The organism is Nocardia sp. NPDC058499, assembly GCF_042719915.1.
GTDB lineage: Bacteria > Actinomycetota > Actinomycetes > Mycobacteriales > Mycobacteriaceae > Nocardia.
On sequence record NZ_JBHXMZ010000009.1, the window covers coordinates 168,042 to 224,753 of the forward strand.

Consider the following 56,712-nt stretch of genomic DNA (forward strand, 5'->3'; position numbering starts at 1 on the left):
CACACACCGGCCGTCAGCGTTGCCGATACCGATTCGCCGGCGTCCTCGAGGGCCTGGGTCGCGCGCTCGACCGAGGCCAGGATCTCCTCGGCGTGCTCGGCGAGCAGGACACCGAGATCGGTGAGCTGTACGCGGCGTCCGCGCCGTTCGAACAACCGGGTACCGACATCGCGTTCGAGCTGTGCGAGCTGCTGCGATACCGCCGACGCCGTATAGTGCAGCGCCGTCGCGGCTGCCGTCACCGTGCCGCGTCGATGCAGCTCGCGCAACATTCGCAGGCGAGGGATCGACAAGTCCATACGACGAGCCTAAGCGTTGTGCAGCAACGCTGAACACTGCCGTGTACCAACCGTAAATAGACGCGCGAGCAGGTACGACCGCACAGTTATGGGATCGGGCACACATAGTGGCCGTGGGGACGAAGAAGTCCGGACGGAACATTTGCGCGCCGGGGTTGCCGCATGCGGTAGCGACGGCCGAGCACGAAAAGGAGGTGGTTCATCGTGACGGCGATCGACAACCCTATGGGGGGTACCCAGCATATGACCACGCAAACCTTTCCGGACATTCCCGCGGCAACGGTGGCCGCGCCACCGGTACGCCGGTCCGAACCGTATATGCGTTTGCAGTGGACCGATTCGCTGACGGGCGCGGTCGGCTACCTCGTGGTGCACACCCTGCGCGCGGGCCTGGCCACCGGCGGCACGCGGATGCGGGCCGGATGCAGCTTGCGGGAGGTCGAGGATCTTGCCCGCGGGATGGCCGATAAGACGGCCACATTCGATCTGCCGGTCGGCGGGGCCAAGGGCGGTATCGATTTCGACCCGAAGGATCCACAGGCAATCGGTGTCCTCGAACGGTTCTGCGAGGCCATGCGCCCGTGGCTCGACGCGCATTGGGTGACGGCCGAGGATCTGGGAGTTCCGCAGCATCTGATCGACGAGGTCTTCGAGAAGCTCGGGCTGGGGCAGAGCTACCATGCCGCGATCAGCCGCGCCGGCGACCCGGCCGCGACCCTGGAGCGGGTCCGCAACGGGCTGAACGCGGCAGTGGAGGGCGGGTTCCTGCTGGGTGATGTGATCGGCGGCTACGGGGTCGCGCACGCCTGCCTCGCCGCCGCGGTCTGGCGGGGCCGCGCGCCCGCCGAGACGACAGTGGGGATCCAGGGCATCGGCACCATGGGCGGTGCCGCGGCCTACTACCTGCACGAAGCCGGTATGAAGGTAACCGTGGTGGCCGATGCCGCCGGCGCACTGTACTGCGCGGACGGACTGGATATTCCCGCGCTGCTGGATCTGCGTGACGGTTTCGGTGAGGTCGACCGCACCCGGCTGCCCGAAGGTGTCGAGCAGTTGCCGCGTGCCGCGGTGCTCTCCGCCGAGGTGGATATCCTCGTTCCGGCGGCGATCTCCTACGCGATCACACCGGACAATTCGTTCGATATCCGGGCCCGTGTCATCGTGGAGGCCGCGAATGCGGCGACCACCCCGGAGGCGGAGGCCATGCTCGCCGCCCGCGGCGTCCCGGTGCTTCCGGATTTCGTCGCGAACGCGGGGGCCGTGGCCTGGGCGTGGTGGCTGCTTCTCGGCGAGGTCGACGACAACCCGGACAACTCCTTCGACCGGCTGCGCACCACCATGCACAGCAAGGTCGCGCAGCTGCTGGCCGCGTGGGCCGAGGAGGGGGCCACGCCGCGCGAGGCGGGCCACCGCCTGGCCGACGAACCGGCACCGTCCGCCGCATCGGGTCCGGTAGTCATTCCCTGACAAGCCCAGCAGTAAGGCCCCCGCTGCCCGGTCGCGACGTGAGCCATGTTCTGCCTGGTGGCGATCACCCTGTGCGGTGATCGCCACCAGGCGCGTTCCGCGGCACGCTTTGTGCTCTGTTCTGCCGGAACCTGTCGGTCACCCGGAGTACGCTCGCACGCGCCGGCGTGACGGTGACGACATGGAGGTACGTGATGGACGTACTGCTCGGAATCGGGACGCGCAAGGGATTGTTCCTGGCGCGCAGCAAGGACGGTCGGAAGAACTGGGAGGTCGGTGAGCCCCAGTTCGCCGTGGCCGATGTGAAAGCCTTCGCGATCGATACCCGGCGACCCACGCCGCGTCTGCTCGCGGGCGTATTGGACAGCCATTTCGGCCCCACCATGGTGGTCAGTGACGACTTCGGCGCCACGTGGAGCGAGCCGGACGACGCACCGCTGGCCTTCCCGGAGGACACGGGGGCAGCACTACAGGGTGTCTGGCAGATCGCGCCGGCCACCACGGCGGAACCGGATGTGGTGTACGCGGGCGCCGAACCGGCCGCGCTGTTCCGCTCCACCGACGGCGGCCGGACATTCGAGCTTGTCCGCGGCCTGTGGGAGCATCCGCACCGGCCGGAGTGGATGCCGGGCGGCGGCGGTCTGGCGTTGCATACGATCCTGCCGCATCCGGCCGATACCCAGCGGATGGCGGTGGCCATCTCTACCGGGGGCGTCTATCAGACCACCGACGGCGGATCGTCGTGGCAGCCCACGAACAAAGGTGTCACCGCCGATTTCATGCCGGGTGAACTGCCCGAATGGGGGCAGTGCGTGCACAAGGTCGCACTGGACGCGGATACGCCGAACACCATGTACCTGCAGAACCACGGCGGTGTTTTCCGCAGCACCGACGAGGGGGCGAGCTGGCAATCGATCGACGGTGGGTTACCCGAATCCAATTTCGGGTTCCCGATCGTCGCGCACCCCCGGCGCTCCGGGGTGATCTACACCTTCCCGCTGGTCGCGGATATGGAGCGGTTCCGTTTCCCGCCGGACGCGCGCTGCGCGGTGTATCGCAGCGAAAACGGCGGAGACACCTGGTCCGCGCAGACCGACGGGCTCCCGCAGGATCCGTTCTGGGCGGCGGTTATGCGCGATGCCATGTGCGCCGACAACGCCGACCCGGCGGGTATCTACTTCGGCACCCGCAACGGCGAGGTCTACTGCAGTGCCGACGAGGGCGATCACTGGCAACTCGTCGCCGACAAACTTCCGGACGTGCTGTGCGTACGTGCCGCGGTCGTCGGATAACGCCGTGGCCCGCGTCCGCTTACCGTCCATGTTGCGTACCTACGTCGACGGCGACAAGGAGATCGACGTCGACGGGGCGACGCTCCGCAGCGTTCTGGATGCCGTCCGGGAGCGGTCGCCGGGACTGGAACGCCGGCTTCGCGACGAGAGCGGTCAATTGCGCCGCTACGTGAACTTCTATGTCGGCGACGATGAATGCCGCACCCTCGAGGGGCAGGACACACCGGTGGATGCCGGAACCGAGATCATGATCATTCCGTCGGTCGCCGGCGGGTGAGTGTGCCGAAGGCCCGCGCACTCACTCACTTGCGGGGGTGCGCCGACTCGTCGGGGAGTGGTGGATCGAGGGCGTGCAGTGGGTCGGTGAGTTCACCACACCCGCAGTAGTTCTCGGAAATCCTGCCGAAGTGCACGAGTAGGAGGAGTAATGCGTATCGGCGTGCCGAGGGAACTCAAGGATCACGAGTACCGAGTCGCCATCACCCCTATCGGCGTACACGAGCTGACGAGCCAGGGGCATCAGGTCGATATCGAAAAAGACGCCGGTCTCGGCTCCTCCATCACCGACGACGAATACGCCGCCGCCGGTGCACGGATCGTCGACCGCGCCGAAGATGTCTGGGGCCAGGCCGATCTGGTGCTCAAGGTGAAGGAGCCGATCGCGGCCGAGTACCCGCTGCTGCACGACGGCCTGGTGCTGTTCACCTACCTGCACCTCGCCGCCGACCGCCCGCTCACCGACGCACTCCTCGGCCGGGGTGTTACCGCCATCGCCTACGAAACGGTTCAGCTGCCGTCGGGTGTCCTGCCGCTGCTCTACCCGATGTCGGAGGTCGCGGGCTGTCTGGCACCCCAGGTCGGCGCCCACTCGCTGCTGAAGGCGCAACGCGGGCGCGGGGTGCTGATGGGCGGGGTCGGCGGTGTGGCCAACGCCCGGGTGGTGATCCTCGGCGCGGGGGTCGCCGGTCAGAACGCCGCCAATATCGCCCTGGGGATGGGCGCCGATGTCACGCTGCTCGATACCGACCTCGACAAGCTCCGGATGTCGTTCTGGCGCTACCACAACCGGGTGCACGGGCTCGCGTCCTCCCGCCTGGCCATCGAACAGGAGGTCGAGCAGGCGGATCTGGTGATCGGCGCGGTGCTGATTCCGGGAGCGTCGGCGCCCAAGCTTGTCGGGAACGATCTGGTCGCGCGGATGAAACCTGGCTCCGTACTCGTCGATATCGCCATCGACCAGGGCGGCTGCTTCGAGGATTCGCGGCCGACCACACATTCCGACCCCACTTTCCCGGTGCATGAGTCGACCTTCTATTGCGTGGCGAATATGCCCGGCGCCGTACCGAACACCTCGACCTACGCCCTCACCAACTCGACCCTTCCCTACGTGGTCGCCCTCGCGAACAAAGGCTGGCGCGCGGCCCTGCGCGACGATCCGGTGCTCGCCAAAGGCCTCAACACCTGTGCCGGCGGCATTACCAACGAGCCGGTGGCCGAGGCGCATCGACTCACGCCCGTCGCGCTTTCCGATGCTCTCGACCGGTAGCGGCAGAGCCGAAATGGTCGCGGCCGCGGCCCGACCGGCACGCCGCGACGGCCGGCAGGCACGGATCCGCACGGGACACTGCTTGGGCAGTGGGAGTCCACTGCCCTCGGGCTGTCGTTCGGACAACAGCGTGCCGGCCTGCGAAACTGGGGCGAATACGTACGCCGGATATCGCCGCGTACCTGCTGTCTGCGTCGCCGGTCCGTGGTGCAGGAGCCGGTGGACCCGAGTGAAGTGAGGTGTTCGCCAGATGCCCGCGCCCCGATGGATCGCTCGCGCAAACAAGGCCGGCCTGAACCGGATCACGAAATTCATCGCACCGTGGGCGCCGGGCTGGGCGGTGGTCGTCCATCGCGGCCGCCGCTCCGGCCGGATATTCCGGACCCCGCTGTGGGCCTTCCGCCGCGGCGACGGATATGTGATCGCCTTGACCTACGGCGCCGAATCCGACTGGGTGCGCAATGTTCTCGCCGCCGGTGGTTGCGAACTCGAGTCGCGACGCCGGCGCTACGCGGTCGGCTCGCCGCACGTCTACCGGGACGAGTCCGCCGCCGATATGCCGCCGTACATCCGGTTCATGCTGCGCCGGGTGATCAGAGCGCCGGAATTCCTCCGGGTCGAGGTGATCGCCGAGCGGGGTACCTCGCGGTAGGTCGCCGCCGAGCCACGGGCCTGTGTGGATGCTCTCGTCGGCGCGAGGGGTCGCGGTGCAGGCAGAGCGAGTAGGTGCCGGAGGCGGCGGGTACGGTCGCGGTGAGAACCGGATCCGGCATCCCGATGCCGGCGCACAGACGAGCGAGGTGGACCGTAGTGCTGTCGACGCCCTGGTCGCGGGAGATGGGTTTGCGCGCACCGGTAGTCAACGCCCCGATGGGTGGTGTGGCCGGTGGCCGGCTGGCGGCCGCAGTGACCGCCGCCGGTGGGCTCGGGATGATCGGGATGGGGAGTGCGGGGTCGGTCGACCGGTTGACCGATGAACTGGAATTGCTGGGTGCGGTGCCCGGCCCGTTCGGCATCGGTCTGGTCGACTGGGTGCTGGCCCGGGAGCCGGGCCTGCTCGATACCGCTCTCGCCGCGCGGCCGACGGTGATCTCGGTCGGCTTCACCGACGATTTCGCCTGGGTGCAGCGGCTGCACCGGCACGGTGTCCTGGCGGTGACCCAGGTCTACGACGCGGAACAGGCCCGCCGCGCCGCCGGGGCCGGAGTGGATGTGCTCGTCGCGAGGGGCGCCGAAGGTGGCGGTCACGGGGAGCCACTGCTGGGTACCTTGCCGTTGCTCGATACCGTGCTGGATGCGGTGGAGGTTCCGGTGCTGGCGGCCGGCGGGATCTCCTCCGGCCGGACGCTGGCCGCGGTGCTGGCGGCCGGTGCCGCGGGAGCGTGGCTCGGGACAAGGCTGTCGGTGTGCACCGAGGCGCTCACCCCGGACCGAGCGCGTGCGGCGCTGATTCGTGCGGCGGCCACCGATACCGCCACCACGCGCGTTTTCGATATCGGCCAGCAGCTGCCCTGGCCCGCGCGTTTCCCCTCGCGGGTCCTGCGCAACGATTTCACCGAGCGGTGGGAGCGCAGCGCGGACGACCTGGCCGGGAACCCGGCGGCCCGCGATGAGCTGGCCGCGGCGATGTCGGCCGACGATCCTATGGTGGCCCCGGTCGATGCGGGACAAGGTGTGGGGATGGTGACCGAGAGCGTGCCGGTGGGCCGGGTGATCGACGAATTGTGTTCGACCGCGGAGCATGCGCTGGGCAACTGGTCCGCCCACTGAAACCACTGCGGGAGACCGGTTTCGGCAGCCACCGGGAAATGCATGATCGGGATCCGCGAATGCCCGATCCGGATCCCGTGGATTTCTCCCCTTCCGGGGATGTGCCGCAGCCCATCCTGAGCCGAACCACCACGGCAGCAGTGGCCAGGGCGAAGCGGCGTCGCCGGCTACCGGGTTCTCATCGGCCCGTGCCGGATCCGGGCGCGATCAGCAGGTCACGTAGACATCGGCGGCCGACTCGAACGAGACGTGGACGTGGTCGTAGTGGTTCTGGGTCGGGCTGCCGCGGTCTTCCATATACGACCATCCGCTGCCGTCGTTGTACTGCTGCTGCCAGATCACGTAGGACACGCCGAAACGCTCTTTGTTGGCGAGGACGAAATCGGCGATGGCGTCGCCGTTCGCGGGATCGGAGGTCATGAAATCGAGGGCCAGGCCCGCGCCGTGCTCGCCGTCGTAGCGGCCGTTGGCTCCGCCGATATCGGCGATCCCGAAGGTTTGGCCGATCAGGTTGCCCACCTGCGCCACATGCGGCTGTGCTCCGGCAAGTTCTGTGGAACAGGCAATCGGGGGAGGCGGCGGGGGCGCGAAGCGCTTCAGGTACCTGGCCGGCTCGCGGGGCTTGTCGACCGCCGCGACGGCCTCGGCCGATGGCGGCGCCGGAGCCGGCGGGGTTTCCGACGCGGCGCCCATGCCGGCCGCGGGTGCTGCCTGCGTATCCGCCGCCACCGCGGTGGCTTGCGGGGTCGGGGCAGGGCGGGCCATTACCGACAGCGCGATGACGGCCGTTGCCGCGACCGTGCTCCCGGCTAGCGGAGCGATCTTCCGGGCTCGGGCCGGTTTGCGATGTTGACCAGGCATGATGGTGACTACTCGTAACGCTCGGAGACAAGATCACTGTTAGATTACGAAATGGTCGCGGCAAAGTCACGGCAACGCGCTGGCGTACTCGAGTCATCGCCCGGGCTCGCGTGGCAAAGGCACAGGTGGGCGCGCCGCCCCGGCCGAGGCGGGGTAATTCGTGTCCCGCGGACCGGCCGTTCATGGCTACCGGCCCGCCGGGTTTATCGGGGTGGTGGCAGGTGGCCCGAAACCGGCAGTGCATGCCTGTCCGGGTCCGCAACGAGAATTCCGGCCCCACCCCCGCCGCCGCGAGGAGACAATCGTCGGACCGCCGGAGGTCCGCAGACGGCTCTCGCGGGCGTACTGTACGCACGATCCGTAGGAGGACCATGTTCGTCCCGTTCAGTGTCGCCGATTTCCTCGACCGCGCCGAAACCGTGTACGGCGACCGCATCGGTGTGGTCGACGAACCCACGCAGCCGGCGCCCGGCCAGGGCTCGCTGACCTACGCCGAGATCGCCGGACTCGCCCGCAGGCAGGCCGCCCGGCTCGACGAACTCGGTATCGGAGCCGGTGAACGGGTCGCGATCGTCAGCCATAATTCGAGCCGATTGCTGACCTCCTTCTTCGGTGTCAGCGGCTGGGGCCGGGTTCTGGTGCCGATCAATTTCCGCCTGCGCCCGGACGAAGTGCGCTACATCGTCCAGGATTCCGGTGCCCGCGTCCTGTACGTGGACCCCGAGCTCGCGGAGGCACTGGCCGGGATCGAATGCGAACACACATTCGTGCTGGGTTCCGACAGCGACCTCTACGCGCCCCCGGGGTCGGTCCCGCGGCCGTGGGAACCCGACGAATCCGCCACCGCCGCCATCAACTACACCTCCGGCACCACCGCGCGCCCGAAGGGGGTGCAGATCACCCACCGCAATATCTGGGTCAACGCCGTCACCTTCGGACTGCACGCCACGATCAGCGACCGCGACGTCTACCTGCACACCCTGCCGATGTTCCACGCCAACGGCTGGGGCCAGCCGTTCGCGATGACCGGTGTCGGCGCCCGGCATATCGTCCTGCGCAAAATCGACGGCGCCGAGATCCTGCGACGGGTCCGCGATCACGGCGTCACGGTGATGTGCGCGGCCCCCGCGGTCGCGGCCGCCGTCCTCGACGCCGCGCAGACCTGGGAGGGCGAGATCCCCGGCCGCGATCGGGTGCGGATCATCATGGCCGGTGCGCCGCCGCCGACGAAAACCGTTGCCCGCGTCGAACAGGAACTCGGCTGGGAGTTCATCCAGATCTACGGCCTCACCGAAACCTCTCCGCTGCTCACCGTCAACCGCACCCGGGCGGAATGGGACGATCTCGATCCCGAAGCCAAGGCGGCGAAGCTGACCCGCGCCGGCGCCCCGGCGCTCGGTGTCCGGCTGCGGATCGAGGAATCGGAAGAAGGCGCGGGGGAGGTGCTGGCCCGGTCGAATGTGGTGATGGACGGCTATTGGGGACGACCGGAGGAAAGTGCGGCGGTGCTGGACGGCGGATGGTTCCGCACCGGCGACGGGGGTGAGATCGGCGACGACGGCTACCTGACCATCGCCGATCGCAAGAAGGATGTGATCATCACCGGCGGCGAGAACGTCTCTTCGATCGAAGTCGAGGACTGCCTGTTCTCCCATCCCGCCGTTGCCGAGGTGGCGGTGATCGCGGTGCCGAGCGAGAAATGGGGCGAGACGATCAAAGCGCTGGTCGTGCTCGACCCCGACGCGGCGCCGGACAGCGCGACCGAATCGGATCTGATCGCCTGGTGCAAAGAACGGCTGGCCGGCTACAAGGCGCCGACCTCGGTCGAGTTCCGGGACGAACTGGCTCGCACCGCGACCGGCAAGCTGCAGAAATTCAAACTGCGCGAGCCGTATTGGAGCGACCGGGACCGTCAGGTCAGCTGATATCCGCCGGAATTCCGGCCGGCCGATCAGCGGCGGTGCGCGACGACCAGGCTCTGGCGTGCCGCATGGGCGAATCGGTCCATCGGGCCGTCGCCGGGCGGTGGTAGGTCACGGTGGTAGGAGTGGGCGCGCTCGTAGGTGTCGTACGCGCGCGCGTCCCAGCCGTGCCGGTGCAGCCACGGTTCGGCCGCGTCCGCTACTCCGCCGCCGTGCCACAGTGCGGTCATCTCGGTCCGGGCCTCGCCGGAGAGTGCCTGCCCGAGCAGTGTGACCGCCTCCGCGCTGACGAACTCGATCGCCAATCGACTGCCCGCGGTGGATCGGCTGCCGACGGTCGCGAGCAGCCGATCGTTCTGCGCGTGGTCCAAGTAGGGGAGCAGTCCTTCGATCAACCACGCCGAGGGTGCCGCCGGGTCGAATCCCGTCTCGATCAGCGCGTGCGCCCAGTCCTCGCGGAGGTCGGTCGCGACCGGTATCCGACGGCACGACGGCCGCGCTCCGCGGTCGTCCAGGACACGCTGTTTGAAGGTGAGTACGGCCGGGCTGTCCAGCTCGTACACCGTGACTTGCGTGGGCAGGCCGAGCCGGAACGCGCGGGTGTCGAGCCCGGCCGCGAGGATCACCACCTGCCGTAGTTCGCGGGCAGCGTCGACGAGGTAATCGTCGAAGAACCGAGTGCGGATGGATGCATAACCGCCGAACGACGCCGATTCCGGCGCATCGGAATCGGGCGGGCCGGTCACGCCGGGCATCTCGAATCCGCTCGCCGCCACGAAATCGGCCGCGTACGGATCGCTGAACAGGCGGTCCGCCCGCTCGGACTCGGCGGCGCGGGCGGCGGCGACGATCAAGGCGGTGCGCCCGACTCCGGTGGGTGAATCACCAGGGGAACTGCCGGCGGGATCCGAGGCATCGGTGGTCACCAGATGAGCCTAGGATCTCCCGGCCGCGCCGACGGGGAGGGCGCGGCGCGGGTATACCGGTCCGAGACGTCGCGGACGCGTTCGCGGCAGCCCACGAAAAGTCCGGCCGCGTCGACGGGCTGCCGCCGGCTGCGCCCGGCCGGCTCCTTCGTCGCCCAGGTGCTGTACGGCAACCTTCATCCCGGGCCACTCGGCGAATGTGTCAGCGAGTCCGTCCGCTCCATCCGGTCGGCCGTATCGAGCGGGATCGGCTCGAACATTGCGGGTTCGTCCTCGGGAAACAGCGCGGTGGGGCCGTAGATCCAGTCGGTGAACGAGTAGTCGTCGCTCTCCCGCGCCCGCAGCAGCACGTTCCGTTGCGCACGTTTGCGGCCGTCGAGATGCCATAGTTCGCCCCAGACCCGGGCCGTCAGGACCACCCGGCGGCAGTGTTGCGGGCGCACCGCCTCGTACGCGGCGAGCGCACCGGTCCAGTCGACGCCGCCGCCGGTGCCGCGCAACCGTTTCGCGTGTTCGGCGAGTACCCAGCCGTCCTCGATCGCCATGATCGCGCCCTGGGCCATGTACTGCAGTGGGGGATGGGCCGCGTCGCCGAGCAGTGCGATGCGGCCGTCCACCCAGGTGCCGATCGGGTCGCGGTCGTACATACGCCACCATTTGTCCCGCCACATATGCGGTAGCCGCTGCTGGACGAAATCGCAGGTCTCGGTGAACGCGGTATCGAGTTCGGCGGGAGTTCCCCAGTCGTCGAGCCCGGCCCGCGCCCTGGGCGATTCGAACACCGCGACCTGGTTGAGCAGATCGCCGCCACGCAGGCCGTAATGGACGAAATGGCAGCGCGGGCCGACATAGACGGCCACCTCGGAGAGGCCGACCGGTTGATCGACCTCGGTGATCCGCACAGTACCGCGATAGGCGACATATGCGGAGGACACCGGTTCATCGTCGACGAACAGTTTCCGGGCGACCGAGTGCAGTCCGTCGGCGGCCAGTACGACCGCTGCCTCGTGGATGGTCCCGGTATCGGTTGTCGCGGCCGCCTTGCCGGAATCCTGTGTGTAGGACACCACTCGCTGCTCGGTGAGCAGTTCGACGCCGGCGTCCCGGCACGCGTCCAGGAACAGGGCGTGCAGATCGCTGCGGTGGATGACCAGGTACGGGAAGCCGTATTTCCGTTCGAGATCGCGCAGGTCGAGCGCGGTCAGTTCGCTTCCGTCGACCGCGTCGCGCATCACCATCCGGTCCGGAACCACGCCACGGGCTTTCACCGCATCGAGCAGACCGTAGTCGTCGAGGATGCGGGTGCAGTTGGGCGCGAGCTGAATACCCGCGCCGACCTCGCCGAATTCCTTCGACCGCTCGAGGACCCGCACTCGCAGGCCGAGCCGGGACAAGGCGAAAGCGGTACTCAGTCCGCCGATTCCGCCGCCGACGACGGCGACGTCCGGGGTGCTCATAGTGCAGCCCTCCTCTACAGCCAGGGGCCGAGGTCTGCGACGCCGGCGAGCGAATGGGGACGACCGGCGAGATAGGCGGCCACCTCCGGCAGCGGCCCGCCGGGTACCTCACCGAGACCGCGTTTGGTCCGGATATCGGCGACCAGTGCGGTCAGGAAATCATCGGGAAGATCCGCGAAGGTGGTGCCCGTGCCGAGGTCGACGGCATGGACACACACTTCGCGCGCCCGCAGCCACGGGATCTCCGTGGCCGGGACGGTCCGGCCCTGGGCGGTGACGACTTCGGTGCGCCACTGCTCGCCGGTCAGGGCGGCCATGGCGGCGCCCAGCTCGTGTACCGACGCGTCGAGCCACGTCACCAGTTCGGTGGCGGGGCGTTGTGCGCCGGATTCGATATCGGTATTGCGCTGCTCGGCCGAGGTATACATGGGCGTGCGCTCACCGGTCCGCGCCCAGCGCACCAGGTTGCCGAGGGCGTCCCCGTTGGCGGCCACATGTGCCACCACATGCTTGCGGGTCCAGCCGGGCAGCATGCTCGGCTGCGCTGTCTGCTGTTCGCCCAATCGCGCGACTTGCGCCGTGAACAGCGCCGTTCCGTGCGCGACCCACCTCAGCGAATCGGCGTGCGTCCGTGCGCTCACGACGCTTTCACGACCCGGTTGGTGCACGCCCCGAGGCCCGCGATCCGCGTGACGACGGTTTCGCCGCCGACGAGATAGACCTTGGGGTCGCGGGCATGGCCGACCCCGGCCGGAGTGCCGGTGGCGATCATATCGCCGGGGTTGAGCCGGATAACGGTCGAAACGTATTGCACGAGGTGCACCGGATCGAACAGCAGCGTGCCCGTATCGTCGCGCTGCATGACCTCGCCGTCGACGAGTGTCTCGACCTCGAGCGCCGGCCGGACCCCACCGACCTCGTCGGGAGTGACGACATAGGGACCGACCGGGGTGGAGGAGTCCCAGATCTTGCCCTGCGTCCATTCGATCGTCCGGAACTGCCAGTCCCGCACCGAAATATCGTTCATCACGGTGAAGCCCGCGATGGCGTCGGCGGCCTGTGCCTCGGTGGCCCGGCGAACCGGTTCACCGATCACGACCACCAGCTCGACCTCCCAGTCGAAAGCCTCCGTTTCGCCGGGTTTCACGATCGGATCGTTCGGTCCGATGAGGCTGTCGGCGAACTTCGGGAAAAGGGTCGGGTAGCTGGGTAGTTCGCGACCCATCTCCTTGATGTGATTCGTGTAGTTGTGCCCGACGCAGATCACCTTCGACGGGTTCGGCACCACCGGGGCCAGATCGGCGCCTTCGGCGGGCCAGGTCGCGCCGGTTGCGGTCGCGGCGATCGTGGCCCAACCGTCCTGGGCGAACAGGGCGCCGACGTCGGGGTAGCCGAGGTCGACGAGGGTGTCACCGTCGAGACGGACCGCGCGGGTGCCGCCGTCGACGCGGAGGGTGGCGAGTTTCATCGGATGATCTCCTGACGGTTGAGCTGGAGGGCCTCGAACACGGGGGTGTCCGAGAAACGGAAGAGGTCGAGCGCGCCGGAATCGGAATCGGTGCCACCGGCTTCGGATAGGGCGGAAAAGGGTTCCCAGGAAGGGACGACGAACAGATCGCCGCGGGTGACCGACCAGGATTTCTCGCCCACGGTCACCGTGCCGGAACCGTCGAACACCTGGTAGACCGCGGATCCGGTCTCGCGGACCGGGGCGGTTTCCGTGCCGCGGGCGATCCGGTGGAACTCCGCGCGGATCGTCGGCAGAACGTCGGTCCCGTTGTGCGGGTTCGTGAACCGCACGGCGGCGTGCCCGGGTTCGACGGTGCCGCCGTACCCTTCCTTCTCCAGCAGCAGCTGATCGTTGAGTGCGGCATCGGTGTGCTCCCACTTGTAGGCCAGCAGCGGTGATCCCGGCGCCACCTCACCCACCGACAACGGCCGTAACCCCGGATGCCCCCACAGCCGCTCCGACCGTGACCGCTCCGGCGTGACCCGCTCCGCCGCGCTGATCTCTTCCCGCCCGAACTGGAAGAACTGCGATTCCATGAGGTACTGGAACGGAATATCGAGGCCGTCGATCCAGGCCATCGGCTCCGACGTCGCATTGTGGTGCGCATGCCAATTCCAGCCCGCCTGCGGCAGGAAATCCCCGCGCCGCATGGGTACCGCGTCACCGTTCGAGACATCCCCGCTGCCGCCGACCACGGTCCACACACCCGACCCCTCGACCACGAACCGGAAGGCGTGCTGGGTGTGGCGGTGCTCGGGCGCGTCCTCACCCGGCATCAGATACTGGATCGCCGCCCACAATGTCGGGGTCGCGAACGGCCGGCCGCCGAGCGCCGGGTTCGCCAACGCGATCGCCCGCCGCTCCCCGCCGCGGCCGACGGGCACGATATCGCCGGCCTTCGCCGCCAGGCGGAGCAGATTTTCCCACCGCCAGACATGGGGGACCGCCCGCGAACGGGGATGCGCCGGCATGAGATCGCCGATCTCGGTCCACAGCGGAACAGCAGCTCCTGCTCGAACCCGCGATACAGCTCCTCGAGGGCAGGGGTCACATCCGGCTGATTCGGCGCGGCCACCGCCCGCAGCCGGACGGGAGTGTCAGTCGTGCTCATATCGCCTACAGTGGCGTGCGTCGAGTCAGCAGAACATCAAATTCTGGAGAGCAGAACGCGCGGATGGGTAACACGGAACCGAAGAACCCGCCGGCGTACGTCGTGACCAGCGCCGACCACGCGCTGCGGGCTGCGGTGATGCTGCAACTCGAAGGTGGGTTGACGGTCAGTCAGGTCGCGGAACGTCTCGGGGTGGCGCGGTCGACAGCGCACCGGCTGCTGCAGACACTGGTGTACCGGGACTTCGCCGTGCAGGACGAGCAGCGGAAGTACCACCCGGGGCCGGTGCTCGAACTCGCCGCCCATTCGCAGTCGCACACCTCGCGATTGCGGGCCGTCGCGCTACCGCATCTGCAGCGGCTCGTCGACCTGGTGGGGGAGTCGGCGAACCTGACGATCCGCACCGGGGATACCACGCGATTCATCGCCAGCGTGGAATGCCGGCAGGCGCTGCGCGTGGGGTCCCGGGAAGGGATGGTGTTTCCCGCGCATCGCACCACCGCGGGCCTGGTGTTGCTCGCGGACCTCGCGCCGGGCGAGGTGGAAGAACTCTACGACGAACAGCGGTTCGCGGAGCGGGCAGACGAAAGACCTGATCTGCCGAGCCTGCGCGCCCAGCTGGGCCGGGTGCGCCGCGCGGGTTTCGCCCTCAACAACGGGCTGTCCGAGCGCGGGGTGGTCGCGGTGGGTGTTCCGGTGCGGGATGCGGCCGGTGTCGCGGTGGCGGGTCTGTCGGTCTCGATGCCCTCGATCCGCTACGACCGGAATCGGCTGGCGACTCTCGTCGCCACCCTCCACCGCGCCGCCGGCGCGATCGAAGCCGATCGAACCGGCGACTGACAACCGCCGGCCGGGATCGATCCGGCGAGCCCCCGGTATCGCGGCCTGCTGTCATCGCGCTGGGGCTGTTCACCGGTCAGGTGCCGGGCTGGGCCCCGCGGAGTAGTGGACAGATCGGATCTGCGACATGATCCGGTCCACGAGCTGGTCGAGCCGGTGCTGGTGTGTACCTGCCCAGTAGACCCGGTCGCAGCCGGTGCACCGCCGGAAGGTGTGGTGCTCGAGGCGGGTGCGCGGTGGGAGCCGATCGATGATATCGGCCTTCGCGACGTCGACCAGGGGTGCGCCGCAGCGCAGGCACCGGGTGAGCGGGGCCAGCCGGCGGGACAGATCGAGGCGGTCGATGACCTCCACGGTCTGCTCGACCGGGAGATCGGCGCGAACGAAGAGCCCGTGGGTGACGATCCGGCGGGCGAGCAGGCCGCGGTCCCGGGTGAGCAGGATGCGATGGTCGTCCGCGGAGATTTCGGCCAGGTAGGCGTCGCCGGCGTCGAATTCGCAGCGGACGTCGAGACCCATCAGGCGCAGGAGTCGCGCGGCGCCACCGAGGTTGACGTCGGCGAGCAACCGCGGTTCGCGCAGCGGGGCGGGGCGCACCCGGGTGAGCGGGGCGATATCGAGGCTTTCGAATACGGGGTAGACGGCAAGTCGGTCGCCGGGGCGCGGGCGGTACCCGAAATCGACGGATTCGCCGTTCACCAGCAGCAGGTCGACCTCGGTGTGCGGGATACCCGCTGCCTCGACAACATCCTTCACGGTCTGATGCGACCGGACGGGCCGCCGCAGCACTGAGAAGCGGGATCGAGGGGGCAGGAAATCGTTCAGTTCGGCGTAGACGCGAACCTCCAGGCTGCCGTGACCGTCGGGGCTCGCGTCGGCGGGAGTGTGCATGATCTGCCCCGTATCGGTGTCGAGTCCACTCGAAACCCTGCGCAACCTCGCAGTTTACTCCCGCCCGTCGCTGCCGGTCGCTATCGCCGCCATCCACCACACCGTCGCCGCCGCCAGGGGACCGGGCCACGGTGTCGTGCGACTGTCGGCATGGCCGCCGATCAGCGGAGTTCGTCTTCCGCGGCGGCGAGCGCGGCGAATTCCTCGTCGGGCGAGCCGGCGACCAGCCGCTTCCGGCTGTACAGGCCGAAATAGAGCATGAACAGCGCGAACACGATAAGGCAGCCGAAGGCTGCGGTGGAATCCACCAGGAAGGTCGCGATCACCGACAGCACGGCGATCACGAGCGCGACGCTTGCGGTGACGAGGCCGCCTGGGGTTCGGTACGGCCGTTCCATACCCGGTTCGCGAATCCTGAGCACGATATGACTGACCATCATCAGCACATAGCTCGAGGCCGCGCCGAATACGGCCATATTGAGCAGTGTCGCACCGTTACCGAAGATCGACAGCACGAAACCGGCGACACCCGGCACGACCAATGCCGCCGCGGGCACCTTGCGCCCGTTGGTGATCGACAGCGCACGCGGTAGATACCCGGCGCGCGACAGTGCGAAGAGCTGCCGTGAATAGGCGTAGATGATGGAGAAGAAACTGGCCACCAGACCGGCCAGGCCGATGTAGTTCACCACGGTTGCCGCGGTACCCGAACCGAGCGCTTCGACAAGCGGATTACCGGACGCCTGCATCGCCGCCGCGCCACCGGCGCCCGGCACGAGGACCAGCACCACCGCCCCGGTCACGACCAAGACCGTCATGGCCGCAATAATTCCCCGCGGCACATTGCGCGCGGGATCCCGTGCTTCCTCCGCGGCGAGCGGGACCCCCTCGACGGCGAGGAAGAACCAGATGGCGAAGGGCAGCGCCGACCAGATCCCCAGGTAGCCGAACGGCAGGAACTCGCTGGCGCCCGCGGCATCCGAGTCCGGGGCGATATCGGTCAGGTTCGACCAGGAGAAGCTGCCGATACTCGCGACCGCGAAGATCACGAGGCCGGCCAGGGCGATCGCGGTGATGACGAACATGACCTTCAGCGCTTCACCGACACCGGCCAGATGGATGCCGACGAAGAGTGCGTAGACGGCGAGATAGACCCACCATCCGTCGACAATCCCGAACAATCCCAGGGATTCGACATACGCGCCGATGAACGTGGCGATCGCGGCGGGCGCGATCGAGTACTCGATCAGCACCGCCGTTCCGGTCGCGAACCCGCCCCACGGGCCCAGCGCCCGGCGAGCGAAGGTATAGCCGCCCCCCGCCGTCGGCAGCGCGGCCGACATCTCCGCCATACTCAACACCATCGCGCCGTACATGGCGGCGATCACGACCGTGGCAACGGCCAGGCCACCGAACCCGCCCTCCGCCAATCCGAAATTCCATCCGGAGTAGTCCCCGCTGACCACATAACCGACGCCGAGCCCTGCCAGCAGCACCCACCCCGCCGTGCCGGCGCGCAACGTCCTCTTGCCGAGGTATTCGTGGTCGATCCCGGAACCGGGCTCGCCGGGTTTGGTGAGGCTCATGGTATTTCTCCCCTGAACGATGCTGCCCGACCGGATTCGACTCCGTTGAGTGGACACACGACACCTGGACAGCGTGAGAGTAATGATCCGGTATTTCCCCACGCTTGCGTGCGTGTTTCGGACACGGGAGGCTCGCCACTTCGGCAACTACGCTTACGGTCGCCGCCGGAGTGGCGACCGTGGCCGCTCCACCCGACCTGCGAATGGAGTGCCATGGACCCGAGCGCGAGCACTGCGCGGACCATCGTGTCCAGCGAACCGGGTTCGTTCGCGTGGGGTGTGCTCACCCACCGGCATCCCGCCATCATCGAACAGGTCGGCGAAGCACACCCCTACCCGCCCGACATTCGGCGCCGCCTCGACGCGCTGCGCGAACACATCACGGGAACCGTGCAGCCGTTGCCCGACGGTAGTGCCGGTAAATCGCGATGGGACCGATGGGGGAGCGAGATGTACGGGCAGCGGTGGCTCGACGTCCCGTTCCTCTGGGCCGAAAGCTACTTTTATCATTTGCTGCTGGATGCGGTCGGCTACTTCGGGTCCGGCCCGTGGCGGGGTATCGACCCGTTCACCCGTAAGCGGGCCGAACTCGGGGACCCTGCGCTCGATACCGAGCTGTCGGCGGCGGCCGGGACCGGCGACCGACCATCGCGGGAGCATCTGATCGCGCTTCTGCACGCCGCGCTGTGGGGGAATCGGGCGGACCTCGGGTTCCGGCTGTCCGGTTCCCCGGCGACCGACCACGAGGCATCCGGCAGAATTCTCGACGACCGATCCACCCAGGTGGCCGACTACCTCGAGACCCACTCCACGGGAACCCTGTGCCTGATAGCCGACAACGCCGGCCGGGAACTGATCCCCGACCTGTTCCTCATCGATCACCTGCTGGGACTGCACTCCGACCTCACCATCGACCTGCACCTCAAACCGCGGCCCTACTACGTCTCGGACGCCACCACCGCCGACTTGCTGGCGACTCTCGAGCGTCTCGCGGGCATTGCCGGGACGGCGCGCACCACCGCCGTCCGGCTGGATTCCGCACTCAGGACGGGCCGTCTGCGGGTCCGGGCCCACGAGTTCTACTGCGCGCCCCTGTCTTTTCACCACCTGCCCGGCGATCTGCGTGCCGACCTCGCCGGAGCCGACGCGGTGATTCTCAAAGGCGACCTCAACTACCGGCGACTCGTCGGAGACTGCCACCGGCCGGCCGCGACCTCGTTCACCGCACTCACGCAATACTTCCCGACCCGTGTGATCGCCTTGCGCACCCTCAAATGCGAGGTTGCCGCGGGTATCGACCCCGGGATCGTCACCGAACTAGAGGCGACCGAACCGGACTGGCGGGTCAGCGGTTCACACGGCGTCGTGCAAATGAGCGCAGCGCCGGCCGGGTAGGCAAGCAGTGCCCGATCAGACCTGACACCGCCGTCGATACACGGACCCCCGACGAATATCGGAATATCGCCGGTGGTGCTGAATCTTGCTGATGCCGGTCCACGACCATAACCTGGCAACAAGTCGGATCGGTGTCACTTATTCGTGCTGCGGCACTGTTTTGGCATTGAAGCGCGCTTTCTTCTGGCGGTTCCCGCACGTGTTCATCTCACACCATTTTCGGGTGCGACTTTGGCTGGTATCGAAGAAAGCGGCTCGGCAGGTCGGCGATGCGCACAGGGCCAATCTGCCGTCGCGTTCGCCGGCGAGGATGCCGATCGCGTCGGCAGCGATCACGCTCAGGGCATCTTCTACGCAGGAGGCAGCGCTGAGTTGCCAGTGGCGGTTGCCTTCGGGGGTGAGGATGGCTGCCGCCCGGCCCTGAATACTGCAGGCATTGATGACTCGGACAGCGGCCACTGGGAGCGGGTCCCGGATGGCAGCCGCTGTCGCGGCGGCGTGAATTGATTCCCGCAGCTGCCGGGCGAGTTCGAGCTGCGCGGGGGTGCAGGAATCCACGGCGAGGCCGTTCACTGCCAGCCAGTCGACGAGTCGCTGCGGCGTGGGGATGCGCTCCACAGCGTTGCCGCAACGTTCCGTCAGAGTCGCCGTGAAGCTGGTCGCCAGCACACTACCGAGGCGAAAGTCAGGAAACCGATCGGGCATGGAACCACCTTAGCCGGTTGCCTGTGGATATGAAGACATGTTAGAACCGTCTCAGCCGGTTCGCATCGCGGCCGGTTCGGTGACAGTCAAGGAGGTCTCATGTCCCGCTCAGCCGGCGACGTGCACGCATTCGAAGCTCACGCAACCGACGCCGACCTCGCCGATCTGCGTGCGCGACTGGCCGCGGCACGGCTACCGGAGACCGAGACGGTCTACCGCGCCGCGCCCGACCCGCGCCGATGGGACCAGGGCGTGCCACTCGCCGACCTCGTCGATGTCGTGAACTATTGGCGCACCGAGTACGATTGGCGGCCTTTCGAAGAGCGCCTCAACCGGATCGGCCAGTACCGCACGACCATCGACGATCTGGGAATCCACTTCCTGCACCGCCGGTCCGCGCGTGCAGACGCCACCCCGCTGCTCATGACGCACGGCTGGCCCGACAGTATTGTCCGGTTCATCGACGTCGTCGACGAGCTGGCAAATCCGGAAGACCCGACCACGCCGGCATTCCACGTGGTGGTCCCGTCACTACCGGGCTTCGGCTACAGCGATAAGCCGGCGACCACCGGTTGGGGAACCGAAAAGATCGCCGCCGCCTGGGTGGAACTGATGGGAAGGCTCGGCTACCGCGAATTCGTCGCCCACGGCGGCGACTGGGGAGGCAATATCACCTCCGTCCTCGCCGGCAGGTTCCCGGACCGGCTACTCGGTATCCACACAACGTTCGCGGAGGCGCCGCCCGGGTTGTCCACGGACGGTCTGACGGCGGTCGAGCGCCAGTGGGCCGAGGAAACCCGCGATTTCTGGGGCCGGCGCGCAGCATATGCGAAACTGCAGGCGACCCGGCCACAAACCATCGGCTACTCGCTCGTCGACTCGCCAGTAGGCCTTCTCGCCTGGATCCTCGACAAGTTCGCCGAATGGTCCGATACCGAAGACAGCCCGTTCGAGACGATTTCCAGAGACCGCATCCTCGACAACGTCACCCTCTATTGGCTGACGGGGACGGGCGCGTCGGCGGCCCGCATCTACTACGAAAGCCACAACTCGTTCGACCCCGCACTCCGAATCGACGTCCCGGCAGCCATCACCGCGTATCCCCGCGACGTCGAGAAGTGCCCGCGCCCTTGGGCGCAGCAGCGGTACCGGCATATCGTCCGATGGAGCACGCCCGAAACCGGGGGACATTTCCCGTCGCTGGAAGTTCCCGAGTATTTCGTCGAGGACCTGCAAGAAGGTCTCGCGGCAGTGCTGGCCGCCGCTCGGTGAAAGCGGCTGGGGTGCCGCGACTCGGAATGGGGCTTCAGCGGGCATCGACCTCGACGATCATGTCTCGGAGTATGTAGCCACCGATTGCGTCGTTGGAACCGACTCGGGGCGGGGAGTGCATGCGGACCCCGGGCATGGCGAGCAGTTTGCTGAGGAAGATATCGGTCTCGACGATCGCGATCGTCGCTCCGGGGCACTTGTGTGCGCCGTCGCCGAACGATAGCGCCGGAGCGGTGGCATCGGTGCGAGATCGGTTGGGGCATACCGCCAACGGGTTCGTGCCGACCGCGGCCCGATCGGTGTTGGTGGCGGCGATATCGATATCGATGAGCTGCCCGGGTCCGACAGTCACCGATTCGCCCGCGCCGCCGGGGAGTTCGACGGGTGCTGTGGTGCGGCGCAGGAGGTGCGCGACAACAGGTTCGAGCCGGAGAATTTCGTGCAGGATGGCGAGGCGCTCCGGTTCCGCGGCGGCGCGGTAGTGGTCCCGGAGGGACTGGTCGGTGAACAGGTGCCAGGCGGCAACGGTGATGAATTCGCGGGTGGTGACCATTCCCGCCGCGGCGAAAGTGATACATTCGCCGAGGATTTCGACCGAGGAACAGCCTTCGTCGAGCAGATGCGAGATCAGGTCGTCCCGGCGCCGGGCGCGGCGGGCGCGCACCGCCGGTCGCACATCGCTGAGGAAGATACTCGACCAGTTCCGCGCTTGCCGCCACACCCAGTAGAGGCCGTCGACGCTGGTGAATCCCGGTGAGCCGAACTCCTCGGGAAAGAACCTCTCTAACCGCCGAGTCAGCCCGGGGCGACTCTCGGTGAGGCCGATCACCGAGCACACCACGCCGATGGCGAGGCCGAAGCCGAGATCCGTGAGATCCGCACGGCCGGTGTCGCGAAGGTGGGCCAGCTGTTCGTCGGCCAGGCTGTCGATGAAACCCCGATACGATTCGTCGACCCGGCGGGGCGTGAAGAATCGCGCGGTCTGGCGCCGATGCTCCCGATGCTCCGGCCCGTCCCGGTACAACACCGGACGCCGGATGCGTGCGGGCAGATTGTCGAGCGTTTCCACTCCCAGCCCGGCCTGGACGGTGTCGGGGCTGCGCAATGCGGCGCGGGCAGCGGCGTAATCGCGGACGAGCCATATTCCGTCGGCGGTCCGGGTGACCGGGCAGCCGCCCGCCTCCCCTTCGCGATCGATCTTGCGTGCGTCGGTGCTGTCTGTCGGCATGATCCCGGTCCTCTTCGTCGGCGCGCGATATCGGGCGGTTCGCTTGTCCGGCAGTTCCGGCGCGGTAGCGGCCGCGTCCACCTCCTCGCTCAAATAATGTTGCGCCAGAGCGGCTTCGATGTCACCTGTTCGGCTCGCTCGGTGGTGGCGGCGCCTGCCGGCGAGCGGGTTCGAGCGCCGGCGAGGTCCGGGACCGGGCTACCAGGATTCGGTGTATCGCAGCGGTGAGTGTGCGCCCGGACGGACATCGGGTACGAGAACTGTGGTGTGCCAGCGGTCTTCTTCCCAGAGTTGTTCGGGGAGGTCGGTGTGCAGCCGGTGTTCGAGGGGTTTGGCGAGGGCGATCACCAGGGTGGTGCGTTCGACCAGGCGGCGGCGTTCCCAGGTCATCGGGCCGGAGACTTCCAGTACCCCGGGTCCGGGGCCGATGGTCGCGGGAATGTGCACGGCCAGCGGCTGCGAGGTCCAGGTGGTGGGGTAGTCGTAGTAGCGGGCGACGTAGGTGCGGGGGGTGGTTTCGGTGCCGAAGGACAGTGCCGACAGCGCCCAGTCGACGCTGGGCAGGCCGAACAGATCCCAGAACTGAGACGACATCCACGAGTGGATGGGGAGAGCGATCGTCCGGTCGTCCCGGACGATCGCTGGGGAATTGATGTGTAGCAGGGTGATTTCGGTGGTGCGGGTGCGCATACTCGGGTTGGTCAGATCGATCATCGGGCGGGGCGAGGCGCGGCGGCGACGGTGTGGCTGTACGGGACTGCTTCGAGCAGGGTGACCGCGATTTCGGTGCCGTTGGGCACCTTGTAGCTGCGTTGTTCGCCGCGGCGGGCGCCGGTGAGCGCGGCGCCGAGGGGGGAGTCGGGGGAGTAGACGTCGAAGTCGCTGTGTTCGGCGTCGCGGCTGCCGAGCAGGAAGGTTTCGGTGTCGTCGGTGTCGTCGTAGCGGATGGTGAGCACCATGCCGGGTTCGGCGATTCCGTCGTCCGGCGGGTCTTCGCCGAAGACGGCGTTGCTCAGCAGGTTCCGGATATGCGCGATGCGGTTCTGGCGCTGGTGCCGGGCGGCGAACTGATCGTCTGTGTCGGCGGCCTCGGTATGGCCCGCGTTTTCGATGGCGAGCAGTTCGGCGAGCTCGGCCTCGAGTTGTTCGCGGGCGTGCGTGGTCAGCCAGATGGGCGAGCTGCTGGTCATATCCGTCCTACAGGGTCGTCAGGGGAAGGTGGGTTCGGCCGTCGGGGCGGCGGAGGGAGGGAGAAGAGGGCCGCCCCGACGGCAGAACTCCGTGGAGCCGGGTCCTCAGGACACCGGCTCCACGGATGGGGGAATGGCCGAAGGGCTCAGCCGGGTGCCGGGGTCACCACCCGGCACCGTGCTGCTCGTTCGCGGTCGAGCCGACTCGTTACGCGCGCCATGCTCACCTCCACGTCGAACGATGCGCTTTACAGCCATGATGACGCGGCAACCACCGGGTCGCATGTCCGCACGGCACAGTTTTGGTCCCGCTGGTTGTTCGATTTCTACAACGAGGGGCGGTCGTCGCCGAATGCGGCGAGGTCGATCGTCATCGCGAGGCGCGTGCGCGCATCCGCCAGGTCCAGGACGGCGATTTCACGCATTTTCCGCATGCGGTTGCGGACCGTGTTCGGGTGGACGCCGAGCCGGCCGCCGGCTTCGGCGAGGTCGCCCTGGGCGTCGAGCCATGCGCGCAGCGTCGCAACGTAGGCGGTGGCGTGCGCGGTGTCGTATCGACGCAGTTCGGCGACCGGGCCGCGGGCCGGTATGCGGCCGGTCTGCGCGGCGGTGCGCAACCGTTGCAGCAGGATCTCGCCCCAGGATTCGTCGTAGGCGGGCGAGTCGCTCTCGGTCGACCCCTGTTCGTGCAATGCCAGGCATTCGTCGGCCTCCTGCCGCGAATCCGGCAGATCGGTGGCCGTGGCCGGCCCGCCGATTCCGGCCGAGAGCGTGACTCGGGCGGGCAGCGCGGCCCGCAGGGCGGCGACCCAGTCGCGGGCGGTGCGGACTTGCTCGCCGGGCAGGATCGTGTAGACGGTGTTGTCCGACAGTGTGCTGCGTCCCGGGCGTGACCAGCCGAAACCGAAGGTGGCCTGTTCGAAGGCGAGCAGTAAACCGGCATGGCGTTCTGTCGCGATCTGCGCGCGCACCGCGACCACCCGTAACGGTGCCGGCGCCAACCCGAGCCGGCCGGTCACGGTCGCCGCGTCGGGGCTGCCCTCCAGCAGCCGGATCACCAGTTCCGATTCCACCTGGCGCTCCAGGTCCGCGCTGGCCCGCGACCGCAGCAGATGCAGGGCCACCGTGCGGGCACCCTCGGTGAGGGCGGCTCGGCGGGTGCGGGGCAACGGCTTCGTGCAGGCCACCCACACCGAGCCGAGTAGTTCGCGGCCCACGCGCACCGCGACCACCATCCGCCCGTCGAGCCCGAGCCCGGTCTCCGGTTCGACGAACAGCGGTTCGTCGGATCTCAGCAGATGCGCGGGCACACCGCGTGTTTCGAAGAGTTCCCGCAGCGCAACCGGCTGCTGCCGATGCAGTACGGTCTCCGCCAGTGCGCGGTCGGCCGTACCGTGCAGGGTGGAGTGGGCCATCACGCGCGAGAGCGGATCCTCGATGGTGACCGCCCCGTCGACCGCGTCCGCCAGACTGTCGGCCAGCGCGAAGAGATCCGTCGGCCCACGTCCGGACGCGGTTTCGCGCCCCTCCAGCACCAGCCCGTACACCACACCGGCGAGCTGACTCCACGACACCGCGGGATCCACCACCAGCACCGCGACCCCACCGCCGGGTCCGATCGCGGCCGCCTCCCGTTCGGCGTCGGCGCCGCCGCGCACCAGCACCGCGACCGCTTTCGCCGCCCGCGCCCCGAGTACCGCTTCGCTCACCGACCCGGCGCCGACGGCGAGGAAGATATCGCCGGGCGCGGCTTCGGACCCGGTGGCATCGTGCATCGCGACGCTGCGGATCATGGTCGCCCGAGATACCGGGCAGCAGCGTAACCGCACGCCGTACCCGCCGAGCACGTTGACGAGATGATCCAACCGCACCATGAGCGACTCCTGTCCACACCGGTTCCGACACCGTAGCCGCCGCCTCTCGTCCCGCACGCTTCTCGGCGGGGCGAAGCGGCCCGGGGGAACGTGTCGTGCGGTGGTGGGTCAGGCCGTCATCACGGCGCGCCGGACGGTTTCGCGGAGTAGCGCGCGACGCCGGTCGTGTGTCTCCGGCGATTCCTCCGCGGTGGCAGCGTAGACATTGCTGACCGGGGACCAGGCCATGGACATGGAGATCACCAAGGCCATCACGTCGAAGGGGTCGCCGGGGCAGACGAGGCCCGCGGTTTGTGCGTCGGCGATGGCGCCCAGTTTGTGATCGTCGAGCCGGTCGGCATCGTCGACCAGGTGCCCGGCGGGCCGGCGTTCCAGGCGGGCCCAGGTGGCGAGCCGGATCAGGTCGGGGCGGCGGAGGTATTCGTCGTACAACCGCACCGCCCAGTCGGCGAGATCGGTTGCATCGATGGGCACGACGTTCACGATCCGCTCCAGTGAACCGGTGAAGATCGCGTCGAAGAGGCCTTCCTTATTGCCGAAATAGCCGTAGAGCTGCGCTTTGTTCGTGCGCGCGTCCGCGACGATCCGTTCGATCCGGGCCCCGGCGATACCGTGCGCGGCGAACTCGCGGGTCGCCGCCTCGAGAATGCGGTCGCGGGTGGCGGCGCCGCGGGCGGTCAGGGGCTTCTCGGTCATGGCACCCAACGTACAACAGAACAGTCTGTTTACCGATCGCCGATTCCCGGCTACGCTCAATAGACAGAACAGTCTGTTTAAGGAGCTCGATATGAGAACAACGGTCGGCTGGTACGCAGCGGACGCCGCGACGCTACAGCGGGCAATCGTCCCGCGTCGTGCACTGCGCCCGGACGATATCGCGGTACGCGTGGACTACTGCGGTGTCTGCCATACCGACCTCCACGCCGTCCGCGGTTATCGCGGCGAACCGGGCTCGATGCTGGTTCCCGGGCACGAATTCACCGGTGTGGTCACGGAAGTCGGCAGTGATGTGGCCGGATTCGAAATCGGCGACCCGGTCGCGGTCGGTAATATCGTCGACTCCTGTGGTGACTGCGCCATGTGCCGGGCCGGTCAGGAGAATTTCTGCCGCGAGTTTCCCACGCTCACCTACGGCGGCACCGACCGGCGCGACGGGGCGGCCACCTTGGGTGCTTACTCCCGCGAGTACCTGGTCCGCGACCGATTCGCCTACCACCTGCCCGACGGTCTCGACCCCGCCGGTGCGGCTCCCTTGCTGTGTGCCGGAATCACTGTCTGGGAGCCGCTGCGCGCGCTCGGGGTCGGACCGGGCACCCGCGTCGCGGTGGCCGGACTGGGTGGCCTGGGCCATCTGGCGGTGAAATTGGCCGTCGCACTGGGCGCCGAGACCGCGGTGGTCAGCAGATCCCGGGACAAAGCCGCCGACGCACACCGGCTCGGCGCACACGCGTTCCTGGTCTCCACCGACGATGCCGAAATGAACACAGCCAGAGATAGTTTCGATGTCGTGATCGATACGATTTCCGTCCCGCACGATCTTGGTCCCAATCTACGGCTGGTTGCCCTCGACGGAACACTCAGCCAGGTCGGATACCTGGGCCCGGTCACCGTCCAGACCAGCGATCTGCTCATCGGCCGCAAGAAACTCGGCTCGGCCGGCAGCGGCGGCCGCCCCGCCACCACCGCCCTCCTGGACTTCTGTGCCCGGCACAGCATCACCGCCGATATCGAAATCCTGCCGTCGGCGCGGGTGAACGAAGCCCTCGACCGGCTCGAACGCAACGACGTCCGCTACCGCTTCGTACTCGACCTTTCCGATCTGGACTGACCGAGGATCGACCCGTGACCCTCAGGGCATCCGCGCGGTCCCACCGAGTCCCACGTCGAGCACCGACCCGGTGGTATAGCGCCCGGATTCACCGACCAGATGATCGACCGCGTCGGCGATCGCCTCCGGTGGGCACCACGGGATCCGCATGGGGCTCATCCGTGCGTACCGTGGTTCGACCTCTTCCCGGGCAGGGTTGTCCATGTCGGGGGCGAACAGGGAATACAGGGCCGGGTTGTGCAGCATCGGCGTGTCGACATTGGTGGGGCAGACGACATTCGCGGTCACGCCGGTTTCCGCGTATTCGAGAGCGACGGATTTGACGAGGCCGATCACACCCCATTTGGAGGCCGAGTAATGCGCGAGATTCGGGGTGCCCTGCCGCCCGCTCATCGACGAGATGGCGACGACCCGGCCCCATCCGCCGGTCATATGGGGCAGGACCGCGCGAAGACAATTGAATGTCCCGGTCAGGTTGGTGGCGAGCATATCCGACCACATGGCGTCGGAGAGTTCGGTGACGGGTGCGAAACCGACGATTCCCGCGCAGGTGACGAGAATATCGATCCGGCCCGACTGCTCGGCGGCGGAATCGGCGAAGGCTGTGACGGCGGCGGCGTCGCGGACATCGAGGACCGAGGTGGTGCAGTGTCCGCCGTCCGCGTCGATCAGTCGGGCGGTTTCCGCGAGATCGTCCGCGGTGGCCAGGGGGTACGGGGCGGTATCGCTGGGCGCGCACAGGTCGGCGAGCCGGAGGGTGGCGCCTCGGCGGGCCAGCGCCCGCGCGATAGCGCGACCCTGGCCGCGCGCGGCGCCGGTGACGATGGCGGTGCGACCCTCGAGATCACCCCTGGTGGTGTTGTCCGGCGGCATCTTCCATACTCCTCTCGACAATCTGCTTGACCTGCGCCTTGGCGATCTTGCCGCCCGGCGCCAGGGGCATCCGGTCGAGCACCCGCAGCCGTTCCGGCAGGTACTCCCGGGTGATGCCTTGGTCGCGTAACCACGAGTTCAGGTCCGCGAGCGTCAGCTGCCCGGCCTCCGGGGTCAGAGTGACGGCGGCGCAGAGCCGTTCACCGAACAGCGGATCGGGGACGCCCACCGCCGCGACCATTTCCACGGCGGGATGTTCGCGTATGTAGTCCTCCACCTCGAGCGCGGAGATATTCTTCCCGCCGCGGATGATCAGATCCGCCAGCCGGCCCACCACGCGTAGCCGGTCGCTCTGGTCGACTTCGACGATGTCACCGAGCCGGATCCAGCCGTCGTCGGTGAACAGTTCGGCGTTCGCGGCTTCGTCGTTCCAGTAGCCGGGGGACATGAGCGGTCCGTGTACCGCGGGTTGTCCGCGCCGGATACCCGGACCGCCCGCCCCGGTCCCGTCGTCGAGAATGCGGACGTTCATCTCCGGAATCAGGCGCCCGCCTGTCCCGAGCCGGGTCTCCTCGTCGTCGTGGACGGTGGTGCCGCTCGCCGCCCCGGTTTCGTTGGAGCCGTAGAACTGCAGGACCAGCGCCCCGGTGGTTTCCTCGAAGCGTTTGGCCTCGGCGTAAGGTACGGCCTCGCCGCCGGTGAACATGGCACGTAACGCGTCGGCGCGCGACACGTCCCGGTCCGGAGTCTGCAACATCATCCGGAACTGGGTGCTCACACAGGCGAGAATCGTGGCGCGGTGCTCGGCCATCAGATCGATCGCGACCACCGGATCGAACCGGCTCATCACCAATGCCGGCCGGCCGAGCAGCGCGGGCAGGAAATGTGAGGTCCACAGCCCGAAACCGAACGGCGCGGGAACGAATGCGGCGACGACCTCCGCGGGCCGCATATCGGCGTTGCGGCAGGCGATCGCGGCGAACGTGCTCCACCGGCGCTGGGTCTGCATGACCAGTTTCGGTCGCCCGGTAGTGCCGGAGGTGCTGTTGAGCAGGCAGATATCATCCACCGAGAACCCGGGGACGTCCGGGCCCCGATCACTCGGCGCCGCGGCGCCGTCCAGGGTGACCTGCGCTCCCTCGACCAGGACCACATGCGCCGGTGCCGTATCGCGTAGCCGCAGCTCCTGTACCAGTCCGGCGACCGGCACACCGCGGTTCTCGCCCGCGGTCACCAGCACGGTGGACCCCGAGGCCGACATCAGATGAGCCAATTCCGCCGGCCCCGAACGGGCCCCGACGGCTACGGCGAGGACCCCGGCCCGGTAGGCGCCGACGAGCGCCGCATGGAACTCCACGGTATCGGGCAGGTACACCGTGACCGCCGCGATATCGCCGAGGGCGCGCAGCGCGGCGCAGACCCGGTCGGCGAGGCGGTCGTATTCGGACCAGGTGGTCGCGCCGTCCGGGCTGATATACGCGGGTTCGTCCGCGCGGGTGTCAGCCCATCGGCGGACGAGGTCGCTGACGGAGTATCCGGTGCAGGCCTCGGGGTCCGCGGTGAACTCGGGGGTGATTTCGGCTAGGGGAACGTGTTCCATCACAGAGCTTCCTCGAGCATCCCCATGGATGCCCGGTAGGCGGTATCGAGTGCGTCGGCGGTGTCCTTCGGCTCGGAGAGCGAACCCCGGATCATGACGTACCCGCGGTCGACGATCCGGGCCACCCGGTACAGCGCCGGTTCGGCAACGAGCACCGTAATACCCGAATCCGCCAGTGCGCGAACGTGGTCGAGCAGTTCACCGGCGATCTTCGGAGAGAGCCCGGTGGTCATCTCGTCGAGCAGCAACGCCCGCGGCTGCACCAGCAGGGCCCGGGCCAGTAACAGCATCTGCTGTTCCCCGCCGGACAGCACACCGGCGAATTGTTTCGCCCGGGTCCGCAGAATGGGAAACCGGTCGAAAGCCGATTCGAGGACATCGTTGCGGGCACCCAGTAACCGGGCGCCGATCTCCAAATTCTCCCGCACGGTCAGGCGCGGGAACAGTTGCCGGCCCTGCGGGACGAAGGCGACTCCGGTGCGCAGCCTCTTCTGGGCCGGGGCGCCACCGAGATCGTGTCCGTCGAGGGTGACGTTCCCGGTGGCCGGTGTACTACCGAACACCGCCGACAGCAGGCTCGACTTACCCGCCCCGTTCGGCCCCACCACCGCGGTGACCTCGCCCGAACGGGCCTCGAACGCCACATCGCGGACGGCGACGGCTTTCCCGTAGCGGACGGTGAGTCCGTGGGCGCTGATCATCGGGCCTCCTCGGTGGTGCCGAAATACACGGATTGCATTTCCGCGCTGCGCATACAGTCCTGCGGGCTGCCGGTGAACGCGACCGCGCCGTCGGCCAGCAACACCACCGAATCGGCCAGTTCGGCGATGAGGTCGACATTGTGGTCCACCAGGACCACCGAATGCCCCGCCGCGCGGACCTGGTGCACGGCATGGGAGATCGCCGCGATCCCCTCGGTATCGGAGCCGGCGAAAGGTTCGTCCAACAGCAGGACACGCGGTTCGGCGGCCATCGCGCGGGCGATTTCGACCAGCCGCTGAGAGCCCAGACCGAGACTGCCGGTGGGTACCCGGTCGGTGGTGACCCCGTACTCCGCGGCCACCGCCGCCGCCTGGTCCAGCACGGTCCGGGGTGTGCCCGCGAGTCCACGGAGCAGCGCCCGCAGCGAGGCACCGTAGGAACCGATCGACCGTCCGACGATACCGGGCACGATGTTCTCGACCGGGGTGAGCTCCAGTGCCAGCTGTGGATGTTGGAAGGTGCGGGCCAGCCCGGCCCGCGCCCGCACCGCGGGACCGTCGGGCAGCGCCCGCCCGTCGACGTGCACGGTGCCCGCGTCGGGGGTCTGGGTGCCCACGATGCAGTCGACCAAGGTGGTCTTTCCCGCCCCGTTCGGCCCCACCAGGCCGAGCACGCGGCCTGCGGGCAGATCGAAACTCACCTCGTCGACCGCGGTGACGCCGCCGTAGCGCTTGGTCAACCCGGTCACGGACAGTAGAGCTGTGGTTGTCATCGTTGTCACCTCCTGTCCGTGGTCCGGGACGGTATGAACCGTTGCAGAAGCCGGTGTGCCCAGCCGATCACACCGCCGGGTGCGAGCAGGAGAATCACCAGGACGACCACGGCCAGCAGCAACTCACCCGACCCCTGATATCCGGGCATGTTCAGCGTGACTCCCACGACGATCAACGCTCCGAGGGGAGCACCCCACGCCGATCCGCGGCCGCCGATGATGGGCATGAAGATCGCCAGGAACACCAGGTCCAGCCCGAAGGTCTCCGGTGTCACCGCTTGCACGGAGACGGTGAACAGCGCACCACCCGTGGACGCGATCGCCGCGCCGACGGCCAGCGCCACCACGGTCAGATGGGTCGGGGAGATCCCGGCGGACTGCACCGCCGGCGCATTCTCCCGCGCCGCGGACAGTGAAAGCCCCCACGCCGACCGGCGCAGCCGATCGATCAGCACCGCGACCGCGCAGACGAAGACGATCGCGGCCACCACCTGGGCGTAACGCGGTGGTTCCCAGCCGAACAGCGACGGCACCGGAATATTCGCGATCCCCGACGATCCGCCGGTGATGGAGGTGGCGTCGCCGAGCCAGTGCTCGAAGGCGATGGCGAACAACAGGGTGACGGCGGCGAGGTAGAACCCGGACAACTTCCTGGTCGCCACGGCGAGGACGAGGGCGACCGCGGCGGCGATCACCATTCCGGCGAGCCAGCCCCACCACGGCGAAAGTCCTTGTTTCACCGATAGATACGCGACAGCATACGCGCCGATGGCCGCATAGGCGCTGTAGGCCATGGACAGCGAACCGGCCAGCACGAACGGCAGGTACATACCGAGCGCCACCAGCGCGTAGGTGGCGGCCAGGAACACCAGGTCCTGCCGGTAGAGGCTGGGACCCATCCAGAGCAGTACCGCGGCGAGGACGGCCAGGCAGATACCCAGCTCCCCGAGTACGGTCCGCGCTGCGGCCGTACCGGTTCTGGTGGCCGGGGCAGCGGTTTCGGTGGTCGTGACAACAGCCATCACACCCGCACCTTTCGTTGGAACAGGCCTTCGGGCCGGAACGCGAAGAACACGAGGGCGACGAGGAAGATAGCGATCGAACTACCGGTCGCGCCGAAATAGAAACTGCCGAACACCTGCACCCAGCCGAGCGCGAGCCCGCCGACCAGGGGCGCCCACGGCTTTCCGGTGCCGCCGACGACCAGGGCGAGGAAGCCGGTGAGCGTCCAGGACAATCCGCTGGTGAACTGGGCGCCGGATTTGGCCGCGAAGATGATCCCCGCGATTCCGGCGATGGCGCCGGACAGGCCGAAGGCCCACAACCGGACACGGTTCACATCGACGCCGATCATCCGGGCCGCATCGTGGTTGTCACCGACCGCGCGCAACAGCTGGCCCGTGGCGGTGGAACGCAGCCAGAGCACGGTGGCGGCCAGCGCGACCGCGGTGACCAGGATGATGGTCGCCGTCGTACCCTGCACACCGACCGATCCGATGCGGAAGTCGGGCAGTCCGAGCAGATTCGGCACCGAGACCGGGGTCCGGCCGAAAACCGTGCCCGCCAGCTGCTGAATCGCGAACAGTGTCGCCGTGACGGCGACCAGGGCGGGTAGTTCGGCGCCGCCGGAGCGACGCTGCACGGGCCGCACCACCACGATCTCGGTGACCAGCGATATCCCCACTGCCACCGCGATACCCAGGATCGCGCCGAGCAGGATCGGCACACCCCAGTGCGCGGCGGCGTAGCCGGCGAGCAGTGCGGCAGCCATCGCATACGGGCCCGCGGCGAAGTTGAAGAACGAGGCGCCCACCACGACCAGATAGATCGACAAGGCGACGAGCGCGAAGAAACAGCCGATTTCGATGGCGGCGAGCCACAACTGCGGATCAGTCATCGACCGGCCCCCTTCGGCGTGCATTCCGGCTGGTATTCCGGCCAGGGGCCGGTGGGAACGTTATCGGGGCCGAATTCGACGAGCACCAGACCGCAGGCCGAATCGGGGGCGATATGGTCGTCCGGCGCGAACGACAGGGTCAGCGGTGCCTGCCCGAAGCTCGCCGGAACATCCCGGACCTGCTGCATCGCCTCGTTGAGACGATGCCGATCGGTATGTGTTCCGGCGAGTTCGATCGCCCGCGCCAGCAACATCACCGAGTCGTAGGCCTGGGCATCGTAGGCGGTCAGCGAGTAGTCCGGTCCCTTGACGGTCCGCAGCCAGTCCTGCAGTTCCGCGGTCCGGGGGTTGCTGTCGCTGAGACTGCCCATGTACACGAGGCCGTCGAGCGAACCCGGTGCCGCGAGTTTCCACGACTGGGGCTGGTTCCCGATCGACGCCAGCGAGAAGCGCTGCAACCCGGGCGCGAGCCGGTGCACCGTGTTCTGCGCGAGCAGTTCGAAGTTGCCGCCGACGCTCGCGACGAGCACCACATCGGGGTCGCTGTCGAGTAGCCGGCTCACCCCGGCGGTGAGGTCGGCAGCGTCGACGGCGGCTTTCGCGGTGCCGACGATATCGATGCACTCCCGCAATTTCGGGTAGAGCGTATCGAGAATGCCCGCGATCGCGGGACTGGAATCGGCCAGCACCCCGAGCCGCTTCTTGCCCTGTGCCGCGAACGCGCCGCAGTAGACGTCGGCGTACTGGGCCAGCGGATTGGGCACCATATACGCGTATTCGTTACCGGGTGGCCCGGCGACCGCATCGGTCAGCGCGGTCGGTGCGATGGTGACGACCTCGGTGGACTGCGATATCTGCTTGGCCTGCAACGCGGAACCGCTTCCCGTGGCGAGGATGACCGCGGAGGCGCCCTGGTCGACCAGTTTGCGGATGATGGAGGGCGTATTCGTCGGACTGCTCTCGTCGTTCTCCACCACCAGCCGGACCTCTTTACCGTTGATCCCGCCGTCGGCATTGAGCCGGTTCACCGCGGCGCGGACGGTATTGCCGGCGATCGTCGAATACGACGCTCCCGGTCCGGTCGAATCCTCGTCCATCCCGATAACGATGTAATCGTCCACCGGTTCGCGGACCTGGGCACATCCCGCCGGCAACAATGCCGCGGCCAGCACCCAGGCGAGTACCCGGGTACGTCTCATGAGACCACCACCAATCAAGCAGGTGCTTGGTATGAACCAAGCGATCGCTTGAGAGTGTGGCCTGTGCCACTGCTTCTGTCAACAAGTTCCTGTGCGCAGCATGGGCACGAAGCGGGCTACGGCTCGTCGACCAGGCGTTTCGCCAGCTCATCGAGCCGGTGCTCGATCCGGTCGAGCCGGTCGATGATCGGCCGGTCGGCACTGTCCGGTCCGCTGCTCGCCACGTCCGCCGGGGCGGCACCACCGTCGACAAAAGCCGCCACCACGGTGTCGGTCACCTCGTCGCGCCGCTCCGACAGATGTTCGCGGTGATACCGGATCGACCACCACACGCCTTCACGCAGCATTCGCGCGAAATCGACCGGGTCGAGCCCGGCGCGTAGTTCCCCGTTCGCGCTCGCCCGGGTGGCCGCATCGATCCAGAAGGTATGCGCCGTACGCACCGCATCCGCGATCGCATCGGGCGCGCCCGGCCCGTGGTACGACATCTCGTTCTGATAGATCTCGGTGGCATACGGATGCATCTCGGCGATCTCGATCGACGAGTAGACGAGCGCGCGCAGCTCTTCGCGCATCCCGCTCACATGTGGCAGTACGGAGCGGTAGCGGGAGTTCAGATCGGTCAGGAAATCGTCGAGTATCGCGAACGCGATCGCATCCTTCGACGGGAAATGGTGGTAGAGGCTGCCGGACAGCATGCCGACCCCCTCCGCGATATCCCGGACGCTGGTGCCCGCCACTCCGTTCTCGACGAACAGCCCGGCGGCAACACGTTTGATCTGATCTCGGCGGCTGACCACCCGCTCATCCTTCCTGCCGATTGCCGCTACTGTCGAGCGGCCGTGCCTCGGAGTGGGACAGTGTGGTCGCGACGGCCGCCGGTGGGGCGCCGAGTGCACGCGCCCGGGAGTGGGGCAGGAGCGCACGCCGATATCGAAGCTGCCCCTGGTCGCCGAGCGCATTCCGGCTTCGGCAACGGCGTCGACGCGGCCCTGGTGATCACACCGCGACGGCGGGCAACTCTGTCGCCGGAACCGGGCGACGGGCAGGATCGGGCGAGGGCACGGCGGCGACGAGCGCGCGGGTGTGGGACCGGCGCGGGTTGGTGAATACGGTGTCGACCGGGCCCACCTCCAGTACCGATCCGGAGCGCAGCACCGCGACCCGGTCGGCGACCTGATGCACCACCGCCAGATCGTGGCTGATGAACAGGCAGGCGAATCCCAGGTCGCGCTGGATATCGGTGAACAGGGTCAGGACTTCGGCCTGGACGGAGGCGTCGAGGGCGCTGGTGGGTTCGTCGGCGATGAGCAGGCGTGGGCGCAGGGCGAGGGCACGGGCCAAGGCGACGCGCTGGCGTTGCCCGCCGGAGAGCTGGTGCGGGAATCGGCCGGCGAAGGCGGTGGGCAGGCGTACCGCCTCCAGGAGGTCGAGGACCCGCTGCCGGCGCTCGCGGGGTGTACCCACCTTGTGCACGTCGAGGGGTTCGCGAATGCCGGCGGCGATCGTGAGCCGGGGGTCGAGGGATGTCGCGGGATCTTGTGGCACCACCGCGATATCGCGGCGTAGTTCACGCAACCGGCGGGGTGACAGGGCAGCCAGTTCCTGGCCGTCGACGAGTACCCGGCCGCCGGTGACCGGTTCCAGACCGGTCGCGATCCGGCCGAGTGTGGTTTTCCCGGAACCGGATTCGCCGACCAGGCCGAGTACTTCGCCGCAGTGGACGGTGAGGTTCACCGATTCGACGGCACGGAAGGCGGGTTGCCCGTGGCGGGCCGGGTAGGTGACGGTGGCCGCGTCGAACTCGAGAACCGCGGGCGTGGCGGGCCCGGCGCCGGGTGCCGTCTCGCCGGAGTCTTCGGGCAGCCGGGGCACCGCGTCCAGCAGGGCACGGGTGTACGGATGGGTGGGGGCGTCGAACAGGGAATGCGTATCGCCGGTTTCGACGATCCGGCCGGCCTGCATCACCAGGACACGATCGGCGTACTGGGCTACGACACCCATATTGTGCGTGATCAGCAGGACCCCCATACCGGTGCGCCGGCGGATCCGGTCGAGCAGGGCCAGAATCTCGGCCTGCACCGTGACATCGAGCGCGGTGGTCGGCTCGTCGGCGACGAGGAGATCCGGTTCGCCCGCCAGGGCCAGCGCGATCGCGACCCGCTGCTTCTGCCCGCCGGACAACTGGTGCGGGTAATACTTCACCCGCCGGGCCGGATCGGGGATCTCGACCCGGTCGAGTAGTCCGACGGCGAGCCGATCGGCCTCGGCCGCCGATATGCGGCGATGGGCGCGGATCGCCTCGCGTAGCTGCCATCCCACCCGGCGTACCGGGTTGAGGGCGTTCTGCGGATCCTGGAAGATCAGCGCTACCTTGGTGCCACGTAACCGGTTCAGCTCGGTATCGGTGGCGCCGAGGATATCGGTACCGTCGAGGGTGATTGCCCCGGTGGCGGCGGCACCGGCGGGGAGCAGCCCCAGAATCGCGCGCGCGGTCAGGGATTTTCCGGAACCGGATTCGCCCACCAGGGCCGCGATCTCACCGCGGTCGACCGCGAACGAGATTCCGTCGACCGCGGGATGGTTGTGCCCGAAGGCGAGACCTAATGCGCGGACGGTCAACAGGGCGGTGGACGCCGGGACGGGAGTGGGCACGGGAAGCTCCTTCGAGCCGGTGGGGTCACTGCCGCCGGGACCGGGCGGCGAGTGCTTGGGAGATCAGCAGCAGGCCGAGCACGAGCACGACCACGACGGTGAGCGGGCCGACCACGAAGAACGGAGAATGGTAGGCGCTCTGGGCTCCCTCTTTGATGAGGGTGCCCAGCGAGGGCGTCGGCGGGGTGACACCGAGCCCGAGGAAGCTCATGGCGCCTTCGATGAACACGGCGACCGACATGGCCAGGGCGAGCTGGACGGTCAGCGGCTCCAGGCAGTTGGGCAACACATGTCGCCGCAGGATCCAGCGCTCACCGGCCCCCAGTGCCCGGGCCGCTTCGACATAGGGCAGCTGCCGCACGGTGAGTACCGAGGTGCGGGTGAGGCGGCCGAATACCGGGATCTCGGCCAGCACGATCACGATGCCGATGGTGCCCACACCTGGGCCGGCGATCATGGTCAGGGCGATGGCCAGGATGATCGTGGGGAAGGCGAGGATCAGGTCGAACGACCGCTGGATCGCGGTATCGACGCGCCCGGAGTGGGATGCGGCCAGTCCGAGCAGTGCGCCGAGCGCCGCGCCGATCGGTACCGCCAGGAAGATCACGAGTAGATCGATCCGGATGCCGTACAGGGTGCGCGAGAGGATATCGCGGCCCACCGAGTCGGTGCCGAACGGATGCGTACCGCTCGGGCCGCTCAGGGTGGCGCCGGCGAACTGCTGATCCGGTGCGTGCGGTGCGAGCCAGGGGGCGAGCAGCCCGGCTACGGCCACGAGCGCCACCAGGATCAGCCCGGCCAGGCCGCGACCGGTGCGCAGTGCGCCCCAGCGGCTGTCCCGGTCGTTCTCGTCGGTTCCGGGGGCCTCGTCCGCAGGTGCGGGCCGGATGTGCAGAGTCATACCGTGGCTCCCAGCCGGATTCGCGGATCCAGTGCGGCGTTCACCAGATCAGTGATCAACTGCACGACCACGAACAGGACCACCGAGAACAGCAGCATCACCTGCACCACCGGGTAGTCCCGGCCCGAGATCGCGCGTTCGATCAGATGCCCGAGTCCCGGCCAGGCGAAGATCGCCTCCACCAGAACGGCGCCGCCGAGCAGATGTCCGATCTGGATGCCGAGCACGGTGACGGTGGCCGGTAGCGCATTCGGCAAAACCTGGGTGAGCACGATGCGATGACGCGGAATGCCGAGCGCCCGGGCGGTGGTGACATACGGTTCGGCGAGCTGGCTGCGCAATGATTCGGTGAGGAAGCGGGTCAGCGCCGCAGCGATCGGCAGGGCCAGGCAGACTGCGGGCAGGATCAGATACTGCGCCGAGATCGCCGGGTCGTCGAGGAAGCCGTGGCGCGGGATACCGCCCGCGGGCAGCACCATCCAGACCACACCGAACAGCACCACCAGGATCGTGCCGGTGACGAAATTGGGGACGGCCACCGCGACGGTGCCGAACGCGGTCACCACACTGTCGAGCCATTTCCGGCGGGCGATCACCGAGCCGGTGGCGGCGGTGAACGCGATCACGATCGCCAGCAGCAGCGCGGTCACCGCGAGGAGCAGCGTATTGCCCAGGGCGTCGAGCAGCAGGGTGCCGATATCGCCGCCCAGGATCAGTGAGCGCCCGAAATCGAGGGTGGCGATATCGCCGATCCAGGCGAAGTACTGACCGAACTGGGAGCCGGTGAGCCCCAGTTCTTCTCGTAACGCGGCCAGCGCTTCCGGGGAGGAATCCGGGCCGGCCAGGATCAGTGCCGGATCGCCCGGGACCAGCCGCAGCAGCGTGAAGATCACCACCGAACCGGCGGCCAGGACGAGTAGTGCGGACGGAATCCGCCGCAGACTGTAGTTCAGCAATGTGGTCAGCTCCCCAGGTAGGCGTCGCTCAGGTCGAGCTCGGACCGCTTCGACCAGGTCACACCATGCAGAGCGGGCGACATGGCGAGCTCGTTCTCCTTGTTGAACAGTTCGATCACGAAGACGTTGTCGAGCAGTTCGGTATTGAGTGCCCGGTAGGCGTCCTGCGCTTCGCGGCTGTTCGGATCGACAGCGCGCCACGCGGATTCGACCGCGCGGAGATAGTCCGGATCGGTGAAGTTGGAGGTGTTCTTGTGCGCGTTGAACGGGAAGGCGCCGGTCGGCAGTGTTACCGGGGTGTACTGCGTGTAGGTGTGGGCGGTGATCCACAGGCCGCCGAAAGTGCCGCCGATGAGATGTTCCAGGGTGGTCGGGTAGTCCATCGGCTGGAGCGTGGTCTCGATCCCGGCGGCGGCCAGATCGGCCTGGATGATCTGGGCGACGGCCTCGGAATCGAGCGAACCCGTGGTGTAGCTGATCGGAATCACCGGAATTTCACCGGCTTCGGCGACCAGCGCCCGGGCCCGCTCCACATCGTGGCCGTAGGTGGTGTTGCGGCTCGCGTCGTAGGCGGGGGAGTAGTCGGGCCACGGCAGATCGGCGACTGTTCCGTGCCCCTGGTAGACATCGCCGAGAAGACGATCGGAATCCACCGCGTACGCGATCGCCCGGCGCAATCGGACATCGCTCAACCCGGGTGCCCGCACATTCGCGCCGAGATACCAGTTGTGCGCGACTCCCGTCTGCGTCACGACCTGGAGCGCGGATCGGGCGGCCAGCGCGTCCGCGTCCCGCGGCGCGACCGAGAGCAGCAGGTCGAGCTGGCCGGTGCGCAGCTGTGAGATACGGGTCTGTGGATCGGGCACGATCACGTATTCGACCCCGTCCAGATGAGGTGCGCCGCCCCAATAGTGTTCATTGGCCTCGAAATCCATCGACACACCCGGTTTCCAGCCCGTGAACCGGAAGGCACCGGTGCCGTTGTAACCGCGGCCGGTGTCGAAATCCGCGAGCGTGTGGCGGTCGATGATCGGGACGATTTCCAGGAGATCCAGGATGTTCCCGGCCGGCTGGGCGAGTTCGAGCGTTATCGCATGCGGGTCGGCGGTGTCGTAGCCGGTGATCAAGGCGGCGGTGCGGGCGAGCTGGCCGGCGCGAGTGGGGTCGGCGTAGGTGGTGAGGCTGAACTGCACGTCCGCGGAGGTGAAGGGCCGGCCGTCGTGGAAGGTCACATCGTCACGCAGCTCGATATCGACGGTCCGGCCGTCCGGAGCGACCTGCCAGGATTCGGCCAGTGCCGGTTGCGCATCCAGGCTGTCCGGGGGATAGGTGATCAGTGTGTCGTAGACCAGGCCGGTGATCATCGTCTGCGCCGGCGCACCCGCGTACAGGGAGGCCGGGGTGAGATCGCCGGCATCGCCGATCCGCAGCACGCCACCCTCGGTGACCTCCGCGCCGGCCCCGGAACCCGCCCGGTCCACCGCGGACCGGCACCCGGCCAGGGCGAGGATCGCAGCCAGGCACAGGGCGAGAACCGGAAGGGCGCGTACGGACGTGGTGCGGCTGAACACGGGAAGTCCTTTCGAGGCCGGTCGGACCGGCCCCGCGGATGCGGAACCGGTCCGACCGGGCAGCGGATGGATCAGGCGTCGAATCCGGGGAAACGATCCACGGGATCGACGATCGAGAAATGCGAGGCATCACCGGTGCGGATACGGCTGGGCTCGTTGTCCACCGAGACCGGGATATCGCCGGCCAGCGTCACCCGGTGCACGCTGCGCTTGTGGTCGCCGTAATCGGCGATCCCGTAGTGCTGGGTGGCGCGGTTGTCCCAGATCACCAGATCACCCGGGGTCCAGGCCCAGCGCAGGGTGTTCTCCAGGCGGACGATGCGATCCTGCAGCAGCTGGAACAGCGCCGCCGATTCCGAGGTCTTCAGACCCACGAAGTTTTTGACGAAATGGCCGAGCAGCAGCGACTTCTCACCGGTTTCGGGGTGAATCCGCACCACCGGATGTTCGGTTTCGAACACGATGCGGGTGAAGTTCTGCATATGGTTCGAGGCGGCGATACCCCGGGCCTTGGGGTCGGCGTGGACGCCGGCGTAGTCGTATTCGTTGCTGTGCACCGCCCACAACTTCTCGACCAGCGCCTTCAGCGGTTCGGGCAGCTGATCGTAGGCTGCGGTGGTGGAGGCCCAGGTGGTGGCGCCGCCGTAGGGCGGGATATCCACGGCGCGCAGGATGGACGCCTTCGGGATGCGGTCGATGAAGGTGACATCGGTATGCCAGCTGTTCGCGGCGCCCTCGATCACGAGCGTCCGATTGTCCTCGGAGGTGAGGGTCGGATGTGTGGTGGTCGGCGAGCCCAGCGTCGAGGCGAACCGGTATTGGGTGTCGTCGTCGACATGGTGCTGGCCGCGGAAAACCACCACCTTGTTGGTGGCCAGGGCGTAGCGGATGGCGAACGCGGTCTCGCTGCTGATATCGCCGGAGATATGGACGCCCTCGATGAGCGCGCCGATATTCTCGCCCAGCTTGGTGACGGTGATACCGCCGGCGGCGTAGATATCGGCTGCGGTGACGGGACGACTCTCGGTGGTGGTCACGGTGGTCTCCTGACGGTCGAACGGTGGGTCGGCCCCGGATCGGATCAGGCCGGAAAGCAGGCCGAATGTCAAAGTAATCGCGCCGCATTAATTTGATAATGAATGCGATCCTGATGATTCTTTGCTTGCGCGCATCACGCGGAATGGGTTCTCCGGCGACGCGGCCGGGCGGCGAGCGCGCTGCTCAGCGGCGGTCCGGCCGGGAGCCGGAAACCGTTGCCGGGGCGGTAGGGTGAACGCCCATGACCGCCAGACGCGGCCGCTACGGTGCGGGTGAAGGAACCCGGGTACTCCTGATAGAAACAGCTGAGCGCCTGTTTGCGCGCCGGGGCTACGACGGTGTCACCCTCGCCGATATCCGCAACGCCGCCGGGCAGCACAACGCCTCGGTGATCGGGTACTACTTCGGTTCCAAGGAGAATCTGCTGGGCGCGATTTTCGCGCACCGGCTGCCCTCGATCAGTGCCGACCGGGAAGCGCTGGCCGCGAGTTCGCGGGCGGGCGACGGCGCACCGACAACCCGCGCGGCCTTGTGGATCATGGTGCAACCGCTGGCGAATACGCTGCGCGACGGCAACAACTACGTCGGCCTGCTCGACCGGCTGATGGAAACCGAAATCCTCGCGCGCACCTTCGGTTCCGTCGATCCGGAGATGACCGCGAGTGGGTTCGGGGTGAACCGCGCCCTGCACGCTGCACTCGACGATCTGCCGGAAGAGCTGCGCCGGCAGCGGATCGGCATGGTGTACGAGAGCGTGCTGCACACCCTGGCCCGCTACAACCGCTCCGGCACCGCGCCGGATCGAGGCGAGCTGTCGTCTCTCATCGATGCATGGGACGGTTTACTGCACGCACCGGCGTCCGATGAGACGCGATTGATCCGCGACGGTATCCGGACATAGCAGACCGTCCGGGTAACTCACGGGCCACCGATATATCGGGCGACGGTCCTGGGAAACCTCACAAGGGACTCCCGAACCGCCGAAAATAAGCAGACGCGGCGATAGGCTCCGGCGGCAATAGGTCCAATTAGTTTGTCCGACAGGAGTATCCGTTGCGCCACCTCCTCTTGACCCGCTGGATACCGAGAGCTGCGGGTAGAGCAGCCGCGACCGTTGTGTGCACTGTATTCGCGCTGGCGACTCCGGCGACGGTCGCCGCGGCCGAACCCGCCCCGAGCGAGAACGGCAGCGCACCGGCAGCGTGCTCGACGGCACCCACCTCGGTGACCCGCGAGATCGCCGGTCAGCCGTATCTGCTCCGCGTCCCGAATGGATTGACCGGTCCTGCGCCGCTGCTGGTGGCCCTGCACGGCGGCGGTAGCAATCCCGGAAAGCATGAGCGTGAATCCGGATGGACGGGATTCGCCGGGCAACAGAAGTTCATCGTCGCCTACCCACAGGGCGGTAAGGACGATATCGGCGATCCCAACCGGCCCGATGACCGCAGCTGGTATTACGAGAACGGCGACCGCCGCGACGTCGACTTCCTCTTGGGCGTCATCGCCGATATCCAGGCGAACTGGTGCGTCGACACGAAACGGGTCCATCTGGCCGGCCACTCCAACGGCGGCCAGATGACCTCCCGGATGGCATGCGCGGCTTCACCGCAACTGGGCGCGGTCGCAATGTATGCGGGTGGCTCGCACGGCGGATGCGAAGACGGCGTCCCGGTACGCAAGCTGTCGTTCGGCTTCTTCACCGCCGATAACGACTTCACCCAGCCTACGGTCTTCGCGGCGCACCTCCAGTGGCGCGGCACCATCGGCTGCAGCAACAATGCGGCGACCGAGACCGGACCCGATGTGGCCGAGGGATTTCGGTATTCCTGCGAACAGGGCGCCAACGTTGTGTGGCGCAAGTACAAGGCCGGCGGCCACGGATGGCCCGGCGGCAACCCGGGCGTCGACCTGCGCAACCGCATATGGCAGCTCTTCCAGAACCATCCACTGCCCTGACACCCGGCCGGGCACCGGCCTCTGCAAGGTGTCTTCGCCGGCGCCTGGCCTATCGCAGCTCGAAGCCGAGCAACAGCCACGCCGTACTGCGCCCCCGGACCAGATGGCAGGGTCGGAGGTGATGCGACCAGTGCCTGTCGCAGTATTGCGACGGCGACCTCCGATGGTGCGGTCAGGCCGGTGCCGCGCACGTGGAGTGTGCTCGGGCGGCGGGTATTGCCGGTGATGCGGGGACTCTGTCCCGCATAGACTGGACGGCATACCTGTGCTGCCCCGAGATTCGGAGAATCGTTATGACCGGCGAAGTCCCGTCCGATGATCTCAGGCTCGCCGATTCCGATCGGCTGCACGCGCTCAACGTGCTGGCCGAGCACTATGCGGCCGGCCGGCTGAGCACGCAGGAGTTCTACGATCGCTCCGGTGAGGTCGCGGTGGCTCGCACCTTGGGGGCTGCCGGCACGTTGTTTCGCGGGCTGCCGGGGGGCGTCCCGTTGGAGAATGTGGATGGGCAAGTGCGTGTGGTTGCCGCCGGGCCGGAGGCGATACCGGCGGGTCCCGCGGAGGCCGAACTCGCGACATTGCGTAGCCGGGGTGCGCTGGTCGAATCGCTGGACTGGCTGATCATCGGGGCGACACTGGTCGCTTTTCTCGTTCTGCAGCTGGTGGTGGACTGGGACCACGCCTGGCTGGTCTGGCCGTCGCTGATCGTCACCCTGAGTATCCCCCGGGTAGTCCTGCGGTTCAGCGACGACGAGGAGGAGATCTACGAGGAGTTGAAGGAATCCGACGCCGCCGCGCGCAAGAAGCGGTTACGCAAGGCGGCCGAGCGGATCCGCCAGCTCGAGACCGGACGCGATCAGGACCGGAACTGATGGTCTGCTGTCCGCACGGCGGCCAGGGGTGCGCGAGCCGATCACGGAGGCACACCTGTGGTGGCCGTATGCTCTACAGCACCCGCCCAGCGTCCCTCAGGGCGTGTCCGGCAACCTCGGACACGCTGTCAGTCGCCGATTCGCTCGCCGGATACGGGATGGAAGAGGTGGACGGTGGCGTCCGGGTGGACCGCCATCGTCGCGTTTTCCGCGAGTTTCGCCGGTGACCTGGTCGCCGACCGGGCGACGAAGGTGATCGGCGATCCGTTGGGTGCGGGGTTGGATCCGCTGGTGCCGCGTGCGTAGACGTAGGATTCGCTGCCCAGTTCCTCGACCAGTTCGACGACCACGGCGAAGCCGGTGCCGTCCCGGCGCAATTCGAGCTGCTCCGGGCGGATCCCCACAGTGACCGTATCCAACCCGGTGCCGGCGAGAGCAGTGATAGCGGCACGGGGCAGCTCCAGGGTGGTCGCCCCGATCTCGACTCCGCCGGCGGTGAGGGCGGCGGTGAACAGGTTCATGGCGGGGGAGCCGATGAATCCGGCGACGAAGGCGTTTGCGGGACGGTCGTAGAGTTCGGTCGGCGTGCTGAACTGCTGGAGCCGGCCGGATTTCAGTACCGCGACCCGGTCGCCCATCGTCATGGCTTCGACCTGGTCGTGGGTGACGTAGACGGTGGTGGTGCCGAGGCGGCGTTGTAGTGCGGCGATCTGGGTGCGGGTCTGGACCCGGAGTTTCGCATCCAGGTTGCTGAGCGGTTCGTCCATGCAGAACACGCGCGGTTCGCGGACGATGGCGCGACCCATGGCGACTCGTTGCCGCTGCCCGCCGGAGAGTTTGCCCGGTTTGCGGTCGAGGTATTCGGTGAGGTCGAGCAGTTTCGCGGCCTCGGCGACCCGGCGCTTACGTTCTTCGTGCGGTATCCCGCGCATCTTGAGCGCGAAGCCCATGTTCTCGCCGACCGTCTTGTTCGGGTACAGCGCGTAGTTCTGGAACACCATCGCGATATCCCGGTCCTTCGGGGCGACACCGACCATATCCTCGTTGTCGATTGTGATGGTGCCGCCGTCGATTTCCTCCAGCCCGGCGAGCATACGCAGGGCCGTGCTCTTCCCGGACCCGGACGGGCCGACCAGGACGACGAATTCACCGTCGCCGATATCGAGATTCAGCGAATCGACCGCGAGCTGGTCGGCGCCCTGGTAGACGCACGACGCGTTCTTGTACGAGATCTCGGCCATAACGGTTACTCCTGATTCTGCAAGGCGGGGAAGTTATTTGATCGCGCCGAACGACAGGCCGCGCACGAGTTTGTTCTGCGCGATCCACCCGGCCGATACCACGGGTAGGGCGGTCAGCACGGCCGCTGCCGAGAGCTGCGCCCAGTACAGGCCCTGACCGGTGATGAAACCGACCAGGAATACCGGGACCGTCTGCGCCTGAACGGCCGTCAGATTCACCGCGAAGAAGAATTCGTTCCAGGAGAAGATGATGCAGATCAGCGCTGTCGCGGCGATCCCGGGGGACACCAGCGGCAGGATCACTTCCCGGACCGAGGTCCACAGGCCGGCGCCGTCCATACTCGCGGCTTCGAGTAGTTCGCCGGGAACCTCGAGGAAGAACGAGCGCATCATCCACACCGCGATCGGCAGATTCATGGCTGTGTAGAGGATGACCAGCGTCCAGATATTGTCGAGCATCCCGATATCGCCGACGATCACATACAGCGGGATGATCGCCGCGACCACCGGCAGCATTTTGGTGCTGATGAAGAAGAACAATGCATCCCTGGTTTTACGCACCGGCCGCAGGGACAGGGCGAACGCCGCGGGGATCCCGAGCAGCAGGACCAGTAGGGTCGAGATACCGGTCGCGAAAACGGAATTCAGTAGGGTCGTGCCGATACCGCTGTCCAGGACATCGCGGAACTGCTGCAGTGTCGGGGTGAAGAACAGTTTCGGCGGGTCGGTGTAGGCGTCGCCTTCCTCCTTGAAGGCGGTGAGCACCATCCACAGGACGGGAAAGAAGAAACCCAGCGCGATCACCCAGGCAAGAACCGCCCACACCGAGTCACGGGCGCGACGCCGGGCGGGCCGCACAGGTGTCGCCGCGGTGTCGTCGATATATGCGGTAGCAGCGGTACGCATCAGGCCGCCTCCTCGTTCCCGGTGAAACTCTTGAAGATCAGGCGCAACGCCAGGGTCGAGACGATGATGGTCGCGACCACGGTGACCACGCCCATGGCGGCCGCCTGCCCGATATCGAATCCGAGGAACGCGCGCTGGTAGATGTAGTACGGCAGGTTGGCGCTGGCGACCCCCGGCCCACCGGAGGTCATCATGTACACGGCGTCGAAGGTGTTGACCAGGTAGATCGCGCCGAGAACGGCGCCCAGTTCGATGAAGCGGCGCAGATGCGGCAGGGTCAGTTCGCGGAAGATCGCGAACGCACCGGCGCCGTCGACCCGGGCCGCCTCGACGATATCGCGGGGCATGGACTGCAATCCGGCGAGGATGAGCAGCATCATGAACGGCGTCCACTGCCAGACCAGGTTCGCCATCACCGCCGGGAGCGGGAATTTGCTGATCCAGTCGATCTCGCCGACGCCGAACGGCTGCAGTGCGAAATTGACCAGGCCGAAGACGGGGTCGAGCATCGTTGTCTTCCAGATCAGGGCCGCGGCTACCGGGGTGATCAGGAACGGGGTGATCAGCAGTGTGCGCACGATTGGGCGCCCGAAGAATTTCCGGTCCAGCAGCAAGGCCAGCAGCAGTCCGAGGATGACCGAGATCACGACGGTACCGGCGATCATGAGCACCGTATTCAGTGCGACGGTGCGGAATTGACTGTCGGAGAAGACGTCGATGTAATTGTTCAGGCCGTTGAACTGCTGCGATCCGGGGCGCACCAGGTTCCACGATTGGGTCGAGTAGTAGACCGTCACCAGGAACGGGATCTGGGTGACGACGATCATGAAGATCAGGGCGGGCAGCAGCGGACCGCGGCGCCGCCAGCCTTCCGCGCGGGAGACGGCGCGGCGTCCCGGCGGCGGTATCGCTTTTTCGGGCCCGGGGCCGGCCGGGGGAGCTTCTGCTGTGGTGGTGCTCGACATGGCTACTGCGCCTCCCGGTAGGTCTCGCCGACGACCTCGGCATACTGCTGCGCCTGTTCGAGCGCTTCACGGACGCTGATCCGGCCGGCGATCGCGGCGCTGATCTGCTGACTGACCCGGGTACCGAGATCCTGGAATTCCGGAATCGTCAGGAACTGCACGCCCGTATAGGGGACCGGTTCGACCGTCGGGTTCTCGGGATCGGCCTTTTCCATCGCCGCCAAGGTGGGTGGGCCGTAGGCGGCGGCCGCCTGTTCGTACTCCGGAATCGCATAGGTGGACAACCGGCTACCCGGCGGCACCCGCTCCCAGCCGAGTTCGTTGCCGACCATCTCGAGATAGTCCTTATCGGTCATCCAGGACACGAACTTCCAGGCCTCGTCGGGTTTATCGCTGGTGGTCGGAATACCCAGCGACCACGAATACAGCCAGCCGGTATCGGATTTCACCGCAGCGGGAGCCGGGGCGTAGCCGATCTTGCCGACGACCCGGCTCGCGGCGGGATCCTCGAGGACCGATACCGCGGCGGTCGAGTCGTACCACATGGCCGTGCGGCCCTGGGCGAGCTGTGTGGCGCATTCGCTGAAACCGCTCGTCGCGGCGCCCGATTGCCCGTGGTTGCGGACCAGATCGACGTAGAACTGCACCGCCCGCACCGTCTCGGGGCTGGTGAGCTGCGCGTTCCAGTTCTCGTCGTACCAGCGTCCGCCGAAGGCGTTGATCACCGTGTTGAGCGGGGCGAGCATTTCGCCCCAGCCGGGTTTACCGCGCAGGCAGATACCGGAGGTCTCACCTGGTGCGTCGAGGGCGGCGGCGTATCCGGCCACCTGTTCCCAGGTGGGTTCGGCCGGCATGTCCAGGCCGGCCTGTTCGAACAGGTCCTTGCGGTACATGAGGAACGAGGACTCACCGTAGAACGGGACCGAATACATACTGCCCTCGTAGGACAGCGATTCTCGCAGTGAGGGGATGAAATCTTCCTCGTCGTAGCCGGGTGTCCGGGCGGCGTATTCGGAAAGGTTGGTCAGCCAGCCGTTTTCTGCCCATTGCGGGGTTTCGTAATTGCTGATCATCACCACATCGAATTCACCGCCGCCGGTGGCGACCGATGCGGTGATCTTCGCTCGCGCCTCGTTTTCCGAGAGCGAAACGAATTTGAGTTCGATACCGGGGTTTTCGCTTTCGAACCGGTCGGACAGGGCGATGGCGTCCTGCATCTGTGAGTTCGAGATGATTGCGATGGTCACCGCATCGGCTCCGCCGCCGACGAAGGAGCCGGCGCCCGCACAACCGGACAAGGTCAGCGTCGTCGTTGCCGCGATCGCGGCGGCCAGATATTTCGAACGAATCCTCATCGGGGCGCTGCCTCCTTGTGTTCTACCAGCCACCGCGCGGTGTCGATATCGGTGACCGCGATATCGGCCAGCCCTGCGTTGAGTGCACCGAGAATCGCCTCATGTTTGGATGCACCGCCGGATACCAGCACGGCGGCCGGGCATGCGCGTACCGCGTCGAGCGGGACCGATACCGTGCGGGCGGTGAGCGAACTGTCGATATCGGCGCCCTCGCGGGTGTAGAACCGCCCGCCCATCTCGCCGACGGCACCCAGTCTGCGCAGTTCGTCCAGTAGGGCGGTATCGAGGTAGCTGCCCTCGAACAGGGTTGTCGCGGTGGAGACCGGTCCGATTCCGAAGATCATCACATCGGCGTTGCGGCCGACCTCGAGCGCGCGGCTCATCAGCGAATCGTTGTGCAGCGCGGTGACCGTCGCCGCGTCGGCGTACAGCGGCGCGTGCAGCCGGACCGGGTCGGCCTGCAACAGCTGCGCGCAGGTGCCGAGGGTGAAATCGACACCGGTCTGATAGTTCGTGGTGGTCATCGACCCGTCCAGTTGGACGACAGTCGCGCAGCGCGCGGACCGTGGTTTGAGCGCCTGCGCCACGGCGACGGTTTCCGGACCCCAGGTGAAGCCGAGGGTGTCTCGTTCGCGCAGTCGCCGCGCGAGCACACCGACCGCGGCCCGGCCCAGCGCGTAGTACCCAGCCGGTGATCCGTCGGGTACCGCATTGGTGACGACGGCTTCGGTGAGACCGAAGATCTGCTCGAGCTCGCGTTCGAGTTCGGTGTGCACGGTCGCACTCAGCTCGTCCGGGACGCTGATCTCGATACGGATCAGTCCCTGCGCGCGAGCCCGGGCGATGAGCCGGCCGGCCGTGGGCCGCGATACTCCGAGTTTCGCGGCGATCTCGGCTTGGGTGGCGCCCTCCAGGTGGTAGAGCGTTGCCGCGCGCAGTGCCAGCCGGACATCTTCGGATGCGAGCGGACGGGGCGGCTCGGTGGTCACGGGCACTCCTCGGTGAGCGGGCCGGTCGGCGGCCGGATCGGGGAACGGACCCGGCTCGAGGCGGCATCCCGGCGGTGCCGCGGTGAGCCGAACATCCGTGAGCAGATGATCAGACCATGAACGGGTGCTCACACAAGGTAGCATTCCGATTGTGACGTACACAACAGAAATCCGCCGGAGGGCTTGACAGGTGGGTGCCGGAAGCTCGGAAAGGAATGCGATGCAAGGACAATCGGTGCTTTCCGGACCGGTGCGGTTGTGCGCCGCGGCGATCGAGAAACTCGCCGGGGTCGTCTCCGTACCGTCCTACGACCGATCCGGGATCGAAACCGGCATCGTGCATTTCGGTGTCGGCGGGTTCCACCGGGCCCACCAGGCGATGTATCTGGATCGGCTGCTAGAACTGGGCGAGGCTCGCGACTGGGGGATATGCGGGGTCGGGGTCCTTCCCTCCGATCGGCGTATGCGCGATGTCATGCGCGAACAGGACTGCTTGTACACGCTGTCGGTCACCCATCCCGACGGCACCTGGGAGACCCGGGTCGTCGGTTCGATCGTGGAATATTTGTATGCGCCCGATGATCCGGAGGCCGTACTGGCGAAACTCGCCGACGAACGCACCCGCATCGTCTCGCTCACGATCACCGAGGGCGGCTACAATTTCTCGGCGGCGACCGGTGCATTCGATGCGCACAACCCGGCGATCGTCGCCGATCTCGCGCCCGGGGCCGTCCCCGCTACCACCTTCGGGATCGTCGTCGAAGCGCTGGCCCGGCGCCGGGAGCGCGGACTGATGCCGTTCACGATCATGTCCTGCGACAATATCGAAGGCAACGGGCAGATCGCCCGGACCGTCTTCACCGCGTTCGCCCGGCTGCGCGACCCGGAATTGGCGGAATGGGTCGAGCGGACCGGCGCATTTCCCGATTCCATGGTCGACCGGATCACCCCGGCCTCGACCGCCGGAACAGCCGCGGAAGTAGCGCGGCGCTACGGGATCGACGACGGTTGGCCGGTGGTGACCGAGCCGTTCACGCAATGGGTGCTGGAGGACGAATTCCCCCTCGGCAGGCCCGCCTACGAGAAGGTGGGTGTCCAAACCGTTGCCGATGTCGCGCCGTACGAGCTGATGAAACTCCGCCTGCTGAACGCGAGCCATCAGGCGCTGGGCTATCTCGGCTACCTCAGCGGATACCGGCTGGTCCACGAGGCCGCGCAGGATCCGGTGTTCGCGCGATTCCTGTTGCGGTACATGGATTCCGAGGCGACCCCGACGCTGCGTCCGGTGCCCGGTGTCGACCTGGACGTGTACAAGCGCACCCTGATCGAACGGTTCGCCAACCCCGCCATCGGCGATACCATCGCCCGCTTGTGCGCCGATTCCTCGGACCGAATCCCCAAATGGCTGCTGCCGGTGGTGCGCAGCCGGTTACGCGATGGTGGGGATATCACCTGCGCGGCGGCGGTGGTCGCCGGCTGGGCCCGGTATGCCGAGGGCGTGGACGAGCGGGGTGAACCGATCGAAATCGTCGATCCGCTGCGGGAGCGTCTCGGTGCGCTGGCCCGGAGGCAGCGCGCGCAACCCACGGCGTTCCTCACCGAACGCGGCGTATTCGGTGAGCTCGTCGACGAGCCGGCCTTCGTCACGCCCTACCTGGCCGCATTGCGGTCCCTGCACGAGAACGGCGCGCATGCGACGGTCGCGGCCTCAGCCGAGCAGTGGTGAACCGTCGGTGAGATCGCGGACGGCCTCGTACCGTTCCCGGATATGCGGGGCCGGTGCCGCCTCGTGAACCGTGGCGGCCGGGCGAGGCCACGGTGGCGGGGTGGTCGCGCCCGATAGTGCCCAGGCGGCTTGGCGGGCCGCGCCGTCGGCGACATATTCGCCGGGTTCGGGTACCGCGACCGGCATCCCGAAGATCGCCGGGGCGAGTTCGCGGACGGCCCGCGAACGCGCGCCACCGCCGACGAGCAGTACCCGGTCTGTGCGCACACCCTGCGCGCGCAGCCGATCGAGACCGTCGGCGAGCCCGCACAGCAGCCCTTCGAACGCGGCCCGGGCGAAATGTCCCGGTGTCGCGTTGGCCAGGCGTAGTCCGTGCACTGCGCCGGTGGCGGCGGGCCGGTCGGGTGTGCGCTCACCACTGAGGTACGGGACGAGAACCAGGCCGTCACTCGTACTGTTCAGCGCGAGCTCGGCGAGACGCTCGTGATCGACACCGAGCAGCCCGGCCACCGCATCCAGCACCGGTGCGCCGTTGAGAGTGCACAGCAGCGGGAGCTGCCTGCCGGTGGCGTCGGCGAACGCGGCCACCGCACCCGAAGTGTCGCCGACGACGGTTGAGCTGACCGCCGAGACGACCCCCGACGTTCCGAGCGACACGATCACCTCGCCCTCGCGAGCGTCCAGGGCGAGAGCAGCGGCCGCATTGTCGCCGGTTCCGGGACCCAGCGCCGCGCCGGACGCGATTCTCGCTGCGGCGCCGGCGATCTCGTTCGGGGCGGCGACCCGGGGAAGCGCCGGCCGCCGGGTGCCGAAGGCGAGTTCGAGCAGATCGGGCCGGTATCGGTCCGTGGCTGTCGCGTAGTAGCCGGTACCGCTCGCGTCACCGCGATCGGTGACGATCGACTCGATACCTCCGGCGCCGGCCAGCTGCCAGCTCAGCCAATCGTGTGGGAGGCAGACGCCCGCTGTCCGATCGGCCGCCGCGGGCTCGTTATCGGCGAACCAGCGCAGTTTCGCCACCGTGATGGCCGCGAGCGGCACGACACCGACCTCCTCGGCCCACGCGCGGGCGCCGCCCAGTTCCGCGACGAGTTGTTGCGCCGCCGCCGCGGACCGGGTGTCGTTCCACAGCAGGGCGGGCCGGACACAGCTGCCGTCCTCGGCAAGGGGCACCATGCCGTGCTGCTGGGCGGCGACCGAGAGGGCGTCGATATCGGCGAGTCCACCGGCCGCGGCCGCCGCCCGCTCGAAGGCGGACCACCAATGCGCCGGGTCGATTTCGGTGCCCGCGGGATGGGCCGCGCGACCCTGCCGCAGCAACGCACCGGTCTCGGCATCGCGAACAACGATCTTGCACGACTGCGTGGACGAATCGACACCGGCAACGAGTGGCATGTGGTCAAGCGTAGGGGCCGCCGTGATCGCGTGGCCGGGCCGGCGCCGCCCGGAACGGGCTGCTGCGCCCCGGGCCACCTGCCCTGAACGCAGCGTGGGAAGTTTACGGCGACCTCGGCAAAACCATCCGTGCCGGAGGTGCGCAGTTCACACTGGGAGCGTGGACATGGACGACCTGGGTCTGTTCGCGGGCACCGATGGGGTGGTCGGCGAACAGTTGTCACTGGAACGCCGCGCGGCGGGTCTCACCTGCCTGGAGCTCGACAATGCCGCGTTCCTGCTGCCGGGGACGACCATGCATGCCGAACGGGGTGGAAAGCTGTCGCGTAGGTCGCTGGAGGCGATCGCCCTGGTACTCGGGTTCGACCCGGGGGAGTTCTCGCAGGCATGTGCGCGGGAGGTTCGGCGCCGGTCGAGTTGAGTGCCGGGCGGGTTCCGGCGCCGCGCTCAGGGGCGCGGACTCAATCCTGTGATGGCGAGCCGGAACAGGCGGTGGGCGCGGTCGGCGGGGTCGGGGAGGGATTCGGTGGCCAGGGTGATGCCGATGATGAGGGTGATCAACTCCGTGATGGTAGCGTCCGGGGTGACCGTCCCGTCACGGACCGCGCGATGGAGGAGCGGGTCGCCGGCCTCGTGAATCGTTGCCGCGCAGGAGTTCTCCTGTATCGAATCGGGTTCGAGGTCGTAGGACAGTGCGGCCGCCAGGCCCCGGGCCTCGACGCAGTAGGTCACGACATCGCCCAGCCAGTCCAGCAGCGCGGCCCGGCTGTCGGCGGCGCCGGTCAGCTCCGCGGCGCGTGCACGCAGGACCTCGACCCGTTCGTGGGAGACCGCTTCCAGTAGGTCGCGACGGGTGGGGAAGTGACGGCGCACCGTGGCCGAGCCGACCCCGGCGGTGCGGGCGATCTGCTCCAGTGAGGCCGCGGAGCCGTGGGCGGCGACCTCCGCCTGGGCGACCGCGAGGATGCGCGCGTAGTTGCGCCGGGCGTCGGCGCGCTGCTGATCCGGCATCGTTTTCCTCCCGGAATTGCTAAGTGGCGGTGCCCGCCGTATTCTAGCGGAAGCTAAACGGCGGGCCCCGCCATTTAGTGTTTCGCCGCGATGGAGGAGAACTCATGCCTGAAGAAACCGCGCCCGTCCTGGTAACCGGTGCCACCGGCAAACAGGGTGGCGCCACCGCCCGTGCACTGCTCGCGGCCGGTATTCCCATCCGCGCTCTGGTCCGCGATCCGGCCACCGAGCCGGCGCGTGCTGTCGCCGCGCTGGGGGCCGAACTGGTCGCGGGCGATCTGCGTGACCGGGATTCGATATCCCGGGCCGCGACGGGTGCCCGCTCGGTCTTCTCGATACAGCAGGCGCCGCTGACGGCATCCGGTTTCGACTTCGCCGGGGAATACGACCAGGCCGTCAACCTGCTGGAAGGTGCGCGGGCCGCCGGCGTATCGCAGTTCGTGCACACATCGGTCTCCGGCGCCGGTCGGCATACCGAGATCCCCGGCTGGGCGGAGGGTCGCTGGGACGCGGTCGCGCCGTCACTGAACACCAAACAAGCCATCGAAGAGCAGGTTCGCGCCGCCGGTTTCGACCGCTGGACCATTCTCAAACCGGGTTTCTTCATGGAGAATTTCCTTCCCGAAATGGCCTTCCTCTTCCCCCGTGGGATTTCCGGTGGCTTGGTGAGTGTCCTGAAACCGGATACGCGGCTGTCGCTGGCCGCGGTGGCCGATATCGGGCGGGCGGCAGCCGCGGCCGTCGCCGAACCGGAACGATTCGATCGAGTGGAACTGGAACTGGCGAGCGACTATCTGTCGATGACCGAAATCGCCGAGGTTCTCTCGGAAGCTCTCGGTACACCGCTGGCCGCCCCGGATATGACCGAGGAGCAGGCGGTGGCCGCCGGTATGCCCCCGATGGGTGCCTCCCATGCCTTCATGAACGTCGAGGGCCAGCCCGCCCGGCCGGAATACGCGCGGGCACTGGGGATTCCGCTCACCGGATTCGGGAGCTGGGCGCGTCAGCATATGCGCAGCTCATAAACCCCCAGCGGCAGCGGTGGCTTCCCCGCCGGACCGCCCTTCGCGCCCGGAGCATCGGCACAGGGATTGACAGTCCGGTCCCGCACCGATAATGTCGGCCGTCTCATGGGTACTTTGTTGTTCTTCCTGTAATCACACCCTCGACACGTCGAGCGCCACTCCGCAGATGAGTGAGCCTCCGCGTTTCTTCACCCACCACGCCTTCCGGCACGGCCGGTTCCTCTCGCGTGTGGGTTCCCGTGATCACGGCCATATGCCGGGAACAGGAGGACATATGCTCACTGCTGCTCAACTCACCCTCTCCGAAATCACCAAACGCTACGGTGACCGCACCGTTCTGGACCGCGTCTCGCTATCGATCCGGCCCGGCGAAACCGTCGGTATCGTCGGCGACAACGGGTCCGGTAAATCGACACTGCTGCGGCTGCTCGCCGGGCAGGAACTGCCGGACAACGGCGAGGTCCGCGTTTCGGCGCCCGGCGGGATCGGATACCTACCGCAAACACTCGCACTGCCGGATACCGCGACCGTCGCCGACGCGATCGACCTGGCGCTGGCCGATATCCGCGAACTGGAAACGCGTGTGCGCAGTGCGGAAGCGGAACTGGGCGCTAACGGTCCGCTGGAACCGGCGCTGGACCGTTACGCGGAGTTACTGGCACGGTTCGAAGCGCGCGGCGGATATCAGGCCGACCAGCGCGTGGATACCGCGCTCGCCGGGCTCGGGCTGCCCGGCCTCGCACGAGACCGCCTGCTGGGCACCCTGTCCGGCGGACAGCGGTCCCGGCTGGCGCTGGCGGGCACCCTGGCGGCCGCGCCGGAACTGCTCCTGCTCGACGAACCCACCAACGATCTCGACGATATCGCGGTGGCATGGCTCGAACGGTATCTGCGCGGCCACCGCGGCACCATCGTCGCGGTCACACATGATCGGGTCTTCCTCGAACGCATCACGAATGTGGTGCTCGAGGTCGCGGACGGACAGGTCGCCCGGTTCGGCGACGGATACGACGGCTACCTGCGGGCCAAAGCGGCGCAACGGCGGCGGATGGCGGAGGAACATCAGCGATGGAAGGAGGAACTGGCCCGTAATCGACGCCTCGCGGAGTCGAATGTGGCGCGGCTGGATGCCATTCCGCGCAAACTTCCGCTGGCGGTGTTCGCGGCGGGGCCGTTCCGGGCGCGCGGCCGCGACCACGGCGCCCGCGGCCGGATCCGCAACGCCAAAGAACGCCTCGAGCGGCTCACCGATAACCCGGTCGCCGCGCCGCCGGACCCGCTGAATTTCACCCCGGACCTCGACGGCCACGTACGGGTTCCGGAGGGGCCGGTGGCCGAGATGACCGGCGTGCGGGTGTGCGGCCGGCTCGAGGTCGGCGAGGTATCCCTCGCCGCCGGTGCGCGGCTGCTGATCACCGGCCCCAACGGTGCCGGGAAGACCACACTGCTGCGGCTGCTCGCCGGGGAACTGCAACCCGATACCGGTTCGGTGCGGGTGACCGGCCGCGTGGGCTTTCTACGACAAGAGGAGGTGCCCTGGCCCACGGAGATCACCGTGCTGCAGGCGTTCGCCGCCGGACGGCCGTGGCATCCGGAGGAGCACGCCGGCGAACTGTTGCGGCTGGGGCTGTTCCGGCCGCAGGACCTGGGTATGCGCGTCGGCGACCTGTCGTATGGGCAGCGCCGGCGGATCGAGCTGGCGCGTCTGGTGAGCGACCCGGTCGATCTGCTGCTACTCGACGAACCGACCAACCACCTGTCCCCGGCGCTGGTGGAAGAACTGGAGGAGGCACTCACCGGCTATCGGGGCGCACTGGTGGTGGTCACCCACGACCGCCGGATACGCGAACGCTTCCAGGGCACCCGGCTCGAGATTCGGGACGGGGTGTGCGGGCGTGCCGCGCCGCCGGAAGCCCGGTTGGGCCGGATCGCATGAGCCGGGAGGTGCTCGATCGGTGAAATATCGCCCGAGCCGGCCGGTCCGGACCATCAGGTGTGAAATGCTCCGGTCCGAGCCGGTCCGAGCCGGTCCGAGCCGGTCGGAGCCGGTCGGAGCCGGTCGGAGCCGGTCGGAGCCGGTCGGAGCCGGTCGGAGCCGGTCGGAGCCGGTCGGAGCCGGTCGGAGCCGGTCGGAGCC

Annotated in this window: 52 protein-coding genes and 1 pseudogene (1 of these 53 cut by a window edge); 18 read left to right on the top strand and 35 right to left on the bottom strand. The window is 67.7% G+C overall.

The annotated features are described in order from the left end of the window. Window positions 1–299: the 5' end (the start) of a LysR substrate-binding domain-containing protein gene (locus tag ACFWPH_RS25585; RefSeq protein WP_378754648.1), read on the bottom strand. It extends 685 nt beyond the left edge of the window; 299 of the gene's 984 nt are visible here — the first part of the coding sequence; the start codon lies at window positions 297–299; the stop codon falls past the left edge of the window. 243 nt (window positions 300–542) lie between these two features. Between ACFWPH_RS25585 and ACFWPH_RS25590 the strand changes: the two genes are divergently transcribed. The 6 genes from ACFWPH_RS25590 (at window position 543) to ACFWPH_RS25615 (ending at window position 6,374) form a co-directional block, all read left to right on the top strand. Further along, window positions 543–1,766 (top strand): Glu/Leu/Phe/Val dehydrogenase dimerization domain-containing protein, encoded by a 1,224-nt coding sequence (locus ACFWPH_RS25590; RefSeq protein ID WP_378754801.1) that lies wholly within the window; start codon window positions 543–545, stop codon window positions 1,764–1,766. 194 nt (window positions 1,767–1,960) lie between these two features. Next, window positions 1,961–3,058, top strand: coding sequence for a WD40/YVTN/BNR-like repeat-containing protein (locus ACFWPH_RS25595; RefSeq protein WP_378754649.1), 1,098 nt, complete (start codon window positions 1,961–1,963; stop codon window positions 3,056–3,058). Window positions 3,059–3,086: 28 nt separating this feature from the next. Next, window positions 3,087–3,335, top strand: a complete 249-nt coding sequence (locus tag ACFWPH_RS25600; protein ID WP_378754650.1) for a MoaD/ThiS family protein — start codon at window positions 3,087–3,089, stop codon at window positions 3,333–3,335. A gap of 150 nt (window positions 3,336–3,485) precedes the next feature. Beyond that, window positions 3,486–4,604 carry an alanine dehydrogenase gene (gene ald, locus ACFWPH_RS25605; protein WP_378754651.1) on the top strand — a complete coding sequence of 373 codons (1,119 nt, stop codon included), beginning with the start codon at window positions 3,486–3,488 and terminating at the stop codon, window positions 4,602–4,604. Window positions 4,605–4,854: 250 nt separating this feature from the next. Further along, window positions 4,855–5,256, top strand: coding sequence for a nitroreductase family deazaflavin-dependent oxidoreductase (locus tag ACFWPH_RS25610; protein ID WP_378754652.1), 402 nt, complete (start codon window positions 4,855–4,857; stop codon window positions 5,254–5,256). Between the two features lie 158 nt (window positions 5,257–5,414). Then, window positions 5,415–6,374: an NAD(P)H-dependent flavin oxidoreductase gene (locus ACFWPH_RS25615; RefSeq protein WP_378754653.1), complete on the top strand. Its 960-nt coding sequence runs from the start codon at window positions 5,415–5,417 to the stop codon at window positions 6,372–6,374. A 207-nt stretch (window positions 6,375–6,581) separates the two neighbouring features. On the opposite strand, the gene ACFWPH_RS25620 is transcribed toward ACFWPH_RS25615, so the two are convergent. Beyond that, entirely contained in the window at window positions 6,582–7,235 is a 654-nt protein-coding gene (locus ACFWPH_RS25620; RefSeq protein WP_378754654.1) for a hypothetical protein, read from the bottom strand. Window positions 7,236–7,606: 371 nt separating this feature from the next. On the opposite strand from ACFWPH_RS25620, the gene ACFWPH_RS25625 reads away from it, so the two are divergent. Then, window positions 7,607–9,160 (top strand): AMP-binding protein, encoded by a 1,554-nt coding sequence (locus ACFWPH_RS25625; RefSeq protein WP_378754655.1) that lies wholly within the window; start codon window positions 7,607–7,609, stop codon window positions 9,158–9,160. Between the two features lie 26 nt (window positions 9,161–9,186). Here ACFWPH_RS25625 and ACFWPH_RS25630 read toward each other — a convergent pair whose 3' ends face one another. From ACFWPH_RS25630 to ACFWPH_RS25650, 5 genes and pseudogenes are all read right to left on the bottom strand, one after another. Beyond that, window positions 9,187–10,083, bottom strand: coding sequence for an SAM-dependent methyltransferase (locus ACFWPH_RS25630; protein ID WP_378754656.1), 897 nt, complete (start codon window positions 10,081–10,083; stop codon window positions 9,187–9,189). A 176-nt stretch (window positions 10,084–10,259) separates the two neighbouring features. Beyond that, window positions 10,260–11,540 carry an FAD-dependent oxidoreductase gene (locus tag ACFWPH_RS25635; protein WP_378754657.1) on the bottom strand — a complete coding sequence of 427 codons (1,281 nt, stop codon included), beginning with the start codon at window positions 11,538–11,540 and terminating at the stop codon, window positions 10,260–10,262. Between the two features lie 14 nt (window positions 11,541–11,554). Continuing rightward, a complete protein-coding gene (locus ACFWPH_RS25640; protein WP_378754658.1) occupies window positions 11,555–12,181 on the bottom strand; it encodes a maleylpyruvate isomerase family mycothiol-dependent enzyme in 627 nt (208 codons plus the stop codon). Further along, window positions 12,178–13,008 (bottom strand): fumarylacetoacetate hydrolase family protein, encoded by an 831-nt coding sequence (locus tag ACFWPH_RS25645; protein ID WP_378754659.1) that lies wholly within the window; start codon window positions 13,006–13,008, stop codon window positions 12,178–12,180. Before ACFWPH_RS25645 ends, ACFWPH_RS25640 begins: the two co-directional genes overlap by 4 nt. Beyond that, window positions 13,005–14,161: pseudogene (locus ACFWPH_RS25650) on the bottom strand (cupin domain-containing protein). Before ACFWPH_RS25650 ends, ACFWPH_RS25645 begins: the two are co-directional and overlap by 4 nt. A 63-nt stretch (window positions 14,162–14,224) precedes the next feature. On the opposite strand from ACFWPH_RS25650, the gene ACFWPH_RS25655 reads away from it, so the two are divergent. Next, window positions 14,225–15,001 (top strand): IclR family transcriptional regulator, encoded by a 777-nt coding sequence (locus tag ACFWPH_RS25655; protein ID WP_378754660.1) that lies wholly within the window; start codon window positions 14,225–14,227, stop codon window positions 14,999–15,001. Between the two features lie 69 nt (window positions 15,002–15,070). Here ACFWPH_RS25655 and ACFWPH_RS25660 read toward each other — a convergent pair whose 3' ends face one another. Next, window positions 15,071–15,892 (bottom strand): Mut7-C RNAse domain-containing protein, encoded by an 822-nt coding sequence (locus ACFWPH_RS25660; protein ID WP_378754802.1) that lies wholly within the window; start codon window positions 15,890–15,892, stop codon window positions 15,071–15,073. Window positions 15,893–16,053: 161 nt separating this feature from the next. After that, window positions 16,054–17,478 (bottom strand): ethanolamine permease, encoded by a 1,425-nt coding sequence (gene eat, locus ACFWPH_RS25665; RefSeq protein ID WP_378754661.1) that lies wholly within the window; start codon window positions 17,476–17,478, stop codon window positions 16,054–16,056. Window positions 17,479–17,691: 213 nt separating this feature from the next. Here eat and ACFWPH_RS25670 point away from each other — a divergent pair, with 213 nt between their 5' ends. Continuing rightward, window positions 17,692–18,873 carry a damage-control phosphatase ARMT1 family protein gene (locus tag ACFWPH_RS25670; RefSeq protein WP_378754662.1) on the top strand — a complete coding sequence of 394 codons (1,182 nt, stop codon included), beginning with the start codon at window positions 17,692–17,694 and terminating at the stop codon, window positions 18,871–18,873. A 138-nt stretch (window positions 18,874–19,011) separates the two neighbouring features. On the opposite strand, the gene ACFWPH_RS25675 is transcribed toward ACFWPH_RS25670, so the two are convergent. Next, the gene (locus tag ACFWPH_RS25675) at window positions 19,012–19,578 is read right to left on the bottom strand and encodes a CGNR zinc finger domain-containing protein (protein WP_378754663.1); all 567 of its coding nucleotides are present in this window, start codon (window positions 19,576–19,578) and stop codon (window positions 19,012–19,014) included. Between the two features lie 99 nt (window positions 19,579–19,677). Between ACFWPH_RS25675 and ACFWPH_RS25680 the strand changes: the two genes are divergently transcribed. After that, window positions 19,678–20,850, top strand: coding sequence for an epoxide hydrolase family protein (locus tag ACFWPH_RS25680; protein ID WP_378754664.1), 1,173 nt, complete (start codon window positions 19,678–19,680; stop codon window positions 20,848–20,850). Window positions 20,851–20,884: 34 nt separating this feature from the next. On the opposite strand, the gene ACFWPH_RS25685 is transcribed toward ACFWPH_RS25680, so the two are convergent. The 5 genes from ACFWPH_RS25685 to ACFWPH_RS25705 all read right to left on the bottom strand — a co-directional run bounded on the left by ACFWPH_RS25685 (window position 20,885) and on the right by ACFWPH_RS25705 (window position 25,838). Then, window positions 20,885–22,078 (bottom strand): cytochrome P450, encoded by a 1,194-nt coding sequence (locus ACFWPH_RS25685; RefSeq protein ID WP_378754665.1) that lies wholly within the window; start codon window positions 22,076–22,078, stop codon window positions 20,885–20,887. Window positions 22,079–22,276: 198 nt separating this feature from the next. Next, window positions 22,277–22,792, bottom strand: coding sequence for a hypothetical protein (locus ACFWPH_RS25690; RefSeq protein WP_378754666.1), 516 nt, complete (start codon window positions 22,790–22,792; stop codon window positions 22,277–22,279). Then, window positions 22,789–23,268, bottom strand: coding sequence for a GreA/GreB family elongation factor (locus ACFWPH_RS25695; protein WP_378754667.1), 480 nt, complete (start codon window positions 23,266–23,268; stop codon window positions 22,789–22,791). Before ACFWPH_RS25695 ends, ACFWPH_RS25690 begins: the two co-directional genes overlap by 4 nt. Before the next feature lie 326 nt (window positions 23,269–23,594). Continuing rightward, complete coding sequence (locus tag ACFWPH_RS25700; RefSeq protein ID WP_378754668.1) at window positions 23,595–25,142, bottom strand: PucR family transcriptional regulator; 1,548 nt, start codon at window positions 25,140–25,142, stop codon at window positions 23,595–23,597. Between the two features lie 108 nt (window positions 25,143–25,250). After that, window positions 25,251–25,838: a TetR family transcriptional regulator gene (locus ACFWPH_RS25705; RefSeq protein ID WP_378754669.1), complete on the bottom strand. Its 588-nt coding sequence runs from the start codon at window positions 25,836–25,838 to the stop codon at window positions 25,251–25,253. Window positions 25,839–25,929: 91 nt separating this feature from the next. On the opposite strand from ACFWPH_RS25705, the gene ACFWPH_RS25710 reads away from it, so the two are divergent. Continuing rightward, window positions 25,930–26,970, top strand: coding sequence for an NAD(P)-dependent alcohol dehydrogenase (locus ACFWPH_RS25710; RefSeq protein ID WP_378754670.1), 1,041 nt, complete (start codon window positions 25,930–25,932; stop codon window positions 26,968–26,970). Window positions 26,971–26,991: 21 nt separating this feature from the next. Here the strand turns inward: ACFWPH_RS25710 and ACFWPH_RS25715 are convergent, their stop codons facing one another. The 13 genes from ACFWPH_RS25715 to ACFWPH_RS25775 all read right to left on the bottom strand — a co-directional run bounded on the left by ACFWPH_RS25715 (window position 26,992) and on the right by ACFWPH_RS25775 (window position 41,133). Further along, window positions 26,992–27,843, bottom strand: a complete 852-nt coding sequence (locus tag ACFWPH_RS25715) for a mycofactocin-coupled SDR family oxidoreductase (protein WP_378754671.1) — start codon at window positions 27,841–27,843, stop codon at window positions 26,992–26,994. Continuing rightward, entirely contained in the window at window positions 27,815–29,443 is a 1,629-nt protein-coding gene (locus tag ACFWPH_RS25720; protein ID WP_378754672.1) for a class I adenylate-forming enzyme family protein, read from the bottom strand. The genes ACFWPH_RS25715 and ACFWPH_RS25720 overlap by 29 nt, the downstream gene beginning before the upstream one ends. Then, complete coding sequence (locus ACFWPH_RS25725) at window positions 29,443–30,144, bottom strand: ABC transporter ATP-binding protein (protein WP_378754673.1); 702 nt, start codon at window positions 30,142–30,144, stop codon at window positions 29,443–29,445. Before ACFWPH_RS25725 ends, ACFWPH_RS25720 begins: the two co-directional genes overlap by 1 nt. Beyond that, window positions 30,141–30,917 carry an ABC transporter ATP-binding protein gene (locus tag ACFWPH_RS25730; RefSeq protein ID WP_378754674.1) on the bottom strand — a complete coding sequence of 259 codons (777 nt, stop codon included), beginning with the start codon at window positions 30,915–30,917 and terminating at the stop codon, window positions 30,141–30,143. Before ACFWPH_RS25730 ends, ACFWPH_RS25725 begins: the two co-directional genes overlap by 4 nt. Window positions 30,918–30,922: 5 nt before the next feature. After that, on the bottom strand, window positions 30,923–31,939 hold the full coding sequence (locus ACFWPH_RS25735; protein WP_378754675.1) for a branched-chain amino acid ABC transporter permease: 1,017 nt from the start codon (window positions 31,937–31,939) through the stop codon (window positions 30,923–30,925). After that, window positions 31,939–32,814, bottom strand: a complete 876-nt coding sequence (locus ACFWPH_RS25740; RefSeq protein ID WP_378754676.1) for a branched-chain amino acid ABC transporter permease — start codon at window positions 32,812–32,814, stop codon at window positions 31,939–31,941. Before ACFWPH_RS25740 ends, ACFWPH_RS25735 begins: the two co-directional genes overlap by 1 nt. Then, a complete protein-coding gene (locus tag ACFWPH_RS25745; protein ID WP_378754677.1) occupies window positions 32,811–34,013 on the bottom strand; it encodes an ABC transporter substrate-binding protein in 1,203 nt (400 codons plus the stop codon). The genes ACFWPH_RS25740 and ACFWPH_RS25745 overlap by 4 nt, the downstream gene beginning before the upstream one ends. Window positions 34,014–34,129: 116 nt before the next feature. Next, a complete protein-coding gene (locus tag ACFWPH_RS25750; RefSeq protein WP_378754678.1) occupies window positions 34,130–34,813 on the bottom strand; it encodes a TetR/AcrR family transcriptional regulator in 684 nt (227 codons plus the stop codon). 199 nt (window positions 34,814–35,012) lie between these two features. Further along, on the bottom strand, window positions 35,013–36,668 hold the full coding sequence (locus ACFWPH_RS25755; RefSeq protein ID WP_378754679.1) for a dipeptide ABC transporter ATP-binding protein: 1,656 nt from the start codon (window positions 36,666–36,668) through the stop codon (window positions 35,013–35,015). A 25-nt stretch (window positions 36,669–36,693) separates the two neighbouring features. Continuing rightward, the gene (locus tag ACFWPH_RS25760; RefSeq protein ID WP_378754680.1) at window positions 36,694–37,569 is read right to left on the bottom strand and encodes an ABC transporter permease; all 876 of its coding nucleotides are present in this window, start codon (window positions 37,567–37,569) and stop codon (window positions 36,694–36,696) included. Next, entirely contained in the window at window positions 37,566–38,525 is a 960-nt protein-coding gene (locus ACFWPH_RS25765; protein WP_378754681.1) for an ABC transporter permease, read from the bottom strand. Before ACFWPH_RS25765 ends, ACFWPH_RS25760 begins: the two co-directional genes overlap by 4 nt. Window positions 38,526–38,530: 5 nt before the next feature. After that, window positions 38,531–40,096 carry an ABC transporter substrate-binding protein gene (locus ACFWPH_RS25770; protein ID WP_378754682.1) on the bottom strand — a complete coding sequence of 522 codons (1,566 nt, stop codon included), beginning with the start codon at window positions 40,094–40,096 and terminating at the stop codon, window positions 38,531–38,533. A gap of 71 nt (window positions 40,097–40,167) precedes the next feature. Continuing rightward, window positions 40,168–41,133, bottom strand: a complete 966-nt coding sequence (locus ACFWPH_RS25775; protein ID WP_378754683.1) for a TauD/TfdA dioxygenase family protein — start codon at window positions 41,131–41,133, stop codon at window positions 40,168–40,170. Window positions 41,134–41,375: 242 nt separating this feature from the next. On the opposite strand from ACFWPH_RS25775, the gene ACFWPH_RS25780 reads away from it, so the two are divergent. The 3 genes from ACFWPH_RS25780 (at window position 41,376) to ACFWPH_RS25790 (ending at window position 43,962) form a co-directional block, all read left to right on the top strand. Beyond that, window positions 41,376–42,035, top strand: a complete 660-nt coding sequence (locus tag ACFWPH_RS25780; RefSeq protein ID WP_378754684.1) for a TetR/AcrR family transcriptional regulator — start codon at window positions 41,376–41,378, stop codon at window positions 42,033–42,035. Between the two features lie 215 nt (window positions 42,036–42,250). Continuing rightward, window positions 42,251–43,090 carry an alpha/beta hydrolase family esterase gene (locus ACFWPH_RS25785; protein WP_378754685.1) on the top strand — a complete coding sequence of 280 codons (840 nt, stop codon included), beginning with the start codon at window positions 42,251–42,253 and terminating at the stop codon, window positions 43,088–43,090. Window positions 43,091–43,383: 293 nt separating this feature from the next. Beyond that, complete coding sequence (locus ACFWPH_RS25790) at window positions 43,384–43,962, top strand: DUF1707 domain-containing protein (RefSeq protein ID WP_378754686.1); 579 nt, start codon at window positions 43,384–43,386, stop codon at window positions 43,960–43,962. Window positions 43,963–44,090: 128 nt separating this feature from the next. On the opposite strand, the gene ACFWPH_RS25795 is transcribed toward ACFWPH_RS25790, so the two are convergent. The 5 genes from ACFWPH_RS25795 to ACFWPH_RS25815 are packed head-to-tail and all read right to left on the bottom strand — an operon-like array spanning window position 44,091 to window position 49,418. Then, complete coding sequence (locus tag ACFWPH_RS25795) at window positions 44,091–45,203, bottom strand: ABC transporter ATP-binding protein (protein WP_378754687.1); 1,113 nt, start codon at window positions 45,201–45,203, stop codon at window positions 44,091–44,093. 33 nt (window positions 45,204–45,236) lie between these two features. After that, complete coding sequence (locus tag ACFWPH_RS25800) at window positions 45,237–46,109, bottom strand: carbohydrate ABC transporter permease (protein ID WP_378754688.1); 873 nt, start codon at window positions 46,107–46,109, stop codon at window positions 45,237–45,239. Continuing rightward, the gene (locus ACFWPH_RS25805; RefSeq protein ID WP_378754689.1) at window positions 46,109–47,074 is read right to left on the bottom strand and encodes a carbohydrate ABC transporter permease; all 966 of its coding nucleotides are present in this window, start codon (window positions 47,072–47,074) and stop codon (window positions 46,109–46,111) included. The genes ACFWPH_RS25800 and ACFWPH_RS25805 overlap by 1 nt, the downstream gene beginning before the upstream one ends. A gap of 2 nt (window positions 47,075–47,076) precedes the next feature. Continuing rightward, window positions 47,077–48,429 (bottom strand): ABC transporter substrate-binding protein, encoded by a 1,353-nt coding sequence (locus tag ACFWPH_RS25810; protein WP_378754690.1) that lies wholly within the window; start codon window positions 48,427–48,429, stop codon window positions 47,077–47,079. Then, window positions 48,426–49,418, bottom strand: a complete 993-nt coding sequence (locus ACFWPH_RS25815) for a sugar-binding transcriptional regulator (RefSeq protein WP_378754691.1) — start codon at window positions 49,416–49,418, stop codon at window positions 48,426–48,428. Before ACFWPH_RS25815 ends, ACFWPH_RS25810 begins: the two co-directional genes overlap by 4 nt. A 250-nt stretch (window positions 49,419–49,668) precedes the next feature. Between ACFWPH_RS25815 and ACFWPH_RS25820 the strand changes: the two genes are divergently transcribed. Continuing rightward, entirely contained in the window at window positions 49,669–51,144 is a 1,476-nt protein-coding gene (locus tag ACFWPH_RS25820) for a mannitol dehydrogenase family protein (protein WP_378754803.1), read from the top strand. Here ACFWPH_RS25820 and ACFWPH_RS25825 read toward each other — a convergent pair. Beyond that, complete coding sequence (locus tag ACFWPH_RS25825) at window positions 51,127–52,539, bottom strand: FGGY family carbohydrate kinase (protein ID WP_378754692.1); 1,413 nt, start codon at window positions 52,537–52,539, stop codon at window positions 51,127–51,129. The two genes, ACFWPH_RS25820 and ACFWPH_RS25825, sit on opposite strands and share 18 nt — an antisense overlap. A 160-nt stretch (window positions 52,540–52,699) precedes the next feature. On the opposite strand from ACFWPH_RS25825, the gene ACFWPH_RS25830 reads away from it, so the two are divergent. Beyond that, window positions 52,700–52,960 carry a hypothetical protein gene (locus tag ACFWPH_RS25830; RefSeq protein WP_280418329.1) on the top strand — a complete coding sequence of 87 codons (261 nt, stop codon included), beginning with the start codon at window positions 52,700–52,702 and terminating at the stop codon, window positions 52,958–52,960. 26 nt (window positions 52,961–52,986) lie between these two features. Here ACFWPH_RS25830 and ACFWPH_RS25835 read toward each other — a convergent pair whose 3' ends face one another. Further along, window positions 52,987–53,550, bottom strand: a complete 564-nt coding sequence (locus ACFWPH_RS25835; protein WP_378754693.1) for a TetR/AcrR family transcriptional regulator — start codon at window positions 53,548–53,550, stop codon at window positions 52,987–52,989. 104 nt (window positions 53,551–53,654) lie between these two features. Here ACFWPH_RS25835 and ACFWPH_RS25840 point away from each other — a divergent pair, with 104 nt between their 5' ends. Further along, a complete protein-coding gene (locus ACFWPH_RS25840; RefSeq protein ID WP_378754694.1) occupies window positions 53,655–54,575 on the top strand; it encodes an NmrA family NAD(P)-binding protein in 921 nt (306 codons plus the stop codon). A gap of 274 nt (window positions 54,576–54,849) precedes the next feature. Next, window positions 54,850–56,511: a TlrC/CarA/OleB/SrmB family ABC-F type ribosomal protection protein gene (locus tag ACFWPH_RS25845; RefSeq protein ID WP_378754804.1), complete on the top strand. Its 1,662-nt coding sequence runs from the start codon at window positions 54,850–54,852 to the stop codon at window positions 56,509–56,511. Window positions 56,512–56,712: the final 201 nt, after the last annotated feature.

Excerpts from the sequence above, each read along its gene's own strand:
- ACFWPH_RS25590 (WP_378754801.1), top strand. The coding sequence starts at position 543 with ATGACCACGCAAACCTTTCCGGACATTCCCGCGGCAACGGTGGCCGCG.
- ACFWPH_RS25660 (WP_378754802.1), bottom strand. The coding sequence starts at position 15,892 with ATGCACACTCCCGCCGACGCGAGCCCCGACGGTCACGGCAGCCTGGAG.
- ACFWPH_RS25620 (WP_378754654.1), bottom strand. The coding sequence starts at position 7,235 with ATGCCTGGTCAACATCGCAAACCGGCCCGAGCCCGGAAGATCGCTCCG.
- ACFWPH_RS25610 (WP_378754652.1), top strand. The coding sequence starts at position 4,855 with ATGCCCGCGCCCCGATGGATCGCTCGCGCAAACAAGGCCGGCCTGAAC.
- ACFWPH_RS25625 (WP_378754655.1), top strand. The coding sequence starts at position 7,607 with ATGTTCGTCCCGTTCAGTGTCGCCGATTTCCTCGACCGCGCCGAAACC.
- ACFWPH_RS25760 (WP_378754680.1), bottom strand. The coding sequence starts at position 37,569 with ATGACTCTGCACATCCGGCCCGCACCTGCGGACGAGGCCCCCGGAACC.
- ACFWPH_RS25645 (WP_378754659.1), bottom strand. The coding sequence starts at position 13,008 with ATGAAACTCGCCACCCTCCGCGTCGACGGCGGCACCCGCGCGGTCCGT.
- ACFWPH_RS25725 (WP_378754673.1), bottom strand. The coding sequence starts at position 30,144 with ATGATCAGCGCCCACGGACTCACCGTCCGCTACGGGAAAGCCGTCGCC.
- ACFWPH_RS25735 (WP_378754675.1), bottom strand. The coding sequence starts at position 31,939 with ATGGCTGTTGTCACGACCACCGAAACCGCTGCCCCGGCCACCAGAACC.
- ACFWPH_RS25600 (WP_378754650.1), top strand. The coding sequence starts at position 3,087 with ATGTTGCGTACCTACGTCGACGGCGACAAGGAGATCGACGTCGACGGG.
- ACFWPH_RS25790 (WP_378754686.1), top strand. The coding sequence starts at position 43,384 with ATGACCGGCGAAGTCCCGTCCGATGATCTCAGGCTCGCCGATTCCGAT.
- ACFWPH_RS25670 (WP_378754662.1), top strand. The coding sequence starts at position 17,692 with ATGGACCCGAGCGCGAGCACTGCGCGGACCATCGTGTCCAGCGAACCG.
- ACFWPH_RS25800 (WP_378754688.1), bottom strand. The coding sequence starts at position 46,109 with ATGCGTACCGCTGCTACCGCATATATCGACGACACCGCGGCGACACCT.
- ACFWPH_RS25730 (WP_378754674.1), bottom strand. The coding sequence starts at position 30,917 with ATGACAACCACAGCTCTACTGTCCGTGACCGGGTTGACCAAGCGCTAC.
- ACFWPH_RS25745 (WP_378754677.1), bottom strand. The coding sequence starts at position 34,013 with ATGAGACGTACCCGGGTACTCGCCTGGGTGCTGGCCGCGGCATTGTTG.
- ACFWPH_RS25835 (WP_378754693.1), bottom strand. The coding sequence starts at position 53,550 with ATGCCGGATCAGCAGCGCGCCGACGCCCGGCGCAACTACGCGCGCATC.
- ACFWPH_RS25840 (WP_378754694.1), top strand. The coding sequence starts at position 53,655 with ATGCCTGAAGAAACCGCGCCCGTCCTGGTAACCGGTGCCACCGGCAAA.
- ACFWPH_RS25795 (WP_378754687.1), bottom strand. The coding sequence starts at position 45,203 with ATGGCCGAGATCTCGTACAAGAACGCGTCGTGCGTCTACCAGGGCGCC.
- ACFWPH_RS25595 (WP_378754649.1), top strand. The coding sequence starts at position 1,961 with ATGGACGTACTGCTCGGAATCGGGACGCGCAAGGGATTGTTCCTGGCG.
- ACFWPH_RS25710 (WP_378754670.1), top strand. The coding sequence starts at position 25,930 with ATGAGAACAACGGTCGGCTGGTACGCAGCGGACGCCGCGACGCTACAG.
- ACFWPH_RS25740 (WP_378754676.1), bottom strand. The coding sequence starts at position 32,814 with ATGACTGATCCGCAGTTGTGGCTCGCCGCCATCGAAATCGGCTGTTTC.
- ACFWPH_RS25705 (WP_378754669.1), bottom strand. The coding sequence starts at position 25,838 with ATGACCGAGAAGCCCCTGACCGCCCGCGGCGCCGCCACCCGCGACCGC.
- ACFWPH_RS25680 (WP_378754664.1), top strand. The coding sequence starts at position 19,678 with ATGTCCCGCTCAGCCGGCGACGTGCACGCATTCGAAGCTCACGCAACC.
- ACFWPH_RS25825 (WP_378754692.1), bottom strand. The coding sequence starts at position 52,539 with ATGCCACTCGTTGCCGGTGTCGATTCGTCCACGCAGTCGTGCAAGATC.
- ACFWPH_RS25695 (WP_378754667.1), bottom strand. The coding sequence starts at position 23,268 with ATGACCAGCAGCTCGCCCATCTGGCTGACCACGCACGCCCGCGAACAA.
- ACFWPH_RS25845 (WP_378754804.1), top strand. The coding sequence starts at position 54,850 with ATGCTCACTGCTGCTCAACTCACCCTCTCCGAAATCACCAAACGCTAC.
- ald (WP_378754651.1), top strand. The coding sequence starts at position 3,486 with ATGCGTATCGGCGTGCCGAGGGAACTCAAGGATCACGAGTACCGAGTC.
- ACFWPH_RS25655 (WP_378754660.1), top strand. The coding sequence starts at position 14,225 with ATGGGTAACACGGAACCGAAGAACCCGCCGGCGTACGTCGTGACCAGC.
- ACFWPH_RS25675 (WP_378754663.1), bottom strand. The coding sequence starts at position 19,578 with ATGCCCGATCGGTTTCCTGACTTTCGCCTCGGTAGTGTGCTGGCGACC.
- ACFWPH_RS25715 (WP_378754671.1), bottom strand. The coding sequence starts at position 27,843 with ATGCCGCCGGACAACACCACCAGGGGTGATCTCGAGGGTCGCACCGCC.
- eat (WP_378754661.1), bottom strand. The coding sequence starts at position 17,478 with ATGAGCCTCACCAAACCCGGCGAGCCCGGTTCCGGGATCGACCACGAA.
- ACFWPH_RS25720 (WP_378754672.1), bottom strand. The coding sequence starts at position 29,443 with ATGGAACACGTTCCCCTAGCCGAAATCACCCCCGAGTTCACCGCGGAC.
- ACFWPH_RS25635 (WP_378754657.1), bottom strand. The coding sequence starts at position 11,540 with ATGAGCACCCCGGACGTCGCCGTCGTCGGCGGCGGAATCGGCGGACTG.
- ACFWPH_RS25700 (WP_378754668.1), bottom strand. The coding sequence starts at position 25,142 with ATGGTGCGGTTGGATCATCTCGTCAACGTGCTCGGCGGGTACGGCGTG.
- ACFWPH_RS25805 (WP_378754689.1), bottom strand. The coding sequence starts at position 47,074 with ATGTCGAGCACCACCACAGCAGAAGCTCCCCCGGCCGGCCCCGGGCCC.
- ACFWPH_RS25690 (WP_378754666.1), bottom strand. The coding sequence starts at position 22,792 with ATGATCGATCTGACCAACCCGAGTATGCGCACCCGCACCACCGAAATC.
- ACFWPH_RS25685 (WP_378754665.1), bottom strand. The coding sequence starts at position 22,078 with ATGCCGACAGACAGCACCGACGCACGCAAGATCGATCGCGAAGGGGAG.
- ACFWPH_RS25810 (WP_378754690.1), bottom strand. The coding sequence starts at position 48,429 with ATGAGGATTCGTTCGAAATATCTGGCCGCCGCGATCGCGGCAACGACG.
- ACFWPH_RS25780 (WP_378754684.1), top strand. The coding sequence starts at position 41,376 with ATGACCGCCAGACGCGGCCGCTACGGTGCGGGTGAAGGAACCCGGGTA.